Raw genomic sequence first — 41,449 nt, 5'->3', positions numbered from 1 at the left:
CCACGGCAATCTCGTCCGGAGTCATACACCCTCAACGTCACACCAAGCCCCAAGGACACGCACCACTCCAGCCGACCTGACCAGGCACTACTAGGCTCCCGGACATGACTGACGAACATGTGCAGAGTTTCCGGGTCGGAGACGTCGAGATCCTCCGGGTCGTCGAGTGGCACGGCCCCTTCATACCCGCCGCCGGCCTCGTTCCCGGCTGCGATCCCGAGGAGTGGAAGGAGCACCGGGAGCTGCTCGCCCCCGACCACTGGGATCCCGACAGCGATCGGGTCAGGTCGGCGCTGCAGACCTGGATCGTGCGCAGCGCCGGCCGGACGATCCTCGTGGACACCGGGGTCGGCGACGGGCGGGAGCGGCCCGGCTATCCGCACTTCCACCGGCGGCAGAGCGACCTGCCGGGACGGCTCGCCCGGGCCGGGGTGCGCCCGCAGGACGTCGACGTGGTGGTCAACACCCACCTCCACGCGGATCACGTCGGCTGGAACACCCTCGACGTCGAGGGGGAGTGGGCGCCGACGTTCCCCCGGGCCCGCTACCTCCTCCCGGCCGCCGACGACGCCTACTTCGGGCCGGCGGGCGGCTACGGCGGCGGCGTCAGGGAGGACGACCGTCTCGTCTACGAGGACAGCGTGGCGCCCGTCCACCGTGCCGGGCAGGCCGTGCTCTGGGACGGGCACCATCGCGTCGACGAGTACCTGACCCTGGAGTCGGTCCCCGGCCACACGCCGGGCTCGGCCGTCCTGCGGGTCGCCTCGCGCGGCGAACGGGCGGTGTTCGTGGGGGACTTGCTGCACAACCCGGTGCAGGTGCTGCGGCCGGAGTGCAGCAGCTGCTTCTGCCTCGACCCCGGCCAGGCGGCCGCCAGTCGTCGGCGGATCCTCGAACGAGCCGCGAGTGAACGGGAGTTGGTGATACCGGCACACTTCGCCGGGCCGGGCGTGGTGGCGGTGCGACGGCTGGAGACGGGACGGTTCGCCCCGGTCCGGTGAGGTCGACGGTGATCGTGGTAGTCATGGGGGCATGAGCAACGACGGGGATCCCGGAGGCGCCAAAAGCCGGATAGTGGACGGGCGTTACCGGCTGCTCGAACGCATCGGCTCCGGCGGGATGGGCACCGTCTGGCGGGCCCGGGACGAGCTCATCGGGCGTGAAGTCGCCGTCAAGCAGCCCCGGTTGTCGGGCGACCCCGAGGACGACTCCTATCGCCGGGCCGCCCACCGCCTGCACCGGGAGGCCCGGGCCGCCGCCCGCGTCGACCACCCGTGCGCCGTCTCCATCCACGACGTGGTGGTGGAGGAGGGGGCCGACGCGGACGGCGGACTCCCCTGGATCGTCATGGAGTTGGTCCGCGGCGAGTCCCTGCACGAGGTGCTGCGGCGCGGCCCCCTCGACCCGGCCGAGGCCGCCCGCATCGGCCTCGCCGTCCTGGGCGCCCTGCGCGCCGCGCACGCCGTCGGCATCGTCCACCGGGACGTGAAGCCCGCCAACGTGCTGCTCGGCCCCCATGGCCGGGTCGTCCTCACCGACTTCGGCATCGCGCACATCCAGGGCGAGGAATCCCTCACCGCGAGCGGCGAGTTCGTCGGCTCGCTGGAGTTCATCGCCCCCGAGCGGATGTCCGGGCGCGGCGCGGGCCCCGCGTCCGACCTGTGGTCCCTCGGCGTCCTGCTGTACGCGGCCGTCGAGGGCTGGTCCCCGTTCCGCCGGACGACCCTGGAGTCCACGCTCGCCGCGATCCTCGCCGCGGACCCGCCGGAGCCGAAACAGGCCGGCCCGCTCGGCCCCCTGCTCGTACGGCTCCTGCAGCGCGACCCGGAACGGCGTCCGGACCCGGCGGAGGCGGCCGCGGAGCTGGAGGCGGTCGCCGAGGGGGCGGAGGGGGTGGCCGACGGGGCGGAGGGGGTCGCCGAGGGGATGGCGGAGGGGACGGACCGGGCTCAGGGCGCTGCGGAGGCCGAGCCTCAGGACGTGCGGGTCCTTCGAGAGTTCGGGGAGGACGTGGGGACGGTGCGGGTGGGGGTCGCGCCGCCCGTCGACCACCTCGAACCGGAGCCCCCGCCCACCCGCGACTCCCGCATCCGGCGCCCCTTCCACCGCCGCCCCATGGCCCTGGCACTGGCCCTGGCGCTGGTCGTCGGGCTGCTCGCGGGCGGTGACTGGCTGGGGGCGTCCCTGTTCGAGACGGGGTCGCGGTCGTCGCCGTGGGTCGTCCACCGTGAGGCCGGCATGGACGCGTCACTGACCCTCCCGAGCCTGTACCAGGAGTCCGCCCGCCAGGGCGGCGCCGATCAGCAGCCCCGGCTGGTGATCTACTCGGCGGGCTCCGTCGACGTACGCCTCACCCTCTGGGACCGGGCGCCCGGCACCCCGTCGGCCCGGGCGGTCGAGGCGCACGAGACCTGGAAGGGCTACGCCCAGGACGCGCGCACCCAGACCACCCGCACCACCTTCCACGGCTTCGAGGCCGCGCTCGCCGACACCACCTACGGTCTGGACGTCACCCCGACCCGTGTCGTGCAGATGTTCGTCCTGACCGCCGACAGCCGCATGTACGAGCTGCGCGTCGACATGCCCAAGGGGACGCCGGACGAGAAGCAGGGCACGGCGGTGTTCGAGGAGGCGCGCGACCGTCTGGAGATCGCGGTCGGCTGAATCGCGCGGCAGGCACCGGGCTCGACGCCCTGATCAGCAGGTTTGTTGCCAGTGAACGCTGGCGTCGTGTGTGCGGTCGGTGAATCCCTATTACCGGCGGGTACCCAAAGTCTTCCCCACGTCATACCCTGCGCCTCATGACGGACTCGCAGGCCCCGGAAAAGACGCAGGAAGCGACGTCGGAGACGACGCCGGCCAAGGCTGGGACGAACCCTCTCGCCCCCACCCCCGCCGGCGTCCGCACCGCCGCCGACGTGGTGACGCCGGAGCTGGTCGCCCAGCTCACCAAGGGCGTGACGGGCTCCGGCCGGACGGCCAACCACACGCCGTTCACCGGCGAGAAGCTCGCCGACCTGCCCGAGTCCACCCCCGAGGACGTGCTCAAGGCCTTCGAGTCGGCCCGCGCCGCCCAGGCGGTGTGGGAGCAGACGCCCGTCCGGGAGCGTGCCGCCGTCCTGCTCCGCTTCCACGACCTGGTGCTGGCCCGCCAGGCCGAGGTGCTCGACCTCATCCAGCTGGAGACCGGCAAGGCGCGACTGCACGCCCACGAGGAGGTGCAGGCCGTCGCGGTCGCCGCCCGCCACTACGGTCGCAAGGCCCCGTCCTACCTGCGCCCCAAGCGGCACGCGGGCGCGATGCCGACCCTGACGAAGGTCACCGAACTGCGCCACGCGCGCGGTGTCGTGGGACAGATCGCCCCCTGGAACTATCCGCTGGAGCTGTCGGTCGGCGACGCGCTGCCGGCGTTCGTCGCGGGCAACGCCGTCGTGATGAAGCCGGACACGGAGACCTGCCTGACCGCCCTGTGGGCCCGCGATCTGCTCGTCGAGGCCGGTCTGCCCGCCGACGTCTTCCAGATCGTCCTCGGCGAGGGTCCGGTCGTCGGCCCGGAGGTCGTCCGGCACGCCGACTACGTCTCCTTCACCGGCTCCACCCGCACCGGCCGTGAGGTCGCCCAGGGCGCCGCCGCCCGGCTCGTCGGCGTCTCCCTCGAACTCGGCGGCAAGAACGCCATGCTGGTCCTCCAGGACGCCGACATCGAGCGGGCGGCCGAGGGTGCGGTCCGCGCCTGCTTCTCCTCCGCCGGTCAACTGTGCATCTCCATCGAGCGGCTGTACGTCCACGAGTCGATCGCGGACGCCTTCGTCGAGCGTTTCGCCGCCCGCACCAAGGCCATGCGTCTCGGCACCTCCCTGGCCTACGGCGCCGACATGGGCTCCCTGGTCGGCGAGCGCCAGCTGGAGACGGTGACCCGGCATGTGGAGGAGGCCGTCGCCAAGGGCGCGAAGGTCGTCGCCGGCGGTGTCGCCCGCCCGGACGTCGGCCCCTACTTCTTCGAGCCGACCATCCTCGACGGCGTGACGGAGCCCATGTCCGTCTGCACCGAGGAGACCTTCGGCCCGGTCGTCTCGATCTACCGCTTCAAGACCGACGACGAGGCGGTCGAGCACGCCAACTCCACGCCGTACGGCCTGAACTCGTCGGTCTGGACGAAGGACGGCCGGCGCGGCCGGGACATCGCCGCCCGGCTGCGCACCGGCACCGTGAACGTCAACGAGGGCTACGCCCCGGCCTACGGCAGCGTCCAGTCCCCGATGGGCGGCATGAAGGACTCCGGCCTGGGCCGCCGCCACGGCTCCGAGGGCATCCTCAAGTACACGGAGGCCCAGACGGTCGCCCAGCAGCGCCTGCTGCCGATGGCGCCCTCCCTGGGGATGACGGACGAGAAGTACGCCCAGTTCATGAGCACCAGTCTCCGGGTGATGAAGGCACTCAGGCTGCGGTAGGGCTTTTAAGGGGCGCGGGGAACTGCGCGACCAGCCACGACGAACGTGCACGGACACTCAACGAGGAGCCAACGTGCCCCAGGACACCTACGATTACGACGTAATCGTCGTCGGCTCCGGCTTCGGCGGCTCGGTGACGGCCCTGCGCCTCACCGAGAAGGGCTACGACGTCGGCGTCCTGGAGGCGGGCCGCCGCTTCACCAGGGACACGCTCCCCAAGAACTCCTGGGACCTGAGGAACTACCTCTGGGCCCCCAGGCTCGGCATGTACGGAATCCAGCGCATCCACCTCCTGGGCAACGTCATGGTCCTGGCGGGCGCGGGCGTCGGCGGCGGCTCCCTCAACTACGCCAACACCCTCTACGTACCGCCGAAACCCTTCTTCGACGACCCCCAGTGGCGTGACATCACCGACTGGCAGGACGAGCTGAAGCCGTACTACGACCAGGCCCGCCGCATGCTGGGCGTCCGGCTCAATCCGACGACCACCCCCTCCGACGTGCACCTGAAGGCGGCGGCCGAGCGGATGGGCGTCGGCGACACCTTCCACATGGCGCCGGTCGGCGTGTTCTTCGGCGACGGCGAGGACGCCGACGGCAGCGCGCAGGCGAAGCCGGGCGAGCAGGTCGCCGACCCCTACTTCGGCGGCGCGGGCCCGGACCGCAAGGCCTGCACCGAGTGCGGCGAGTGCATGACCGGCTGCCGGCACGGCGCGAAGAACACCCTGAACGAGAACTATCTGTACCTCGCCGAGCAGGCGGGCGCGGTCGTGCACCCCCTCACCACGGTCGTGTCGATCACGGACGACTCGCAGGGCGGCTACGCGATCGCCACCCTCCCCACCGACGCGCGCAAGAAGGGCGCGGGCCGGACCTTCAAGGCCCGCCGGGTCGTCCTCGCGGCCGGCACCTACGGCACCCAGACGCTGCTGCACCGCATGAAGGCGGGAGGCCAACTCCCGCACCTCTCGGAGCGGTTGGGCGAGCTGACCCGTACCAACTCGGAGGCCCTGGTCGGCGCGCAGACCGACGACCGCCGCTACCGCAAGGCGACGGGCGCGGCGAAGGTGGACTTCACCCGCGGCGTCGCCATCACCTCGTCCATCCACCCGGACGACAACACCCACATCGAGCCGGTCCGCTACGGCAAGGGCTCCAACTCGATGGGCGGGCTGTCGATCCTCCAGGTGCCGTACGCGGAGGGCTCGTCGAGGGTCGCGGGCTGGCTGGCGAGCGCGGCCCGCCACCCGCTGCTCGTGCTGCGCTCGCTCTCCAACCGCCGCTGGTCGGAGCGGACCATCATCGGCCTGGTGATGCAGTCCCTGGACAACTCGCTGACGACGTACCTGAAGCCGACGGGCGTCGGTAAAGGCCTGTTGACGGCACGCCAGGGGCACGGCGCGCCCAACCCCAAACAGATCAGGGCCGCTTCGGAGGCGGCCTCCGCGATCGCCGCCGACATCAACGGCTTCGCCGGGTCCAATGTGGGCGAGCTGATGGGCACCCCGCTCACCGCCCACTTCCTCGGCGGCTGTCCGATCGGCGACTCGCGCGAGACGGGCGTCATCGACCCCTACCACCGCCTCTACGGCCATCCCGGCATCTCGGTCGTCGACGGCGCCGCGGTCTCGGCGAACCTGGGTGTGAATCCGTCGCTCACCATCACCGCGCAGGCCGAGCGCGCGATGTCGTACTGGCCCAACAAGGGCGCGGCGGATCCGCGTCCGGCGCAGGGCGCGGCATACGAACGCCTGAAGGCGGTGGAGCCGGCCCGCCCGGCGGTGCCGGCGGACGCGTTCGGCGCACTGCGCCTGCCCTTCCTGGGCATCCCCGCGGTACCGCCCAAGAAGTAGCGGCCGGAGATATCTGGAAAGAGCGAAGGGACCTGCGCCCCCCTCCGAGCGCAGGTCCCTTCGCTGGTCCGGTGGTGCGTTACGCGTGCGCGCCGGCCTTGCGGCGACGCGCGACGAACAGCGCGCCCGCACCGGCGACGACGGCGACGCCGCCGACCAGCCCGATCATCGGGAGCGCGGAGTCGGAGCCGGTCGAGGCGAGGCTGCCGCTGATCGGCTTGGCGCCGCCTTGGGGCTTGTCGCCGTCGGTGGGCTTGTCGCCGTTCGGCGTGGCGTCGTCGACGTCGTCCGCGCTGCTGCCGGCGGCGAGGATGTCGACGTCGTAGAAGTCACCGTTGCCGTAGCAGTCGGAGCCCTCGCCCGCGTAGATCGCCTCGCTCAGCGCGAACGAGGAGCCCGCCGGCGCGGAGGCCGCGACCTTCACCCGCAGGTCGAGGCTGGCGGAGGAGCCCTTCTCCAGCGAGTCGAGCAGCCCGACGAAGGAGCCCGTGACGTTGACCGTCTTGCCGTTCTCGTCCTCGTAGGAGTCCTGGTAGGAGTCGGTCCACTTGCCGTCCTCCTTGACCTGGATGACGGCGAGTCCCTCGGACAGCCAGGCGTCCGTCTCGTCGCCGTACTCCAGCATGGAGTCGATGTAGACGTTCTTCAGATCACGGTCGGAGTCGTTGTCGACCACGATCTTGAAGGCGTGCCAGCCCGAACCGGCGACGATCTTGTTCGGCAGGCCCTCGAGCTGCGCGGTGAGCTTCTCGTCCAGCTCGAAGGACTCGCAGTCCTGGAACGGGTCGAACGGCTCCTCGCTCGCGCCGGCCTTGCTCGAGTCGGACGCGGACGGCGACGTGGTGCCGGTGGGCGTGCCGGTCGCGGCCAGGTCGTCCGAACCGGACGGCGAGGAGGACGAGGAGGTCGAGGCGGTGTCGGTCGGGGTGCCGGTCGCGCTCTGGCTGTCGGACGCGGACGGAGTGGAGGCAGCCGTCTCCGTCGAGGACGACGTCGCGCTCGGGGAGGACGTGTCGTCCCCCTCCGCGAAGGCGGCGGGCGCGGACAGCAGTGCGAGCGGCGCGATGACGGCCGTCGCGGCCATGGTGACGATCGTGCGGCGGAGCTTCATGAAGACCTCGGTGGATCTGGTGGGGGAGGCCTTCCTCATATGGGGGTGTGGGAGTGGCCCGTGTTTCGCTAGGTGTGACCGGCGAAGGCTGTGAACGGTTGTCCTCTATTCACAGGTTCTTTATGTGGCGCGCGTCACAGGCCGGGTGCCGCATGAAGAAACCGGGCATGACGAAGGGCCCCGCGGGACGGAAACCGCGAGGCCCTTCTTTATCGTCAGCACCGGCGTCAGGGCAGCGCCGGTGCCTGGGAGCGGCGCCGGGGGGTTGCGCCGCTGGTCTGGACCTTTGGCAATGAGGTCTGACAACGTCTGGCAAGGTCTGACAGAGGGGGAGGGCAACGCAAGACGGTTGCCCGAGGGGGGACTTGAGCCTGTTCGGGGCTTTCTACGCATCGTGCTGGATGAGCGCGGCCCCCGCAACCGTTTGACCCAGCCCTTGTGCATTTTTGCATTTCCGCCGGTCGGCCCCGGGCGTCCCCGGGGCCGACCGTTCTCTTGGGTGACCGGGCTGCTGTCCCCTGCCGTCCGGTCACTTCCTGGAGCGAGGTCCCACGACGCACGGCACGATCCGTGCGCCTCATCGCTCCAGCGAGCCACGCGTGGTTCTTCCGGGCCCGCACCTGGCTGGAACGGACACCAGGACCAACGAGGCCGTTCGCGGGGCGGTCACGCGCCGTACGGGTGAGAAGGGGCCCGAACTCAGATGCGACCCCGGCACAGTTCGAGCAGCGTCATCGCCAGGGAGGTCCCGGGCCTGCCGAGCGCGTCCCGGTAGTGGCCGAGGACCTCCATCTCGCGGGAGAGGTTCACGCGCCGGCCGCCGGAGGTGATCCGCGCCTCCTGGATGACGGCGGAGACGGCCATCCGCTCCTGGATCAGACCGATGATCCGGTCGTCGAGCGCGTCGATGCGCTCACGGGCGCCGGTGATCACGTCCGCGGCCTCGGGGGTACGGGCGCCGGTCACGTCGGTGGCGGTCATGGGGGCTCCTGTGGTGAGTACGAGGTGGATACGGGATGCCCCGGACCGGCCCGGGAAAACGACAGACGCCCCGGGCCTTGTCGGCCCGGGGCGCCTGGGAAGTCGCTTGTCAGTTGCTCAAGCAGCACGACCATGGCAGCCGGTGGGCCGGTTGCCATAGGTAAAGACGAAGGACGTGAGCTTGCGCATGGAGGCAGTATGCCACGGCTCCCTGGGCATGGACCGGGGAGGCCGGGGGCCGGGCTCCGGGGAGTCAGGGAGTCCGGGGAGTCCGGGGGCGGAGCCTTCGGCACCGGGACCGTCCGGACGTCCGGCTCGGTAGAATCGGCGGTACACACAGACCCCCGCCCCACCGCCGGAAGGCTCCCGTGTCATCAGCGACTCCTACTGCCGCCGCCCCCGACACCGTCCTGGTCGTCGACTTCGGCGCGCAGTATGCCCAGCTCATCGCCCGTCGAGTCCGCGAGGCGCGGGTCTACAGCGAGATCGTGCCGAGCACCATGCCGGTCCAGGAGATGCTCGCCAAGAACCCGGCGGCGATCATCCTCTCCGGCGGCCCCTCGTCCGTGTACGAGGAGGGCGCCCCCCGCCTCGACCGCGAGATCTTCGAAGCCGGCGTCCCCGTCTTCGGCATGTGCTACGGCTTCCAGCTGATGGCGCAGACGCTCGGCGGCACCGTCGACAACACCGGCGCCCGTGAGTACGGCCGCACCGATCTCCATGTGTCGAGGACGTCGTCCACCCTCTTCGAGGGCACCCCCGCCGAGCAGGCCGTGTGGATGTCGCACGGCGACGCCTGCTCCGCCGCCCCCGAGGGCTTCACCGTCAGCGCCGCCACGGACGTCGTCCCGGTCGCCGCCTTCGAGAACGACGAGAAGAAGCTCTACGGCGTCCAGTACCACCCCGAGGTCATGCACTCCACGCACGGCCAGCAGGTCCTGGAGCACTTCCTCTACCGCGGCGCGGGCCTCACCCCGTCCTGGACGACCGGCAACGTCATCGAGGAGCAGGTCGCCGCGATCCGCGAGCAGGTCGGCGACAAGCGCGCCATCTGCGGCCTCTCCGGCGGCGTGGACTCGGCGGTCGCCGCGGCCCTCGTGCAGAAGGCCATCGGCTCCCAGCTGACCTGCGTGTACGTCGACCACGGTCTGATGCGCAAGGGCGAGACCGAGCAGGTCGAGAAGGACTTCGTGGCCGCGACCGGCGTCCAGCTCGTCGTCGTCGACGCGGAGGAGCGCTTCCTCAGCGCGCTCGCCGGGGTCTCCGACCCCGAGGAGAAGCGGAAGATCATCGGCCGCGAGTTCATCCGCGTCTTCGAGCAGGCCCAGGCGGAGATCGTCGCGGACGCGGGTCCGGCGGTGGAGTTCCTGGTCCAGGGCACGCTGTACCCGGACGTCGTCGAGTCCGGCGGCGGCACCGGCACCGCGAACATCAAGTCCCACCACAATGTGGGCGGCCTGCCGGAGGACCTCGAGTTCCAGCTCATCGAGCCGCTGCGCAAGCTGTTCAAGGACGAGGTGCGGATGGTCGGCCAGGAGCTCGGGCTCCCGGAGGAGATCGTCCAGCGCCAGCCGTTCCCGGGCCCCGGCCTGGGCATCCGGATCGTCGGCGAGGTGACGAAGGAGCGGCTGGACCTGCTGCGCGACGCCGACGCCATCGCCCGCGAGGAGCTGACGGCAGCCGGTCTCGACCGTGAGATCTGGCAGTGCCCGGTGGTCCTCCTGGCGGACGTCCGCAGCGTCGGCGTCCAGGGCGACGGCCGCACCTACGGCCACCCGATCGTCCTGCGCCCGGTGTCCAGCGAGGACGCCATGACGGCCGACTGGTCGCGCCTGCCGTACGACGTCCTGGCGAAGATCTCGACCCGGATCACCAACGAGGTCGCCGACGTCAACCGCGTCGTCGTCGACGTGACCTCGAAGCCGCCGGGCACGATCGAGTGGGAGTAGTAGCCCTGCCGGCCCTTACTTGCGCTTGATCGTGCGCAGCGGGGCACCGGGCTTCCAGACCTGCACGACGAGATACGTCTCGTCCTCGACGTAGGTCCGCACGACCTCCGTCAGCTCGGTGCGGAAGAGGTGGAACGGCTCCGGCGGTTCCACCTCTTCGCGGTACCCGGCCTTCGTCCCGCTGTCCTCGACCTCGATCGCCCGCCCCGCGATCCGTACATCGCCCCCACCCATGGACTGGCCCTCACCGGGGTTCGCCTGGAGCGCGAACCGCGGGTCCCGGCGCAGGTCGAGGGCCTTGAGCGAGTCCGGCATCATGCCGAGCCACAGCTCACCGCGGAGGAAGCGGACCTCGATGCCGGTGGTGCGGGGGGAGCCGTCCTTGCGGAGGGTGGCGAGGACATGGTGGGTGAAGGCGCCGAAGCGGTCCTCGGCGGTCGACGCGAGTTCGGGTTCGGCTGCGGCGAACGCCGCCCAGTTCGATGCCATACACCGAGTCTGAACCCGATACCCGACATCTTCTGTCAGGTATCGAGGTGTTCACGCCGTGTACGGCACCGGTCGGACGAACCGCTCGCGCCCCGACTCGTCCCGGGCCTGCGCACAGCCCGCCGCCGTGAGCCGTTGGGCCAGCTTCGCGCGCCGGCTCGCGTTCACCTGGAGCGCGCCCAGCATGAACAGCGGCATCAGCACGGCGAGCGGGAGCAGGACGACGTACTGGCCGGTCAGCAGGGCCAACAGCAGGAACAGCACCGCGGAGCCGCCGCCGATGGCCAGCAGCTGCGTACGGTTGGCGGCCGCGCCGAGGGCGTCGTAGCGGATGAGCCCCGTGGTCAGATCGACGTCCGCCTTCGCCTCGGGGACCGGTGTGAGCGAGCCCAGGTACATGCCCGGCACGGGGCGTCCGGGGCCCGGGTCGGGGAAGGCCGCCGAGTTCGCCGCGGCCCGCTGCCGCGCCCACGGCTCCGGGTCGCGGACCAGGCGGACATGGACGATCCGCTGCTTGCCGACGAGGCGCACACTCTCGTACCGGAAGCCGTAGCACTCGGCGATATAGGCCAGCGCGCCGAACGTCTCCCACTCCGCGAAGGGGTGGACGAGCTCGATGTCGTTGCGCGTCGTGATCTGGCGCATGAGGGACGTGACATGACGGTCTGCGAGGGACAAGACGTGCTCCGAACGTGACGGAAATCGTCATCTTTGCATAACGGCTCTGCCCTTTTGCACTGACCGACGGTAACTTCCGCGTCGTAAACCCACCCAGTGCTGGAGGACCGATGCACGGGCCCACACCGCCTGCCCCGCTGCCCACCGACCGGCTGCAGTTCGCCATGCCGCCGATGCACGACTCGGTGGAGGACGAGCGCCGGCACCGCAAGGAACGGCTGGCGGGGGCGGTGCGGCTCTTCGGACGGCTCGGCTTCGAGGACGGCGTCTCCGGACACATCACCGCCCGCGACCCGGAGTTCGACGACTGCTTCTGGGTCAACCCGTTCGGGATGCCCTTCAAGCACGTCACGGTGAGCGACCTGGTGCTGGCCAACGCCGACGGTCAGGTCGTCGAGGGCCGCTACCACGTCAACCAGGCCGCCTTCACCGTGCACGCCCAGGTCCACGCCGCCCGCCCGGACGTCGTCGCCGTCGCCCACTGCCACTCGGTGCACGGCCGTGCCCTTGCCGCGCTCGGCGAGCTGCTGGACCCCATCACCCAGGAGAGCTGCGCGTTCTACGAGGACCACGCCCTCTACGACGCCTACACCGGCGTGGCCGTCGACGCGGAGGAGGGGCGGCGCATCGCGACCGCGCTCGGCTCCCGCAAGGCGCTCGTCCTGCGCAACCACGGGCTGCTCACGGTCGGCGACTCCGTGGACGCGGCCGCCTGGTGGTTCGTGTCGATGGAACGCTCCAGCCAGGTCCAGCTGACCGCGCGGGCGGCGGGCCGGCCGATCCTGATCGAACACCGGGCGGCCACGGCGACCCGCGAACAGCTCGGCGGCGACCTCGTGGCGTGGATCAACTACCAGCCGCTGTGGCAGGACATCAGCCGCAGCGAGCCGGACCTGTTGAGCTAGGCGCTCCGCTGGAGTGCCGCGATGTGCCGCGATGTGACGTCGTTTTGCTGCGGCGCCGTCGTGGCTGGTCGCGCAGTTCCCCGCGCCCCTTCGGGGCGCTGCCGACTTCGCCCGACCCGCTCAGAAGCCGCGGAGGACGACCGCCTTCGTGCGGGCGAACTCCTCGTCCGTGAGGACCCCGTCCCGGTGCAGCCCGCCCAACTCGCGCAGCCGGCGCAGCAGTACGTCGTGGTGGTCGGCCGGGGCCGGGACGGACGCGGTCAGCCGACGTCTGCGGGCCGCGTCCTCGTGCCCGTCCGCGGGTTCGTCCTCGGCACGCGTGCGTGTCGAGGGATGCGGGATGCGGGCCGTGACCGCGGTCGCCATCAGCGCGGTGAGCAGATCGCGGCTCACGTTGCCCCACAGGTCCAGGGCGTACGGGTCCTTCTCCGCGGGCAGTTTCGAGAACACCGTCTCGCGGGTCACGAAGCGCAGGAAGCCGTCCTCGTGGCCGGAGTTGGGCAGCCACTCGACCTGCACGACGTCGCGGACGTCGATCACCCGTGGCCCGGTCGCCCGCTTCACCCGGTCCGAGGTGTCGGCCCAGTCGATCCGCACCTGGATGCCGTCGAAGGAGACGATGCCGTCGGAGGAGCGCACGGACACCGGGACCGGCGGACCCGGCAGGAGGTAGGCCTTGGTCGGCTCGCCCGGGATCTGGTCCAGCAGCAGCGCGTGCCGGATCTCCTCGGCCAGGTACTCCGCGACCCCGGAGCGGTCGATGTCCACGGTGAGCCGGTAGGGGTCGGCCGCGTCGGGCAGCCGGCCGCCGGTAGCCTGCAACAGCGGATCGGCCCCCTCGCGCAGCCGCATCCGCAGCCTGCCGCGCCTGCGTTCGGGCTCGTAGACGATCCCGGCGACCGCCTTCAGGGGCACGGCGATCTCCCCGTACGTCTGCCGCAACAGCGGCACGGAGCGGTGCAGCCCCGGCGTGATCCTGACCGTTGTGCCGTCGAAGGCCCAGGTCCCGTCACGCTGGATGATCTCGGCCATACGGAAATTCTTGCAGCCGGGTCAACACTGCCCACGCGGCTTCACCCGCGCTGACCAGACCTGGCGGAAACGGAGGGTGTGGCGTAGGGCACAATTCGCAGTCATCGCAGGGGAGTTGTTCACAGGGTGGTGGCAGGGGTCCGCACGGGGTCCCCAAAAGGCCGCCATCCGATCGGGTAGCGGGGAAGGCAGGCGTCGGACGTGGCGGTTCAGGAGGCGAGACAGGGCGTGAATCCCGGCCCGGGAGCGGGTGCGCACGACGGTGGCTGTGCGTGCGGGGACTGCCCGCACGGGGCTCGCGAGGGGCATCGGCGCGCGGTGGCCGCGTTCTTGGTGAAACGGGAGGAGTTCGCCGCCGGACAGGGTTTGCCGGCCGCCGTCGCGCACTCGGCCTCCGCCTCGCGCCAGTGGGTCTCCGAGGAACTGGCGCAGTCCGCGGAGCTCGTCGCCGAACGCGGCCGCGCCGAGGGCGAGGCCTGGCTGACCCGGCTCTGGCTCCGCACGGCGGTCACCGTGTGGGCGGCGGTCGTCGTGCTGTTGCTGGTCCAGTCGCTGACCGCCATCGGCGCGGGCTGGACCAGCGCCCGCACCGCCGGACTCCTCGCCGCGCTCGTCGTCGCCGGCGCGCTGACCGCCGCCTCCTGGTTCCATCGGGCGCGCGGCGGTGCGCTCGCGCCCGTGATCGGCGAGGACAACCGCCTCTCCACCTCCCGTGCGGTCGCCGCCGCCTGGGTGCTGCTCGTGGCCTATGCGGTGCTGGTCCTGGTGGGCCGGCTCGCCGCCGCCTCCGGCCACGCCGAACGCGATGCGCTGATCGCCGGGCTCGACCTGGCCCGGGGCGCCGGCGTGGTGACCGTGCTCGCCGTGGTCTGCGGGATCGCGGTGCTGGTACGCCGGGTGGTCGGCCTGCGGGTCCTCGCCCAGCGGCTCCAGAAGGTCCGCGCCCACCGGCCCCGGGCCGCCGACCTGCTCACCGACGACGCCGGCCGCGGCACCTTCGCCGACATCCAGTACGTCGTGATCGGCGCCGTCGCCCTCGCCTTCGCGGCGGTCCGGCTGGCCCGCCGGCCCGACCAGCTGCCCGACCTGCCCTGGGGTCTGGCGGTGGTGGTCCTGGTCTCCGCCGCGACCTACCTCGCCGGCAAGTACGCCGAGGGAGGCCGCCCCGTCATCCTCTCCGTCGTCCGCTCCCGCGAGGCCGGCGACCTGGACGCCCCGATCCGCACCGGCGACGACATCGAGATCCGCGGCGCAGGCTTCGTCCCGCCCGGCGCGCAGACCGCCGACCGCCTGTCCCGGATGGTCGTCCGCATCGGCCCGGTCCACGTCCATGTCCCCCTCGTCCCGGTCACGGGCGGCTTCAGCAACCCCACCGACGCAGTTCTCACCGTCCCCGTCCCGGCGGACGTGGAACCGGGCCGCCTGGACGTCCAGGTCGTCACCGCGGCAGGAGCGGAGACGAACCGCTACGCGATCGACGTGACGGAGTGATCCAGGCGGTGACCCCGTCGGTGGCCTCAACGGTGATCTCGGCGGTCGGCGCGGCGGTGTGAATCGGTGCGGCTGAGTGAATCCGTGGGGCGCAGAAGCCGTGTCAACAGTTGAGCGCACCCCCCATTTCGTACGTATGGTCTGTTGAGGGGTCCCATCACTGCGGGCGAGAGGCGGCTACGGGCGATGACTCACGGCATGCGGACGGACACCTACCCCCCCTATCTCGACGGTGGCGGCGACTGGCGGGACACCGCCGCCCGGTACGCCCTCCTTCCCCTGCGCATCTTCCTCGGCGTCACCTTCATCTACGCGGGCCTCGACAAACTCACCGACAGCGCCTTCCTGAAGGACAGCGGGGCCGGCTCGATCGGCGAGACCATGCGCGCCGTCCGTGACTCCTCGGCCATCCCGGCCCTGGTCGACATGGCCCTGAACAACCCCGTCGCCTTCGGCTACGCCATGGCCTTCGGCGAACTCGCCGTCGGCATCGGCGCCCTGCTGGGCGTCCTCACCCGGATCGCCGCGCTCGGCGGCGCGCTGATCTCGCTCAGCCTGTGGCTGACGGTGAGCTGGGCCTCGGATCCCTACTACTACGGCAACGACCTCCCCTACCTCATGGCCTGGCTGCCCTTCATCCTCGCCGGCGCTCCCGTCCTCTCCCTCGACGCGGTCTGGCGCTCCAGGCGCCGGCAGCGCGCGGGCGGCGGAGGCCTGAGCTAGCTGCACCGCCAGGTGCGGCCAGGTGCCGCCAGTACCGCCAGTACCGCCCTCCTGGTACCCCTTGGTCCCCTGTAGTCCCTGGGCCGGCCTTGTACCCGTACCGCCTGGGGCCGCCGCCCTGTACCGCCCCGGGGCCGCTCGGCACGCGATCGTGGCCCGCTCCGGCGCCCTGACCCTTCGGTCGGGGCGCCGTGTTCGTGCGGGCGGGAGGCGGGCAGTGGCCCGGCCGTGCCCGGCATCGCCGTCAGGGCGTCGTGCTCGTGCCGGTCTCCGGCGGAGCGGTCCGGCGGGAGGGGCCGCGTCGTCTGCGGATGCTCCCGGCCACCACGCCCGTCGCGCCCGCCAGGAAGAGGCCGGCCATGACGACCGGGATCACCACGAACCACGGCGTCTCCCAGGCGCCGCCTGCGTCACCCACGTAGATGACGCCGGCGAGGGTGATGAAGACGCCGGCGACCAGCCTGCCGGGCCGGAACTCATGACGCAGCACGGGCCACCTCCGCCTGTCCCACGCCGACCTGGAGGTCGAGGTCGAGGGTCCCCGCGTCCGCCTTGCCGGAGACCGGCTGCAGGGTCACCTCCTTGTGCTTGCCCGGCTCCACGTCCACGTCCTTCTCGTCGTCGCCGGGCAGCTGGACGTCTCCCAGCCCCACGTCGATCCTCAGTTTCACGATCACGTCCGGCGGCACGATCACCCGCAGCCGGCCCGCTCCCACCTCGGCATTGGTGCTCACCGTCTGCCCCTTGGCCAGGTCCAGCCGGGACAGGTCCAGGGTGCCCTCGCCGGTGCCCAGGTCGTAGGCCGCCCGCACCTCCGCCACCGCGGTGGGCCGCCAGGTGGTGTTCGTCCAGTGTGTGCCGATGTCCTTCGGCAGAGCGGCCGTGCAGGCCAGCAGGCCCGCCGTGACGATCGCCAGGAACACCGACCCCGCGCCCGTCCGCCCCAGGAACGAGCTGATCGCGATGCCTCCGCCCAGCACGATGAGCGCGGCTGCCAGGCCGGCCTGCAGGCTGGTGCCGAGCGGATGGTCGTCCCAGGTGAGCCGGGTGACCAGGCCGCCCGCCAGCACGGCGAGCAGAAAGACCCAGCCGCCGATCCAGCGGGGGCCGCGCGGTCCGGTGTACGTCTCGCGCGCGGTGCGTATGTCGTCGGGGCGGCGCTGGTGGCCGTCGAGGTCGACTCTGACGGTCGCGGTGATGTTCCGGCCGTGGGCGTCCCAGGGGCCCCACAGATAGCCGGTGCCGCCGTCGTGCGTGCCGTCCTTGACGATGGGGTCGCGCCACCAGGAGAGGTAGGCGGCGGGCACCGGCGGCGCCTGGGCCTCCGGCGGTGCGTCGGCCACGGCCTGGGCGGCCAGCGGGTCGGGGTCGGAGGAGTCCCGCTGCCGGGACCAGTACCCGGCGCCCGCGAGGAGCAGGGAGAGAACCACGGCGAAGGTCAGCACGCTGCCGTTGTTCAGCATCGACAGGAACACCCCGCAGCCGACCAGCGCGAACAGCACAGCCGCGAGAGCCTGGCCGTCCACCCGTCCGGTCAGGAGCTTGCGCACCTCGTTCTGCCCGTCGTCGGCGTACGGGACGAAGAGCCAGGCGAAGCCGTAGAAGATGAGGCCGATGCCGCCGGTCGCGGAGAGCACGGCGAGCGTGATCCGGAAGATCACCGGGTCCATGTCGCAGTGCCGCCCGAGCCCCGCGCACACGCCGGCGAGCATCTTGTGCTCGCGGTCCCGCCGGAATCCGGGCGGGGGGCCGGTCGCTTCGGCGCCTTCCGGAGTGCCGGGTGCGCCAGGTGCTCCCGATTCCGCTCCCGCTCCCGATCCCGCTTCCGCTCCGGATCCCGATGCCGCCGCCCCTGGTGCCTCGGGCCCTCCCGCTGAACTCGCTCCTCTCTGTGAACCGCTACCGGTCTCTGAACCGCTACCGGCTGCCGCCGCGGCCGCAGCCTGGGCGGCGATCGTGGCGGCTGTCGCGGCCTCGGTGGCCGCCTCGACCACGGTCCGCGCCTCCGTTTCCTCGGACGGGCCGTGTCCTTCGCGGACTCCTTGCTCGCCGGGCCCTCCGTGTTCTCCGTGCGCGCGAGGCTTTTCACCGGCCGTGCCCGGAACGCCGGGGGACGGGGCGGCCGCGTCGGGCGCGGTGCCCCCGTCGGGCTCGGCGTCCGCGGCGTGCTGGTGATCTGTCATGAGTCCATGGTGGCGGGCGAGCCGCCCTCGCGGCAGTCGGAACGACCCTGGTCGGACCCTGATATCGGCCCTGATCCGGGGCAGGGGAGGCGTTCGACGTGCGGCGGCCCGGAAGATCAGGGGCGTCTCGGGGACGAACCCTGATGCCCGGGCCGACCGCCCGTGTGACCATCGTTGGCATGCCGGAAGCCGCAACAGCGCCACTCGTCGAACCGCGGCCGCCGCGCAAGCTCTACCGCAGCAGCGACGGACGCTGGCTGGGTGGCGTGGCGCGGGGGCTCGCCGGGCATCTCGGGCTGCCCGTCGTGTGGGTGCGGCTCGTCTTCGCCGGCCTGTTCATGGCGGACGGCCTCGGCGCCCTGCTCTACGCGGCCTTCTGGTTCTTCGTGCCGCTCGGGGTCGGCGGTGTCGGCGACCAGAAACCCCCGGCGCTGGTCGCCACCGAGACCGCGTCCGACGGCCGCCGCAGGCTCGTCGCCCGCAAACCCGACAAGGGGCAGATCGTCGCCCTGCTCCTCATGGTCGTCGTCGCCATGGTCTTCGTCGGCAATGTGAACCTGGGCACCGGCGCCAAGGCGTATCTGCTGCCCGCCGTCCTCGTCGGCGCGGGCGTCGCCCTCGTCTGGAGACAGGCGGACAACGCGCGCCGGGCCCGCTGGGTCGAGGTCGGCCGCAGACGCCGTACGCTCACGCTCCTGCGCGCGGGCGCCGGCGTCCTGCTGGTCACGGCCGGCGTCTCCGGCATCTTCGTCCTGCAGGGCTCGGCCGCCCACCTCGGCTCGGTCCTCCAGGCGGCCCTCGCGGTCCTCGTCGGCATCACGCTCCTCGCCGGTCCCTACCTGGTCCGTATGACCCAGGACCTCTCCGAGGAGCGCCTGATGCGCATCCGCGCCCAGGAGCGAGCGGAGGTCGCCGCCCATGTCCACGACTCGGTGCTGCACACCCTGACCCTGATCCAGCGCAACGCGGAGAACGCCGGCGAGGTGCGCCGCCTCGCCCGCGCCCAGGAGCGCGACCTGCGCACCTGGCTCTACAAACCCGAGGGCACCGGAAAGGAGGAGGCCGACGAGCCGACCACGGTCGCCGACGCGGTGCGCCGCAACGCCGCCGAGGTCGAGGACAAGCACGGCGTCCCCATCGAGGTCGTGGTCGTCGGGGACTGTCCGCTCGACGAACGGGTCGGCGCACAGATGCAGGCCGCGCGCGAGGCGATGGTGAACGCGGCCAAGTACGGTGGCGAGGGCGGCGCCGTGCAGGTCTACGCCGAAGTCGAGGGCAGGGCGGTCTTCGTGTCCGTCCGGGACCGTGGACCCGGCTTCGACCTCGACTCGATACCCGCCGACCGCATGGGCGTCAGAGAATCGATCATCGGCCGCATGGAGCGCCACGGGGGCACCGCGCGACTGCGGGCCGTCCCGGACGGCGGCACGGAGGTCGAGCTGGAGATGGAGAGGGCGGAGAACACGTCATGAGCGACCCGACCGATACGACCGGTACGAACGGCACGACCGGGACAGGGGGAGCGGCGGAGGCGGCCGAGCCGGCGAAGGCCTCCGGCGACACCACGAGCGGGCGCCATGTGCGCGTGGTCCTCGTCGACGACCACCGCATGTTCCGTACCGGCGTGCAGGCCGAGATCGGCCAGACCGAGCAGACCGGCGTCGAGGTCGTCGGTGAGGCGGCGGACGTCGACCAGGCGGTCACGGTCATCACCGCGACCCGGCCCGAGGTGGTCCTCCTGGACGTCCACCTGCCGGGCGGCGGCGGGGTCGAAGTGCTGCGCCGCTGCGCCCCGTTGATGGCCGACGCCGAGCAGCCGGTGCGCTTCCTCGCCCTGTCCGTGTCGGACGCGGCGGAGGACGTCATCGGGGTGATCCGCGGCGGAGCCCGGGGCTACGTCACCAAGACGATCACCGGTACGGACCTGGTGAACTCCGTGTTCCGGGTCCAGGAGGGCGACGCCGTCTTCTCCCCTCGCCTGGCCGGGTTCGTGCTGGACGCCTTCGCCTCGACCGACGCCCCGCCGGTCGACGAGGACCTCGACCGGCTCACCCAGCGTGAGCGCGAGGTGCTGCGGCTCATCGCCCGCGGTTATGCCTACAAGGAGATCGCCAAGCAGCTCTTCATCTCCGTCAAGACGGTCGAGTCCCATGTCTCGGCGGTGCTGCGCAAGCTCCAGCTGTCCAACCGGCACGAGCTCACACGGTGGGCGACGGCGCGGCGACTGGTGTGACGTCGGCCGGAGCGGGTGGGTGCGCCCACCGGGTCGCTCGTCGGCTCACACCACCCGTGTGGCCCCCGCGAAGGGCATCTCGTCGATCGGCGCCACGCGCACCGGGGCCGACGGGTTCGGTGCGTGGATCATCTGGCCGTCGCCGATGTAGAGGCCGACGTGGGTGATGCCGGAGTAGAAGAACACCAGGTCGCCCGGGAGGAGTTCGGAGCGGGAGACGCGCTGCCCGGCGCCGATCTGGGCGTATGTGGTGCGGGGCAGGGAGACGCCGGCGGAGCGGTACGAGGCCAGGACGAGGCCCGAGCAGTCGAAGGCGTTCGGTCCGGTCGCGCCCCACACATACGGGCTGCCGAGCTTGGAGTAGGCGTAGGAAACGGCGGCGGCCGCACGGGAGTTGGGGGCTCCTACGGTGGCGGAGCCGGGCGCCTGGAGGTCGGCGCGGCCGCCCGTGGAGCTGCGTGAGGCGCGGTCGCCGGCGCCTCCGGCTGTTCCCCCGCTCGTCCCCTCGGCGATTCGGGCCCGCTCCGCCGCCGACAGCTGGGACAGCAGGCGGCGGGCCGCGTCCAGCTTGCCGGTGATGGTCTCCTTCTGCGTCTTCAGCTCGGCCTGACGCGCCTTGAGGGAGGTCAGTTCGACGCGCGCGGCGCCGCGCAGCTGCTCGATCTCCCGCAGCTGTCTGCGGACCCGGGCGACGGCGGCCGACTGGCGGTCGCCGGCCCGCTCGGCGAAGGCGGCGCCGTCGAGATAGCCGTCGGGGTCGTCGGAGAGCGCCAGTTGCACGGCGGGGTCGAGTCCGGTGCTGCGGTACTGTGCCGCCGCCATCGAACCCAGGGCCTCCCGTGCCGAGTTGAGCTTCTCCTCCTTGCGCGCCGCCTCGTCCCGGATCGTCTCCAGCCGCTGCTCGGCCGCGGTCGCCTTCTCCTGCGCGCCGTTGTACTTCTCGGTGGCTGCCTCCGCCTCCTGGTACAGCTTGGCCACCTTCGTCTTGACCTCGGCCTGAGTCAGGTTCGGCTCGGCCTGTCCGGTCCCGTCGAAGGCCGTCGCCGTCGCCGCGCCCGCGAGGGCGAGGGTGAACGCCGTACGGGCCGTCTGGCCGCCGAGCGAGCGTTGTCGGGGCCTGCGGTGCGCTGCCACGTGGGACTGCACGTCCTTTCGTACGACCGCCTCGTCCGTTCGGACAGCCGCCGGGTGACCTGGGGGGCCGTCGTGGGGAGCGGACGGACGGCCCGGGAAGCGGCTGACGCGTCCGGCGACGGCCCGCACGGGGGAGCGGGGCCGCCGCCGGACCTTCTCGGCGGTGGTGGCCGACTGCCGCCCCTGGCCCGGGCGGCGGTGGGGAGCCGGTCACCTGGGGGAGGACGCTAGGCCCGGTGGTGTCGGTCGGGTAACGCGATGTGCGGAAGTGACTCGAGCGGACTGCCGGGTGACCACACCTGTCCGAAATCCCGGACCGTGGCCGTCGGTTCACGCGGTGCGCTGACCGAAACGGCGTTTTCGGGACGCGTCGGGGCGGCAGACTGCTATGGGACGCATATATGCAAGTCCGGTCGGGCGGGGAGGGCCGGTGTCGGGCGGCCCACGCGCGGCTGACTAGCATCCGGCCTCATGGACGTACTCATCCATCTTTTCGTCGGCCTGCACATCATCGGCATCGCCGCGCTGCTGGGCGGCTTCCTCACGCAGCTGAAGGCGCTGGGCCAGGGCACGGCCCGCTTCGTCCCCGCGATGCTCCACGGCGCGGCCACGATGCTGGTCACCGGCGTGATCCTGGTCGGCCTCAACCAGGCGGACGACCAGCACGTCAACAACATCAAGATCGGCGTGAAGCTGGCCCTGCTGATCGTGATCCTCGGCCTCGTCTATGTGAAGCGGGACGACGAGACGGTGGAGAAGCCGCTGTTCGGCCTGGTCGGACTGCTGACCGTGGCGAACGTCTTCATCGCGGTGCTCTGGACCTGAGCGCGCCGCCGGCCATGGTCACGGCCGCCGCGGCGACGGCCAGCCAGGCCGCCACCGCGACCCACAGCAGCACCTCCCCGGGCCCCTCGAGCGACGGGACGTCGACCTCGGCGGCCACGGACAGGGTCGCCGCGGCCGACATCCCCATCGGGAACACCGTCGCCCAGCGGCGCACGTCGTAGCGGGGCCGCGGCCATCGCAGCTCGGCGACGAGCAGGACGGCGTACCAGGCCAGGGCGAGCACGAGCAGCGCGACGGTCACCGTGCGCAGGACGTCGGTGTCGTCGTCGTTCCACAGGTAGAGGCCCCCGTCCTCGGCCGTGAGGAGATTCGCCCCCGCGAGCGCCGAGACGGCGAGCGCGCCGCCGGCCACCCACTGGTCCCCGGCCCCCTCGGCCACCTGCCGCAGGTCGAACAGGGCCAGGGCGACGCCGTAGAGCACGAGCCCGAGCCAGAACAGCACGAGCGCGGTGTGTGCGAGCCAGGCCGCCGCCTCCGCCTTCGCCAGGACCGCGCCCAGCAGCGCGAGCCCCTGTGTGGCCACGCAGGCCAGGAACACCGCCCCGGGCATCCGCCGCCTCCACCGCCGTACGACGGTCGCCAGCAGCACGGGCCACAGCGCCGCCGACAGCGCGAGCAGCGCCTCGGCCAGGGTCTGCCGGCCGAGCACGCACACGCGCGTGCCGAGCACGGCCGTCGCCGCCACGGCGGTCAGCGCCCCCGGCGTCCCCGCCTCCGCCAGCCACCGCTCACGCTCCCGCAGCAGCCGCACCACGAAGTCCGCCGCCAGCGCCACCCAGGCGGCGCCCGCGAGCGCCAGGGCGATGCGGGACAGCGTCTCGTAGTCCGCCAGATGCAGGCCGATGGAGAGGATCCCGGTCGCCATCACAGCGGCTCCGGCGGCCGGCTGCCGCCGCGCCCACCAGAGGCCGAAGGGGGAGCGGGGGGCGGGGGACGGGCGAGCGGGGGAGCCGGACATGCGGCCGATGCTAAGGAGCGCGGTGCGCCGTGGGCGCGGGGCTCGCGCGCGGGCGGGCGGAATTACGCGCGGGTGCAGGGCGCGGGGGAGGGGCGCGGGGGAGAGGCGGGCAGCCCACGCGCGCGTGCCCGAGAACAGACGCTCACGCGCGCGTACCCCCGCACGAGGCCCACGCGCGTGTGCCTGTTCTCAGGCCGGGCGGACCACGCTGGGGAGGATCGTCTCGCCGTCGTAGCGGACCGACTCCTCGCGCACGTAGGCGCCCGGCTTCGGGGCGTGGATCATCATGCCTTTGCCGATGTAGACGCCGGCGTGGCTGACGTCGTCGTAGAAGAAGATCAGATCGCCGGGCCGGGCGTCGGCCAGGGAGACCTTGGTGCCGGCCTTCGCCTGGTCGTGGGTGGCGCGCGGGAGGGTGACGCCGGCGGCCTTCCAGACGGCCTGGGTGAGACCGGAGCAGTCGTAGGAGTCGGGGCCCGCCGCACCCCAGACGTACGGCTTGCCGATCTGCGCGCGGGCGAAGGCGATCGCCTTCGCGGCCTTGGTGGCGTACGGGGAGTCCGCGGCGGGCGAGGCGGAGGCGGAGGCGGAGGCGGAGGTGGAGGTGGAGGCGGACGGGGAACCCGTGTTCGACGAGTCGCCGCCGCTCTCCTGCTGGGCGGCGGCCTGCGCCGCGGCCTGGTCCGCTGCCTGCTGTTGAGCGAGCTCCGCCGCTTGTTGTTGAGCGAGCTCCGCCGCCTGCTGCTGGGCCAGCTCCGCCGCCTTGCGCGCGGCCTCGTCCTGCTTCTGCTTCTCGATCGCCGCGAGGCGCGCGTTCTCCTGGGCCGTCAGCCGGGACAGCAGCACGCGCGCGTCGCTCAGCTTCTTCTGGACGGTGGCCTTGGCGGTCTTCAGCCCGTCCGGCGAGTCGGCGAGCGTCGCGAGGCTCTCGGCGGCCTCCTGGCGCTTCGTCGTCGCCGACTGCTCGGTGACGTAGTCGGCGACCGTGCCCTTCTGACGGTCGGTCACCCGGTTCGTCGGCTGGTTCTGGTCGACTGGCTCCTGCGGGGTGTCCGCTTGCGGGAACGTCGCCGTGTCGGGCGCGGCGGCGCGCTTCCCGTTCGTCTTCTCGCTGGCGAAGTTGTACTTCTCGGTCGCCGACTCCGCCTGGCGGTAGAGGTTTTCGACCTTCTTCTCGATCTCCTCCAGGCTCGGCTTGCCGTCCTCCTGCGGAGCGGGAGCGGCGTTCGCCGTCTGGGAGAGCAGGGCCACGGAGGTGAGGGCGGCGGTGGCGAGGGCGGGCGTGCGTATGCCCGCCACGCGCGTGCCCGCGGAGCGCGACTTGCGGTGCTGCGACGCCAAGGGAGGCGACTCCTTTGGTTCGGTGGGTCCCCGGCTCCGGACGCCGCACAGGGGTGCAACCGGACTCGGCGGAGGTTGTGCGGCCCGGCGAGGTTTCGCCGGCGGGGATCCGTGTGGCCTGGCGAAACGGTAGCCAACTCGTGCTGCTCCTGTGAAGGTTGATGGGTGATATGCCCGATACATTTCCGTGACCTTTCGTGATGCCCGCATGTGGGATCACGTGTGGTGACGGTGTTGCGCCGGAGGGTGAGAGCGGAGATGTTTCCGGGGCGGCGGCCGCTTGTCAGTGGTGCCCCCTAGACTCGGAGAGCGATGAGCAGCCTCTTTGACGACAGCTTCCTGGCGGACCTCCAGGGCCCCCGTGCCCACGAGGAGGAGCCCCCGCCACCGCCCGAGGACGATCACGGACCGGAGTCGGTCCCGGACGATCTGTTCGGCGGGAAGTTCGACGTGCCCCCGGACCGCGACGCCCACTACCGCGGCGGCGCCCCCCGCCCGGTCCTGGACGCGGCCGCACTCCTGGAGGGGCTCAACGACAACCAGCGCGCGGCCGTCGCCCACGCCGGCACCCCGCTGCTCATCGTGGCCGGCGCCGGCTCCGGCAAGACGCGCGTGCTCACCCACCGCATTGCCCACCTGCTCGCCGAGCGCAACGTGCACCCGGGCCAGATCCTCGCGATCACCTTCACCAACAAGGCCGCGGGCGAGATGAAGGAGCGCGTCGAGCACCTCGTCGGCCCGCGCGCGAACGCGATGTGGGTGATGACGTTCCACAGCGCGTGCGTGCGCATCCTGCGCCGGGAGAGCAAACGGCTCGGCTTCACGTCGTCGTTCTCGATCTACGACGCCGCCGACTCCAAGCGCCTGATGGCCCTGGTCTGCCGGGATCTGGACCTCGACCCCAAGCGCTACCCGCCCAAGTCCTTCAGCGCCAAGATCAGCAACCTCAAGAACGAGCTGATCGACGAGGAGGACTTCGCCGCGCAGGCCGCCGACGGATTCGAGAAGACGCTCGCCCAGGCCTACGCGATGTACCAGTCCCGGCTGCGCGAGGCCAACGCCCTCGACTTCGACGACCTGATCATGACGACGGTCAACCTGCTGCGCGCCTTCCCGGACGTCGCCGAGCACTACCGCCGCCGCTTCCGGCACGTCCTGGTCGACGAGTACCAGGACACCAACCACGCCCAGTACACCCTCGTCCGCGAACTGGTCGGCACCTCCGAGCACCCCGTCGACGTACCGCCGAACGAGTACGACGTGCCGCCCGCCGAACTCTGCGTCGTCGGTGACGCCGACCAGTCGATCTACGCCTTCCGCGGCGCGACGATCCGCAACATCCTCCAGTTCGAGGAGGACTACCCGAACGCGACGACGATCCTGCTGGAGCAGAACTACCGCTCCACGCAGACGATCCTGTCCGCGGCCAACGCGGTCATCGAGCGCAACGAGTCCCGCCGCCCGAAGAACCTGTGGACCAACGCGGGCGCGGGCGCGCGCATCACCGGCTATGTCGCCGACACCGAGCACGACGAGGCGCAGTTCGTCGCCGACGAGATAGACCGACTGACGGACGCGGGCGACGCGAAGGCGGGCGACGTCGCCGTCTTCTACCGCACCAACGCCCAGTCCCGGGTCTTCGAAGAGATCTTCATCCGGGTGGGCCTGCCCTACAAGGTCGTCGGCGGCGTCCGCTTTTATGAGCGCAAGGAGGTCCGGGACGTCCTGGCCTACCTGCGTGTGCTGGCCAACCCGGAGGACTCGGTGCCGCTGCGCCGGATCCTCAACGTGCCCAAGCGCGGCATCGGCGACCGCGCCGAGGCGATGATCGACGCCCTCTCCCAGCGGGAGAAGATCAGCTTCCCGCAGGCGCTGAAGCGCGTCGACGAGGCGTACGGCATGGCCTCGCGGTCCACGAACGCCGTGAAGCGGTTCAACGCGCTGATGGACGACCTCCGCACGATCGTCGAGTCGGGCGCCGGTCCGGCGACGGTCCTGGAGGCCGTGCTCGAACGCACCGGCTACCTCGCCGAGTTGCAGTCCTCCACCGACCCGCAGGACGAGACCCGCATCGAGAATCTTCAGGAACTCGCCGCCGTGGCCCTGGAGTTCGAGCAGGAGTCCGGGGAGACCGGGGAGACCGAAGGGGAGGGCGAGGCCGCGGCCGCGGCGCCCGTCGGGCTGGCCGCCTTCCTGGAGCGGGTCGCGCTCGTCGCCGACTCCGACCAGATCCCCGACGACGAGGAGGACGGCTCGGGCGTCATCACCCTGATGACCCTGCACACCGCCAAGGGCCTCGAGTTCCCCGTCGTCTTCCTCACCGGCATGGAGGACGGCGTCTTCCCGCACATGCGCGCCCTCGGCCAGGCCAAGGAACTGGAGGAGGAGCGCCGCCTCGCCTACGTCGGCATCACACGCGCGCGTGAGCGGCTCTACCTCACCCGGTCCGCGCTGCGCAGCGCCTGGGGGCAGCCCTCGTACAACCCGCCGTCCCGGTTCCTCGAGGAGATCCCGTCGACGCATGTGGACTGGAAGCGGACGGGAGCCACCGCGCCCGTGTCCTCCGGCCCGGTGTCCGGGGTGGCGGCGTCGCTGTCCTCGTCCCGCTCGCGTTCCTCGGCCGCGGGCGCGTCCGGCTTCGCGACGCGCCGGGGCGCGGCGGACAAGCCGGTGGTCGCGCTGACCGTCGGCGACCGCGTCACGCACGACCAGTTCGGGCTCGGCACGGTCGTCGGAGTGAAGGGCACGGGCGCGAACGCGGAGGCCACGGTCGACTTCGGCGACACCAAGCCGAAGCGGCTGCTGCTGCGGTACGCGCCGGTGGAGAAGCTGTAGCCGCACACGGCTGAGCCCCCGCCAGGACTTCGGTACAAGCGGGGGCCCGGAGCAAGGCCGTCGGGTCTACGTCGGGTTGAGGCCGTGGCTGCGCAGCCACGGCAGCGGGTCTATGGGGGAACCGCCGGCCGGCCGGACCTCGAAGTGCAGGTGCGGACCGGTGGAGTTGCCGGAGTTGCCGGAGTACGCGATGGGATCGCCGGCCTTGACCGTCGTACCGGAGGCGACGCGGTAGGTGGAGAGGTGGCAGTACCAGGTCTCCGTGCCGTCCTTCGCCGTCACGATCATCATGTTGCCGTAGGCGCTGTTCCACTGTGTGCGTACGGTGCCGTCGGTCGCCGCCATCACGGTGGTGCCGTAGGAGACCGGGAAGTCGATGCCGGTGTGCTGGGACATCCAGTTGATGCCGGCCTGGCCGTAGTAGGCGCTGAGGCCGTGCTTCGCGACCGGAAGGGCGTACTTGGGGCGCAGCCGCTCCTTGCGGGCCGCCTCCGCCGCCGCCTTCTTCTTCTCGGCTTCCTGCTGCGTCTTGAGGTCGATACGTTCCTGCGTACGGCTGGCCCGGTCGGCGAAGTCGTCGGCCCCGGCGGAGAGGGTCTCCAGCTGGCTGTCCAGCTTGTTGTTCGCGGCGGACGGTTTCACCGGCTGCGCGTCCGAGGCGGACGCGGTCGTGTCCCTATCGCCGTCGCCGCCGGTCAGCGTGCCGACGGAGGCGGCGGCGATCCCGGCGACCCCCATCACACAGGCCGAGGGCACCGCCACGGTCAGCAGCGCGGAGCGCTTCGCGGGCATCCGGCGCCGGGAACGGTTCGCGTTGCGGGTGGCCGCCCGCCCGACCGGTGCGGGGGCGGCGTCCTCCTGCTCGTCGAGGAGCGGGAGCGGGGTGCCGTCGGACGACTCGTCCTCGGCCGGGGCGGAGTCGTCGTACCCGGCGTGTTCGAAGGTGGCGGTGGCCTGCTGGTCGAACGGGACCTCGGCCGGCTGCTCGTACTCGTCGGAGGCCTGCGCGGACTGAGCGGCCTGCGCGGACTCGCCGCCGTCGGAATTCCACTGCGTCGCGTCGTACGCGCCGGTGTCGAAGGCCTGCGTGCCCCATTCCCAGTGCTGGGTCTGGTCGGCCGGGCTGCCGGACTGGTCGGGCTGCAGCCAGGCACTCGCGTCCCACTGTCCGCTGCCGTCGGGCGCCGTCGCCTGCTGCGGGACGGCGGACAGGTGCTGGTGCTGGCCGGTGGACCAGGCGGTCGCGTCGTACGCGCCCGAGTCGTAGACCGCGTGGTGCTGGGCGGCATACGCGTCGTAGTTCAGGGTCTGGTGGCTGCCCGTGTCCGGGGCCTGGTGGCTCTGGTGGTCCTGATGACCGTCGGTGCTCCACTGCGCACCGCTGTCGTACGTGCCGGTCGCCTGGTTCGTGCCGTCGCCGGGGAGCTCGCCGAAGAGGGGGTCGGCCGCCTGGAAGTGTCCGGTGGCGTGCGCGCCGGCGTCGTAGGAACCGGTCTCGTAGCCGGGGTACGTGGTGAAGCCGTCGTACTGGGCTTCCTGGGTGCCGTACGACGCGTAGTGCGCCGCAGCGGGATCGGAAGCCGGGGCCGGGGTGGTCATGATCCCCGACGGGTGACGGTCGTTCACCAACTTCTCTTTCGCCGACGACAGGGGCTGCCAGAGCAGTGCGGCGACTGTACCCGGCAGTACGCGGGCACGACAATCTTCTGCAGGTTTCGCGCCCGCAGGAAAGGGGCATTCGGCGGTGTTTCGGGGGACGGCGGGCGCGGGTTTGGCCGTATGTTCGAATGGCGTTCGAGGCGGGAGGGGTGCCGGGCGGGTCTCGGGGCTTCGTCGGGCCGCGGTTCGGGGCGTCGTCAGGCCACGGTGAGGCCGTCGGACCGGGGGCCGGTGCGGGTGCCGCCGGACGCTCCTGCGGACGCTGTCGCCGACCCCGGGTGCGCGGCGTCGAGAGCCTGCCGGATGCCGGTCGCCACGGCCGGGTGCACGGGCAGCGCGAGGTGGCCGATCCCGGTCACCCGGACGTTCTGCGCCAGCAGGTCGGGATGGTCGACGCAGGCGGTCTCCAGCGGGTCCATCAGATGGTCGAGGTCGCTCCAGAAGCTGACGAAGTGCGTACGGCAGCCCGGCGCGGGCCGGGAGAGCTCCTCGATGACCTGTGAGCCGGGGCGCATCTGGCGCACGATCGGGTGCGCGTTCGCCAGCGGCGCCACCCGGGTGCCGGAGTGCGGGGTGCCCAGCGTGACCAGCGTCCGGACGCGCACGTCACCGCCCAGTCGCTGCACGTAGTAACGGGCGATGAGGCCGCCCAGGCTGTGCCCGACCACATCGACCTGCGGACTGCCGGTGCGCTCGCATATCTCCTCTATGTGCCGGCCGAGCAGCTCGGCCGCGGTCCGGATGTCGCAGGTCAGAGGGGAGTAGTTGAGCGACTCCACCCGATGCCTGCCGTGCTGGGCGAGGTTGCGGCGCAGCAGGACGAACACGGAACGGTTGTCGATGAAGCCGTGCAGCAGCACGACCGGGGGCGGGGCGGCCTGCGTGGGCAGCTGTGCGGGCCCCTCGCCGGTCGGTCCGGGGAGTGCGGGCCGGGCCGCGCCACGGCGCTCCTGGGCGATGCCGGAGGGATAGAGGAGCAGATGGCCCGCGAGGATCGCGAGGTCCAGGGCGGTCGCCTTGAGGAGGGTCAGGGAGAGACCGGCCAGCCTGCTCGGAAGGCTGGGCATGTTCGTGAGGCTCGTGATGCTCGTGATGTTCGGGAGGCCCGACAGGCTCGGCATGTCCGCCAGCAGACGCCGGTACAGCGGGAGAAAGGGCTGCAGTGCCCAGGTGACCTTCATGGGCCGACCTCCTGTCGGCACGCTGAGGACTTCTCTGTCCCCCGTGTGCCCTCGTGGAAGTCGCTTTCGAGGAGGTCGAGCGGGCACGACAGGGTGTGGAGCGGGTGCGGCCTGTGGTGCGGGGTGTGTACGGCTTGTGTGACACCCGTTGCACCGATGACGCGACGAGGATCCCTGTCCGGTGTGGCGACGAGGCTCCCCGTTGTCGTGCCTTACCTGCCCTACGTGACCATCGTGCCTGCCGATGCGCCGTACCGCCACGCAGCGCGGCCTGCTGCGTGGCGGTACGGCGACCTCGTCGCGGCTCCCGGTGCGGCTGTTGCCCGGTGGCGCGGGCGAACAGTGCGCGATGAACGTGTCCCTGCGTGTGATTTCCCCCTCGGCCGGCACGGTGAAACTGCCGGTTGCGGGATGCTGGGGATAACGTTCGTTCACTCGGTCGCGTCATGGAGGCAGTGATGGGTGTGGCAGCCGGTCCGATCCGCGTGGTGGTGGCCAAGCCGGGGCTCGACGGCCACGATCGCGGGGCCAAGGTGATCGCGCGGGCGCTGCGCGACGCCGGTATGGAGGTCATCTACACCGGTCTCCACCAGACGCCCGAGCAGATCGTGGACACCGCGATCCAGGAGGACGCCGACGCGATCGGACTGTCCATCCTGTCCGGGGCCCACAACACGCTCTTCGCCGCGGTGATCGAGCTGTTGAAGGAGCGGGAGGCGGAGGACATCCTGGTCTTCGGCGGCGGGATCATCCCCGAGGCCGACATCGCGCCTCTGAAGGAGAAGGGGGTCGCCGAGATCTTCACTCCGGGGGCGACCACCGCGTCGATCGTGGAGTGGGTCCGGGCCCACGTCCAGCAGCCTGCGGGAGCCTGAGCGAACCCCGGTTCGGCCCTGAGTGAAGGCGCTGTGTCATGCCCCCAGCTCCTGCGCCATCACCGCCCGCAACCGCAGGGTTCTCCCCAGTCGTTGGAACGCCTCCGCCCAGTAGCCGCCCGCTCCCGGTGACGCGTCCTCCGGTTCGTCCGGCACGGCCAGGAGGGCGTCCAGGCGGGCCGCCTCCGAGGGGTCCAGACAGCGTTCGGCCAGGCCCATCACTCCGCTGAAGCTCCAGGGGTAGCTGCCCGCGTCCCGTGCGATGTTGAGCGCGTCGACCACGGACCGGCCCAGCGGTTCCGCCCACGGTACGGCGCAGACGCCGAGCAGTTGGAACGCCTCCGACAGGCCGTGCGTCGCGATGAAACCGGCGACCCAGTCGGCCCGCTCGGGCACCGGCAGCGTGCCCAGCAGCTTCGCCCGCTCGGCGAGGGACACCGCGCCCGGCCCGCCCGCGCCGGGTGCCGACGGCACGCCGAGCAGCGCCCGCGACCAGCCGGGGTCCCGCTGCCGTACGGCGGCTCGGCACCATGCCCCGTGCAACTCGCCCAGCCAGTCGTCGGCCACCGGCAACGCCACGATCTGCTCCGGCGTACGGCCGCCCAGTCGCGTCGGCCAGGTGGCGAGCGGGGCCGCCTCCATCAGCTGGCCGAACCACCAGGACCGCTCGCCGCGGCCGGTCGGCGCCTTGGGCGACACGCCGTCACGCTCCATGGCCGGGTCGCACTCGTGCGGCGCCTCCACGACGAGCGTCGGCGTGGCCCCGGTGTGGTCGACGGCCACGCACGTGCCGGCCCGGACCGCCATGCGCGCGGCGAGGGCGGAGCCCGGCAGGGCCGACAGCAGCTCCGCGGCCGTCGCCCGCACATTGCGGCTGCGGTCGGTCAGCGCCTGCTCCAGGAACGGCTCGTCCCGTGCGCCGAGGCCGGTGCGCAGCGAGTCGAGGAACATCAGCCGGTCCTCGGCCCGCTCCGTAGACCAGGTGGCCATGAGCAGCTCACGGGCCGCGTCGGGGTCGCGGGAGCGGATCGACGCCAGCAGGGCGACACGCTCGGCGAACAGGCCCTCCTGCCACAGCGTCTCGACACGCCGGGCCTCCGCCGGGCCCGGCAGGGGGGCGCCGCCGCCCGGCGCGCCGCGCAGGGCGAACCGCCAGTCCGGGTTCAGCCGGGCCAGCCACAGCGCCCGCGACCCCGCGAAGCGCAGTGCCGCCGGGCGCAGGTCCGTACGCGCGCGTGCCGCGTCGAGCAGCGCGGGGAGGGCCTCGGGGGGAGCGGCGAACCCGCGGGCGTTCACCGCCGTCAGCCACTGGGGCAGCAGCTCCATGAGATCCGGTGCCGTGCTTCTGCGGCCGCCCGAGCCGGTGCCGGGGCGGTCGGCCAGGAGCAGGGCGAGCCTGCGGGCCGCCGCGGCCGGCAGCGCCGGGCGGGGGTCCTCGGGGGCCGGCTCCGGGCGGGGAGCCGCCCGGCCCGGGCGCAGGCCGGCCCGTCGGCGGACGGTCTCGGCGGCCGCGGCGTCCAGCAGCGCCGCCGGCGCGTCCCGGCCGGGGGCCGCTCCCGGGGGCGTACGGCGGTCGGTGCCGAGGAGGGCCGCGGTGACCAGGTCCTCCCAGGCGGGTGGTGGGGGGAGATGCGAGGCGGCGGTCATGAGGCTCCCTTCTGGTGCGGGTGCGGGTGCGGGTGCGGGTGCGTCTGCGGGTGCTGTCGCTGTCGCTGTCGCTGTCGCTGTTGCTGTTGTTGCTGCTGTCGCTGGCGTCGTCGCCGGTGTCGTTCTTCCTGGTCCAGCCGTGTTCAGCGCAGGCGCACCGCCTCTCCCGGGCCCGTGGGCCAGGCCGTCAGGGGGGTGAAGCCACGGTGGCCGCACTCGCCGAAGACCCTGACGGGGGCCCCGCCCGACAGAGCTGCCAGGCGCCACAGACCGGGGTGGGAGACCGCCGTGGGGGTGAGCGGCAGGGCCGTGTCGCCGTCGGCGTCCGCCAGTTGCCAGGAGTCGCCGTCCGGGGTCGGTACGACGCCGTCCAGGGTCACCGGGACGGCGTCCTGCCAGGGGTCGTGGCGCAGGGTCTCGCCGTAGCGCGCGGTCGCCTCGGTCGTCGTCGAGCCCGGGGGCCGGGTCCCGGTGAGGGTGGGCGGCGCGAACTGCTCGCCGAGCGACGCCCGTTGCTGTCCGGTGCCGGGATGCGCGGACAGCTCGGCGTCCAGGGCGAGGCCGACGGGCAGCGAGAGCTCCGGAGCGCGGCCCGCGGCGCCGTAGGAGAGGAGGAGCGCGGTACGGCCCGAGGTCGTGCCGTAGAGCCAGATACGGCGCGTCGTCAGTTTCGGGTCCTGCGTGTCGTACTGGGCGAGGACCAGCCACTGATCCCGTACCGGCGGGCCGGCCGGGGACGAGGGCAGGCCCACGCGGGTGCGGACCGTCGCCGCCAGGGCCTCCGGCAGCCGCTCACGGTGCAGCCAGCCCTGGTCGAGGAGATGGAGCAGCGCGCACTCCTCCAGCAGCCGCACCGGCCAGCCCGGGCCGGACGCCGGGATCGCCCCCAACTCCCGCACCCGCGCGGCGAGTCCGGGTGCCTGCGCGTCGACCATGCGGGCCGCCGTCTCCTCCCACAGGCCGTACCCCGCCTGTTCGGCCGCGGCCAGGCCGGAGCGCAGGAGGTCGGCGAGCCGCTCCTCGAGTTCCGTCGCCCCAGCCGTGATCCGCTCGGCGCGGCGCTCCGCCCTGCGGCGCGCCCCCTCCGGATCGGCGAGCCCGGACGTGGAACCCGCCGGGTCCGCCGCCCGTTCCTCCTGGGCGCCTCTGCGCCCCGCGATCCACTGCTCGGCCCAGTCCGGCACCTGCCCCGCCGGTACCGATCCCTCCCCGTCCGACCAGAGCAGCAACAGCCCGAGCGCGTGCTTGCACGGGAACTTGCGGCTCGGACAACTGCAGTCGTACGCCGGTCCGGAGACGGCGGACGGCGTGTCGGCGACGTCGACGACCGTCCGGTACGGAGTGCTGCCGCTGCCCTTGCACAGGCCCCACACCGCCCCCTCCCGCGAGCTGCCCGTCCCCGACCACGGCCCGGCCGTGCCGAGTTTGCTCCCCGCTTTGCGTGACGCGGAGTCAGGCGCCAGTGCCAGCACCTGATCCGCGGTCCAGCGCACCCCCTGCTGAGTCATGTCATCGAAGGTAGACCCCACCACTGACAATCGGTCCGCCGCACCTCCCGCGAGCATCCGAAGAGCCTGGCCGCCAGGACGTTTTCGCAGGTCAGATCGCGTTGTCAGTGGCGTGGTGCACGGTGGACACCAGATCCGAACCGGCCGAGCTGGAGGGGGCCTCAGCCATGTCTGTGTCCGTAGATCCGACGTCCGTGGAATCGACCGGCAGCCAGTCGTCGGAGGCATTGCGTCCGCACGCCGAGGACGCTTTCGCGAGCGAACTCGCCGCGCTGGCAGCACAGGACGACCGGCCGCGCCCGGCCCGCTGGAAGCTGTCGCCGTGGGCCGTCGCCACCTACCTCCTCGGCGGCGCCCTGCCGGACGGCACGGTGATCTCGCCGAAGTACGTGGGCCCGCGCCGGATCGTCGAGGTCGCCATCTCCACCCTCGCCACCGACCGCGCCCTGCTGCTCCTCGGCGTGCCCGGCACCGCCAAGACCTGGGTCTCCGAGCACCTGGCCGCGGCCGTCAGCGGCGACTCGACGCTGCTGGTGCAGGGCACCGCGGGCACCCCCGAGGAGGCGATCCGCTACGGCTGGAACTACGCGCAGCTGCTCGCGCACGGGCCGAGCAGGGACGCGCTGGTGCCCAGTCCGGTCATGCGCGCCATGGCCGACGGAATGACCGTCAGGGTCGAGGAATTGACTCGCGTTCCGGCCGACGTACAGGACACACTCATCACGATCCTGTCGGAGAAGACGCTCCCGGTACCGGAGTTGGGGCAGGAAGTACAGGCGGTCCGTGGCTTCAACCTGATTGCCACGGCCAACGACCGCGACCGCGGGGTCAACGAGCTGTCCAGCGCCCTGCGCCGCCGTTTCAACACGGTGGTGCTGCCGCTGCCGGACAGTGTCGAGGCCGAGGTCGACATCGTCGCACGGCGCGTGGGCCAGATCGGGCGCTCCCTCGATCTGCCGACCGCACCCGACGGTATCGACGAGATCCGCCGCGTGGTGACCGTCTTCCGCGAACTGCGCGACGGGATCACCTCCGACGGCCGGACCAAAGTGAAATCACCGAGTGGCACCTTGTCGACGGCCGAAGCCATCTCCGTCGTCACGGGCGGGCTTGCCCTGTCCGCGCACTTCGGCGACGGAGTGCTGCGCCCTGGGGACGTCGCCGCGGGTGTCCTCGGCGCCGTCGTCCGCGACCCGGCCGCCGACCGGGTCGTGTGGCAGGAGTACTTGGAGGCGGTCGTGCGCGAACGCGCCGGCTGGACGGATTTCTATCGCGCCTGCAGGGAGGTGAGCGAGTGAACGTCAGCAAGGAAAGCAACGGGATCGACCAGAACCAGATGACCTGGGCGTATGCCCACGGAGTGCGGAGGGCGGCAGTGAACAGGGTGGCTGTGAACGACGACACGAAGTGGCCCCGCAGGCGCGGGTGGACGGGATGACGAGCGCCGACGGAGGCGGTGACCGGGCCGCGGATGCGGGCCGGCCGCTGCTCCTCGGGGTGCGTCATCACGGGCCGGGTTCGGCCCGGGCGGTGCGGGCGGCCCTGGCGGCCGCCCGCCCGCGGACCGTCCTGATCGAGGGGCCGCCCGAGGCCGACGCGCTGATCCCGCTCGCCGCCGACGCCGGAATGCGACCGCCGGTCGCCCTGCTCGCCCACGCCGTCGACGAACCCGGCCGGTCCGCCTTCTGGCCCATGGCCGCGTTCTCCCCGGAGTGGGTCGCCCTGCGCTGGGCCCTGGAACACGACGTCCCCGCCCGCTTCATCGACCTCCCGGCCACCCACACGCTGGCAGCGGAGAGCGCGGAGGCGGAGCAGGCGGACCGGGGAGACGGGGGAGACGGGGGTGACGGGGGCGACGGGCTGCGGGGGGATCCCCTTGCGGCGCTTGCCGAGGTCGCCGGGTACGACGATGTCGAGCGGTGGTGGGAGGACGTCGTCGAGCATCGGACCTCGGGGGATCCGTTCGCCCCGTTCGCCGCGCTCGAAGAGGCCATGGGCGCGCTGCGCGAGACGTACGACGGTGACCGGCGGGACCTCGTGCGGGAGGCGTACATGCGCGGCCAAGTGCGGGTCGCGCAACGGGAGTTCGGGGCGGACGGGGTGGCCGTGGTGTGCGGGGCGTGGCATGTGCCCGCACTGCGCCGGAAGACCGCCGTCGCCGCGGACCGGGAGCTGCTCAAGGGGCTGCCCAAGGTCAAGGCCGACCTGACCTGGGTGCCGTGGACCCATCGCAGGCTCGCACGGGCCGGGGGGTACGGCGCCGGCATCGACTCGCCGGGCTGGTACGCCCATCTGTTCGGCGCGCCGGACCGGCCGGTCGAGCGGTGGCTGACGAATGTGGCCGTGCTGCTCCGCGAGGAGGACCGGATCGTCTCCCCGGCGCATGTCATCGAGGCGGTGCGGCTCGCCGAGACGCTCGCCGCGGTGCGCGGCCGGCCGCTGCCCGGTCTGGGCGAGACGACCGACGCCGTGCGCGCGGTGCTGTGCGAGGGCTCGGACGTTCCGCTGGCGCTGGTGCGGGACCGGCTGGTGGTCGGGGATGTGCTGGGCGAGGTGCCGGCCGGCGCGCCCGCGGTGCCGTTGCAGCGCGACCTCGACCGGTCGCAGCGTCGGCTGCGGCTGAAACCGGAGGCGGAGGACCGCGAGCTGTCGCTCGACCTGCGCAAGGAGACCGACGCCGAGCGCAGCAGGCTGCTGCACCGGCTGCGGCTGCTGCACGTCGCCTGGGGCGAGCCGGCCGCCTCGCACGGGGACACGGGGACGTTCCGGGAGAGATGGCGGTTGCGGTGGGAGCCGGAGCTGTCCGTGCGGGTCGCCGAGGCCGGGGTGTGGGGGACCACCGTGCTCGCCGCGGCCACCGCGAAGGCGGAGGCGGACGCCGTCGCCGCACGCGCCCTCGCCGAGGTGACCGCGCTCGCCGAGCGCTGCCTCCTGGCCGGGCTGCCGGACGCGCTGCCGACGGTGATGCGGGTCCTCGCCGACCGGGCGGCCCTCGACACGGACGTCGGCCACCTCGCCCAGGCCCTGCCCGCCCTGGTCCGCTCGCTGCGCTACGGAGACGTGCGCGGCACCGACACCGGCGCGCTGGCGGAGGTGGCCGCGGGCCTCGCCGAACGGATCTTCGTCGGCCTCCCGGCGGCCTGCGCCTCGCTGGACGCGGACGCGGCGGACGAGATGCGCCGCCATGTGGACGCGGTGCACGGGGCGGTGGCGATGCTCGGGGACGGCCCGCGCATCCGCTGGCGTGCCGTGCTGCGGGTGCTCGCCGGGCGGGACCGCGTGCCGGGCGTCGTCCGGGGCCGTGCCGTGCGCCTCCTCCTGGACGAAGGGGAGCTGGACCCGGCGGAGGCGGCGCGGCTGATGGGGCTCGCCCTGTCGCCGGGGACGCCGCCGGGCGACGCGGCCGCCTGGATCGAGGGCTTCGCCGGCGGCGGTTCCGGGGGCGGACTGCTCCTCGTGCACGACGAACGGCTGCTCGGGCTGGTCGACGGGTGGCTCACGTCGGTGCCGGCGGAGGCGTTCACCGACGTGCTGCCACTGCTGCGGCGGACCTTCTCGGCGTACGAGCCGGGGGCGCGCAGAACGCTCGGCGAGCTGATCCGGCGGGGGAAGAGGACGAGCGCGGTGGAGACCGGGACGCCGGGGTTCGCACCCGGGCTCGACGAGGCGCGCGCGGACGCCGTCCTGCCGATGGTGCGGCTGCTGCTGGGACTGGACGGGGACAGGCACAGGGAGACGGTGGTCGGCGGATGACGGGGACCGAGATCGAGACGGGGACAGAGACCGGGACAGAGACCGCGACAGAGACAGGGGCTGAGGCAGGGACAGAGAGGGAGCGGGAGCGGCTGCGGCGCTGGCGGCTCGTGCTCGGCGGCGGCGGCGACGGCGATGCGGCGGACGGGACCGGCCACGGGCTCTCCGGGCGGGACGCCGCGATGGACCGGGCGCTCACCGCGCTCTACGGATCGCGAGACGGGGCGCGAGACGGTGCGCGGGCGGGACGGGAGCGTTCGGCGGGGCTCGGGGCGTCGGCGCCGTCCGTGGCGCGCTGGCTCGGGGACATCCGGACGTACTTCCCCTCCTCCGTGGTGCAGGTCATGCAGCGTGACGCCATCGACCGGCTCGGGCTGTCCGCGCTGCTGCTGGAGCCCGAGATGCTGGAGGCGGTGGAGGCCGACGTGCACCTCGTCGGCACGCTGCTCTCCCTCAACAAGGCGATGCCGGAGACGACGAAGGAGACGGCGCGGGCCGTCGTGCGCAAGGTCGTCGACGACCTGGAGAAGCGGCTCGCCACCCGTACCCGGGCCGCGCTGACCGGGGCGCTGGACCGCGGCGCGCGCGTCAGCCGGCCGCGCCACCGCGACATCGACTGGAACCGCACGATCGCCGCCAACCTCAAGCACTACCAGCCCGAGTACGGGACGGTCGTGCCGGAGCGGCTCGTCGGGTACGGGCGGGCCTCGCAGTCGGTGAAGAAGGAGGTGATCCTCTGCATCGACCAGTCCGGGTCGATGGCGGCCTCGGTCGTGTACGCGTCGGTGTTCGGGGCGGTGCTGGCGTCGATGCGGTCGATCAGCACCCGGCTCGTCGTCTTCGACACGGCGGTCGCCGACCTCACCGACCTGCTCGACGATCCGGTGGACGTGTTGTTCGGCACCCAGCTCGGCGGCGGCACGGACATCAACCGGGCGCTCGCCTACTGCCAGTCACAGATCACCCGGCCGGCGGAGACGGTGGTGGTCCTCGTGAGCGATCTGTACGAGGGAGGCATCCGGCACGAGATGCTCAGACGGGTCGCGGCCATGAAGGCGTCGGGGGTGCAGTTCGTCGCGCTGCTCGCGCTGTCGGACGAGGGAGCGCCGGCCTACGACCGGGAGCACGCGGCCGCGCTCGCCGAGCTGGGCGCGCCGGCGTTCGCCTGCACACCCGATCTGTTCCCGGAGGTCATGGCGGCGGCGATCGAGAAACGGGGCCTCACCGGGGTGATCCCGGCCCCGTGAGGACCTTCACCTTCGGCACCCGGTGCCAGTGATCGCGGCATCATGTGACAGGTATCACCGCTCAGGTGTGACCCTCGATTTAGGGGCCCCCTTAAAGCAGCGATAACCTGCGAGACGGACATGCCGCGCGCTCGGACACCGTGTGCGCCACCCCTGTGACAGCGGACGTCACGTTGCCCTTCGCGGCACGCCCACGCATCCAACGAACCGCGAGATCACTGATAGGGACGGAAGCGCGTGGACCTGTTCGAGTACCAGGCGAGGGACCTCTTCGCCAAGCACGATGTACCGGTGCTGGCCGGTGAAGTCATCGACACGCCTGAGGCGGCCCGCGCAGCCACCGAGCGTCTTGGTGGCAAGTCCGTCGTCAAGGCCCAGGTGAAGGTCGGCGGCCGTGGCAAGGCCGGTGGCGTGAAGCTTGCCGCCACCCCGGACGAGGCCGTCGCCCGTGCGACGGACATCCTCGGCATGGACATCAAGGGCCACACGGTCCACAAGGTGATGATCGCCGAGACGGCCCCGGAGATCCTGGAGGAGTACTACGTCTCCTTCCTCCTCGACCGTGCCAACCGCACCTTCCTCTCCATCGCGTCCGTCGAGGGCGGCATGGAGATCGAGGAGGTGGCGGAGACCCGCCCCGAGGCCGTCGCCAAGACGCCGATCGACGCCAACGTCGGCGTGACCCCCGAGGTCGCCCGCCAGATCGTCGAGGCCGCGAACTTCCCGGCCGAGGTCGCCGACAAGGTCGAGAACGTCCTCGTCACCCTGTGGAAGACCTTCATCGAGGAGGACGCCCTCCTCGTCGAGGTCAACCCGCTGGCCAAGGTCGCCTCCGGCGAGGTCATCGCCCTCGACGGCAAGGTCTCCCTCGACGAGAACGCCGAGTTCCGTCAGCCGGACCACGAGGCTCTCCAGGACAAGGACTCCGCGAACCCGCTGGAGGCCGCCGCCAAGGAGAAGAACCTCAACTACGTCAAGCTCGACGGCGAGGTCGGCATCATCGGCAACGGCGCGGGTCTCGTCATGAGCACCCTGGACGTCGTCGCGTACGCCGGTGAGAACCACGGCGGCGTGAAGCCGGCCAACTTCCTCGACATCGGCGGCGGCGCGTCCGCCCAGGTGATGGCGAACGGCCTGGAGATCATCCTCGGCGACCCGGACGTCAAGTCCGTGTTCGTCAACGTCTTCGGCGGCATCACCGCCTGTGACGAGGTCGCCAACGGCATCGTCCAGGCCCTGGAGCTTCTCAAGTCCAAGGGCGAGGAAGTCACCAAGCCGCTGGTCGTCCGACTGGACGGCAACAACGCCGAGCTGGGTCGCAAGATCCTCTCCGACGCCAACCACCCGCTGGTCCAGCGCGTGGACACCATGGACGGCGCGGCCGACAAGGCCGCCGAGCTCGCGGCTGCGAAGTAAGGAAGAGGGACTCAGACAGCCATGGCTATCTTCCTCAACAAGGACAGCAAGGTCATCGTCCAGGGCATGACCGGCTCCACGGGCATGAAGCACACCAAGCTCATGCTCGCCGACGGCACCAACATCGTCGGTGGCGTGAACCCGCGCAAGGCGGGCACGTCCGTCGACGTCGACGGCACCGAGATCCCGGTCTTCGGCACGGTCGCCGAGGCGATCGAGAAGACGGGCGCGAACGTGTCCGTCCTCTTCGTGCCGCCGGCCTTCGCCAAGGCCGCCGTGGTCGAGGCGATCGACGCCGAGATCCCGCTCGCGGTCGTCATCACCGAGGGCATCGCCGTCCACGACTCGGCCGCGTTCTACGCGTACGCCGTGTCGCAGGGCAACAAGACCCGGATCATCGGCCCGAACTGCCCCGGTCTCATCACCCCGGGTCAGTCGAACGCCGGCATCATCCCGGGCGACATCACCAAGCCGGGTCGCATCGGCCTGGTCTCGAAGTCCGGCACGCTCACGTACCAGATGATGTACGAGCTGCGTGACATCGGCTTCTCGTCGGCCGTCGGCATCGGTGGCGACCCGATCATCGGCACCACGCACATCGACGCGCTCGCCGCGTTCGAGGCCGACCCCGACACCGACCTCATCGTGATGATCGGTGAGATCGGCGGCGACGCCGAGGAGCGGGCCGCGGCCTTCATCGCGGAGAACGTGAAGAAGCCGGTCGTCGGTTACGTCGCGGGCTTCACCGCGCCCGAGGGCAAGACCATGGGCCACGCCGGCGCCATCGTCTCCGGCTCCTCCGGCACGGCCGCCGCGAAGAAGGAGGCCCTCGAGGCCGCCGGCGTCAAGGTCGGCAAGACGCCGACCGAGACGGCGAAGCTGGCCCGCGAGATCCTCGCGGCCGGCTGACCTTCCGGCCGGGTTTCCCAGCCGGTTCATTCAGCCGGTTTCTCAGCCGAACACCGTTGGGC

The 41,449-nt window shown here is 72.0% G+C and carries 32 protein-coding genes; 18 read left to right on the top strand and 14 right to left on the bottom strand.

All coding sequences use genetic code 11. From position 1 onward, the window contains the following. Positions 1-104: 104 nt before the first annotated feature. From ACWD4O_RS05700 to ACWD4O_RS05685, 4 genes are all read left to right on the top strand, one after another. Positions 105-1,001: an MBL fold metallo-hydrolase gene (locus ACWD4O_RS05700; RefSeq protein WP_451277706.1), complete on the top strand. Its 897-nt coding sequence runs from the start codon at positions 105-107 to the stop codon at positions 999-1,001. 31 nt (positions 1,002-1,032) lie between these two features. Beyond that, positions 1,033-2,664, top strand: a complete 1,632-nt coding sequence (locus ACWD4O_RS05695) for a serine/threonine-protein kinase (protein WP_451277704.1) — start codon at positions 1,033-1,035, stop codon at positions 2,662-2,664. A gap of 137 nt (positions 2,665-2,801) precedes the next feature. Next, a complete protein-coding gene (locus tag ACWD4O_RS05690) occupies positions 2,802-4,451 on the top strand; it encodes a succinic semialdehyde dehydrogenase (RefSeq protein ID WP_451277702.1) in 1,650 nt (549 codons plus the stop codon). Positions 4,452-4,524: 73 nt separating this feature from the next. After that, positions 4,525-6,303 (top strand): GMC family oxidoreductase N-terminal domain-containing protein, encoded by a 1,779-nt coding sequence (locus ACWD4O_RS05685; protein WP_451277700.1) that lies wholly within the window; start codon positions 4,525-4,527, stop codon positions 6,301-6,303. 79 nt (positions 6,304-6,382) lie between these two features. Here the strand turns inward: ACWD4O_RS05685 and ACWD4O_RS05680 are convergent, their stop codons facing one another. After that, a complete protein-coding gene (locus ACWD4O_RS05680; RefSeq protein WP_451277698.1) occupies positions 6,383-7,414 on the bottom strand; it encodes an LPXTG cell wall anchor domain-containing protein in 1,032 nt (343 codons plus the stop codon). Between the two features lie 699 nt (positions 7,415-8,113). Further along, positions 8,114-8,395: a chorismate mutase gene (locus ACWD4O_RS05675; protein ID WP_451277696.1), complete on the bottom strand. Its 282-nt coding sequence runs from the start codon at positions 8,393-8,395 to the stop codon at positions 8,114-8,116. 368 nt (positions 8,396-8,763) lie between these two features. Here ACWD4O_RS05675 and guaA point away from each other — a divergent pair, with 368 nt between their 5' ends. Continuing rightward, positions 8,764-10,344 (top strand): glutamine-hydrolyzing GMP synthase, encoded by a 1,581-nt coding sequence (guaA, locus tag ACWD4O_RS05670; RefSeq protein ID WP_451277694.1) that lies wholly within the window; start codon positions 8,764-8,766, stop codon positions 10,342-10,344. 15 nt (positions 10,345-10,359) lie between these two features. Here guaA and ACWD4O_RS05665 read toward each other — a convergent pair whose 3' ends face one another. Both ACWD4O_RS05665 and ACWD4O_RS05660 read right to left on the bottom strand, forming a co-directional pair. Then, complete coding sequence (locus tag ACWD4O_RS05665) at positions 10,360-10,833, bottom strand: pyridoxamine 5'-phosphate oxidase family protein (protein ID WP_451277692.1); 474 nt, start codon at positions 10,831-10,833, stop codon at positions 10,360-10,362. 51 nt (positions 10,834-10,884) lie between these two features. Then, positions 10,885-11,511, bottom strand: coding sequence for a hypothetical protein (locus ACWD4O_RS05660; RefSeq protein WP_451277690.1), 627 nt, complete (start codon positions 11,509-11,511; stop codon positions 10,885-10,887). A 110-nt stretch (positions 11,512-11,621) separates the two neighbouring features. Between ACWD4O_RS05660 and ACWD4O_RS05655 the strand changes: the two genes are divergently transcribed. Next, the gene (locus ACWD4O_RS05655; RefSeq protein WP_398419426.1) at positions 11,622-12,416 is read left to right on the top strand and encodes a class II aldolase/adducin family protein; all 795 of its coding nucleotides are present in this window, start codon (positions 11,622-11,624) and stop codon (positions 12,414-12,416) included. Positions 12,417-12,536: 120 nt separating this feature from the next. Here the strand turns inward: ACWD4O_RS05655 and ACWD4O_RS05650 are convergent, their stop codons facing one another. Beyond that, the gene (locus ACWD4O_RS05650) at positions 12,537-13,448 is read right to left on the bottom strand and encodes a DUF4429 domain-containing protein (protein ID WP_451277688.1); all 912 of its coding nucleotides are present in this window, start codon (positions 13,446-13,448) and stop codon (positions 12,537-12,539) included. Positions 13,449-13,649: 201 nt separating this feature from the next. Between ACWD4O_RS05650 and ACWD4O_RS05645 the strand changes: the two genes are divergently transcribed. Together ACWD4O_RS05645 and ACWD4O_RS05640 are read left to right on the top strand one after the other, a co-directional pair. After that, entirely contained in the window at positions 13,650-14,939 is a 1,290-nt protein-coding gene (locus ACWD4O_RS05645; protein WP_451277686.1) for a hypothetical protein, read from the top strand. A 186-nt stretch (positions 14,940-15,125) separates the two neighbouring features. Beyond that, complete coding sequence (locus ACWD4O_RS05640; RefSeq protein ID WP_451277684.1) at positions 15,126-15,662, top strand: DoxX family protein; 537 nt, start codon at positions 15,126-15,128, stop codon at positions 15,660-15,662. A gap of 244 nt (positions 15,663-15,906) precedes the next feature. Here ACWD4O_RS05640 and ACWD4O_RS05635 read toward each other — a convergent pair whose 3' ends face one another. Together ACWD4O_RS05635 and ACWD4O_RS05630 are read right to left on the bottom strand one after the other, a co-directional pair. Further along, the gene (locus ACWD4O_RS05635; protein ID WP_450946194.1) at positions 15,907-16,152 is read right to left on the bottom strand and encodes a hypothetical protein; all 246 of its coding nucleotides are present in this window, start codon (positions 16,150-16,152) and stop codon (positions 15,907-15,909) included. After that, on the bottom strand, positions 16,139-17,374 hold the full coding sequence (locus tag ACWD4O_RS05630; RefSeq protein WP_451277682.1) for a PspC domain-containing protein: 1,236 nt from the start codon (positions 17,372-17,374) through the stop codon (positions 16,139-16,141). Before ACWD4O_RS05630 ends, ACWD4O_RS05635 begins: the two co-directional genes overlap by 14 nt. Before the next feature lie 614 nt (positions 17,375-17,988). On the opposite strand from ACWD4O_RS05630, the gene ACWD4O_RS05625 reads away from it, so the two are divergent. Beyond that, positions 17,989-19,317 (top strand): ATP-binding protein, encoded by a 1,329-nt coding sequence (locus ACWD4O_RS05625; RefSeq protein WP_451277680.1) that lies wholly within the window; start codon positions 17,989-17,991, stop codon positions 19,315-19,317. Continuing rightward, entirely contained in the window at positions 19,314-20,078 is a 765-nt protein-coding gene (locus tag ACWD4O_RS05620) for a LuxR C-terminal-related transcriptional regulator (protein ID WP_451277678.1), read from the top strand. The genes ACWD4O_RS05625 and ACWD4O_RS05620 overlap by 4 nt, the downstream gene beginning before the upstream one ends. A 45-nt stretch (positions 20,079-20,123) precedes the next feature. On the opposite strand, the gene ACWD4O_RS05615 is transcribed toward ACWD4O_RS05620, so the two are convergent. After that, a complete protein-coding gene (locus ACWD4O_RS05615) occupies positions 20,124-21,212 on the bottom strand; it encodes an NlpC/P60 family protein (protein WP_451277676.1) in 1,089 nt (362 codons plus the stop codon). 471 nt (positions 21,213-21,683) lie between these two features. Between ACWD4O_RS05615 and ACWD4O_RS05610 the strand changes: the two genes are divergently transcribed. Then, a complete protein-coding gene (locus tag ACWD4O_RS05610; RefSeq protein WP_451277674.1) occupies positions 21,684-22,037 on the top strand; it encodes a hypothetical protein in 354 nt (117 codons plus the stop codon). On the opposite strand, the gene ACWD4O_RS05605 is transcribed toward ACWD4O_RS05610, so the two are convergent. Both ACWD4O_RS05605 and ACWD4O_RS05600 read right to left on the bottom strand, forming a co-directional pair. After that, positions 22,015-23,016, bottom strand: a complete 1,002-nt coding sequence (locus tag ACWD4O_RS05605) for a tellurite resistance/C4-dicarboxylate transporter family protein (protein WP_451277672.1) — start codon at positions 23,014-23,016, stop codon at positions 22,015-22,017. The two genes, ACWD4O_RS05610 and ACWD4O_RS05605, sit on opposite strands and share 23 nt — an antisense overlap. A 189-nt stretch (positions 23,017-23,205) precedes the next feature. Continuing rightward, positions 23,206-24,357, bottom strand: a complete 1,152-nt coding sequence (locus ACWD4O_RS05600) for an NlpC/P60 family protein (protein WP_451277670.1) — start codon at positions 24,355-24,357, stop codon at positions 23,206-23,208. A gap of 312 nt (positions 24,358-24,669) precedes the next feature. Here ACWD4O_RS05600 and pcrA point away from each other — a divergent pair, with 312 nt between their 5' ends. Continuing rightward, positions 24,670-27,192 (top strand): DNA helicase PcrA, encoded by a 2,523-nt coding sequence (pcrA, locus tag ACWD4O_RS05595; RefSeq protein WP_451277668.1) that lies wholly within the window; start codon positions 24,670-24,672, stop codon positions 27,190-27,192. Positions 27,193-27,258: 66 nt separating this feature from the next. Here pcrA and ACWD4O_RS05590 read toward each other — a convergent pair whose 3' ends face one another. Then, complete coding sequence (locus ACWD4O_RS05590) at positions 27,259-28,791, bottom strand: M23 family metallopeptidase (RefSeq protein WP_451277766.1); 1,533 nt, start codon at positions 28,789-28,791, stop codon at positions 27,259-27,261. Positions 28,792-29,048: 257 nt separating this feature from the next. Then, positions 29,049-30,032 (bottom strand): esterase/lipase family protein, encoded by a 984-nt coding sequence (locus ACWD4O_RS05585; RefSeq protein WP_451277666.1) that lies wholly within the window; start codon positions 30,030-30,032, stop codon positions 29,049-29,051. Between the two features lie 458 nt (positions 30,033-30,490). Here ACWD4O_RS05585 and ACWD4O_RS05580 point away from each other — a divergent pair, with 458 nt between their 5' ends. After that, on the top strand, positions 30,491-30,907 hold the full coding sequence (locus ACWD4O_RS05580; RefSeq protein ID WP_450946204.1) for a cobalamin B12-binding domain-containing protein: 417 nt from the start codon (positions 30,491-30,493) through the stop codon (positions 30,905-30,907). A 36-nt stretch (positions 30,908-30,943) separates the two neighbouring features. Here ACWD4O_RS05580 and ACWD4O_RS05575 read toward each other — a convergent pair whose 3' ends face one another. Continuing rightward, positions 30,944-32,554 carry a DUF5691 domain-containing protein gene (locus ACWD4O_RS05575; RefSeq protein ID WP_451277664.1) on the bottom strand — a complete coding sequence of 537 codons (1,611 nt, stop codon included), beginning with the start codon at positions 32,552-32,554 and terminating at the stop codon, positions 30,944-30,946. Between the two features lie 143 nt (positions 32,555-32,697). Beyond that, complete coding sequence (locus ACWD4O_RS05570) at positions 32,698-34,062, bottom strand: SWIM zinc finger family protein (RefSeq protein ID WP_451277662.1); 1,365 nt, start codon at positions 34,060-34,062, stop codon at positions 32,698-32,700. Between the two features lie 167 nt (positions 34,063-34,229). Here ACWD4O_RS05570 and ACWD4O_RS05565 point away from each other — a divergent pair, with 167 nt between their 5' ends. From ACWD4O_RS05565 to sucD, 5 genes are all read left to right on the top strand, one after another. Beyond that, the gene (locus tag ACWD4O_RS05565) at positions 34,230-35,360 is read left to right on the top strand and encodes an ATP-binding protein (RefSeq protein ID WP_451277660.1); all 1,131 of its coding nucleotides are present in this window, start codon (positions 34,230-34,232) and stop codon (positions 35,358-35,360) included. A gap of 136 nt (positions 35,361-35,496) precedes the next feature. After that, entirely contained in the window at positions 35,497-37,815 is a 2,319-nt protein-coding gene (locus ACWD4O_RS05560; RefSeq protein ID WP_451277658.1) for a DUF5682 family protein, read from the top strand. Continuing rightward, positions 37,812-39,062 (top strand): VWA domain-containing protein, encoded by a 1,251-nt coding sequence (locus ACWD4O_RS05555; protein WP_451277656.1) that lies wholly within the window; start codon positions 37,812-37,814, stop codon positions 39,060-39,062. The genes ACWD4O_RS05560 and ACWD4O_RS05555 overlap by 4 nt, the downstream gene beginning before the upstream one ends. Before the next feature lie 237 nt (positions 39,063-39,299). Then, positions 39,300-40,478: an ADP-forming succinate--CoA ligase subunit beta gene (gene sucC, locus ACWD4O_RS05550; protein ID WP_451277654.1), complete on the top strand. Its 1,179-nt coding sequence runs from the start codon at positions 39,300-39,302 to the stop codon at positions 40,476-40,478. A gap of 21 nt (positions 40,479-40,499) precedes the next feature. Then, positions 40,500-41,387 (top strand): succinate--CoA ligase subunit alpha, encoded by an 888-nt coding sequence (gene sucD / locus ACWD4O_RS05545; RefSeq protein ID WP_450946210.1) that lies wholly within the window; start codon positions 40,500-40,502, stop codon positions 41,385-41,387. Positions 41,388-41,449 lie beyond the last annotated feature (62 nt).

This window comes from Streptomyces sp. NPDC002623, assembly GCF_053592635.1.
The sequence above is the reverse complement of the archived record's forward strand: the minus strand, read 5'-3'. Positions and strand labels throughout refer to the sequence as shown.

Bases quoted from the DNA above. Each gene is read 5' to 3' on its own strand.
- ACWD4O_RS05700 (WP_451277706.1), top strand. From the start codon at position 105: ATGACTGACGAACATGTGCAGAGTTTCCGGGTCGGAGACGTCGAGATC.
- ACWD4O_RS05695 (WP_451277704.1), top strand. From the start codon at position 1,033: ATGAGCAACGACGGGGATCCCGGAGGCGCCAAAAGCCGGATAGTGGAC.
- ACWD4O_RS05690 (WP_451277702.1), top strand. From the start codon at position 2,802: ATGACGGACTCGCAGGCCCCGGAAAAGACGCAGGAAGCGACGTCGGAG.
- ACWD4O_RS05680 (WP_451277698.1), bottom strand. From the start codon at position 7,414: ATGAAGCTCCGCCGCACGATCGTCACCATGGCCGCGACGGCCGTCATC.
- ACWD4O_RS05675 (WP_451277696.1), bottom strand. From the start codon at position 8,395: ATGACCGCCACCGACGTGACCGGCGCCCGTACCCCCGAGGCCGCGGAC.
- ACWD4O_RS05665 (WP_451277692.1), bottom strand. From the start codon at position 10,833: ATGGCATCGAACTGGGCGGCGTTCGCCGCAGCCGAACCCGAACTCGCG.
- ACWD4O_RS05655 (WP_398419426.1), top strand. From the start codon at position 11,622: ATGCACGGGCCCACACCGCCTGCCCCGCTGCCCACCGACCGGCTGCAG.
- ACWD4O_RS05650 (WP_451277688.1), bottom strand. From the start codon at position 13,448: ATGGCCGAGATCATCCAGCGTGACGGGACCTGGGCCTTCGACGGCACA.
- ACWD4O_RS05640 (WP_451277684.1), top strand. From the start codon at position 15,126: ATGACTCACGGCATGCGGACGGACACCTACCCCCCCTATCTCGACGGT.
- ACWD4O_RS05630 (WP_451277682.1), bottom strand. From the start codon at position 17,374: ATGCTCGCCGGCGTGTGCGCGGGGCTCGGGCGGCACTGCGACATGGAC.
- ACWD4O_RS05625 (WP_451277680.1), top strand. From the start codon at position 17,989: ATGCCCGGGCCGACCGCCCGTGTGACCATCGTTGGCATGCCGGAAGCC.
- ACWD4O_RS05620 (WP_451277678.1), top strand. From the start codon at position 19,314: ATGAGCGACCCGACCGATACGACCGGTACGAACGGCACGACCGGGACA.
- ACWD4O_RS05610 (WP_451277674.1), top strand. From the start codon at position 21,684: ATGGACGTACTCATCCATCTTTTCGTCGGCCTGCACATCATCGGCATC.
- ACWD4O_RS05605 (WP_451277672.1), bottom strand. From the start codon at position 23,016: ATGTCCGGCTCCCCCGCTCGCCCGTCCCCCGCCCCCCGCTCCCCCTTC.
- pcrA (WP_451277668.1), top strand. From the start codon at position 24,670: ATGAGCAGCCTCTTTGACGACAGCTTCCTGGCGGACCTCCAGGGCCCC.
- ACWD4O_RS05590 (WP_451277766.1), bottom strand. From the start codon at position 28,791: ATGACCACCCCGGCCCCGGCTTCCGATCCCGCTGCGGCGCACTACGCG.
- ACWD4O_RS05585 (WP_451277666.1), bottom strand. From the start codon at position 30,032: ATGAAGGTCACCTGGGCACTGCAGCCCTTTCTCCCGCTGTACCGGCGT.
- ACWD4O_RS05580 (WP_450946204.1), top strand. From the start codon at position 30,491: ATGGGTGTGGCAGCCGGTCCGATCCGCGTGGTGGTGGCCAAGCCGGGG.
- ACWD4O_RS05575 (WP_451277664.1), bottom strand. From the start codon at position 32,554: ATGACCGCCGCCTCGCATCTCCCCCCACCACCCGCCTGGGAGGACCTG.
- ACWD4O_RS05570 (WP_451277662.1), bottom strand. From the start codon at position 34,062: ATGACTCAGCAGGGGGTGCGCTGGACCGCGGATCAGGTGCTGGCACTG.
- ACWD4O_RS05565 (WP_451277660.1), top strand. From the start codon at position 34,230: ATGTCTGTGTCCGTAGATCCGACGTCCGTGGAATCGACCGGCAGCCAG.
- ACWD4O_RS05560 (WP_451277658.1), top strand. From the start codon at position 35,497: ATGACGAGCGCCGACGGAGGCGGTGACCGGGCCGCGGATGCGGGCCGG.
- ACWD4O_RS05555 (WP_451277656.1), top strand. From the start codon at position 37,812: ATGACGGGGACCGAGATCGAGACGGGGACAGAGACCGGGACAGAGACC.
- sucD (WP_450946210.1), top strand. From the start codon at position 40,500: ATGGCTATCTTCCTCAACAAGGACAGCAAGGTCATCGTCCAGGGCATG.